Source organism: Spirillospora sp. NPDC048824 (assembly GCF_043198455.1).
Lineage (GTDB): Bacteria > Actinomycetota > Actinomycetes > Streptosporangiales > Streptosporangiaceae > Spirillospora.
On record NZ_JBICUS010000012.1, the window covers coordinates 112135 to 167339 of the forward strand.

General features: G+C 72.5%; 53 protein-coding genes and 2 pseudogenes (2 of these 55 only partly in view). 21 read left to right on the forward strand and 34 right to left on the reverse strand.

The window, feature by feature from the left end; all coding sequences use genetic code 11:
• Both ACGFIS_RS23750 and ACGFIS_RS23755 read left to right on the forward strand, forming a co-directional pair.
• A protein-coding gene (locus ACGFIS_RS23750; protein WP_392972504.1) for a HelD family protein crosses the window boundary here: on the forward strand, positions 1 to 2343 show its 3' portion. It extends 204 nt beyond the left edge of the window; only the last 2343 of its 2547 coding nucleotides appear in the window; the start codon falls outside the window, past its left edge; the stop codon is at positions 2341 to 2343.
• Between the two features lie 70 nt (positions 2344 to 2413).
• Positions 2414 to 3055 carry a TetR/AcrR family transcriptional regulator gene (locus ACGFIS_RS23755; protein ID WP_392911853.1) on the forward strand — a complete coding sequence of 214 codons (642 nt, stop codon included), beginning with the start codon at positions 2414 to 2416 and terminating at the stop codon, positions 3053 to 3055.
• A gap of 31 nt (positions 3056 to 3086) precedes the next feature.
• Here the strand turns inward: ACGFIS_RS23755 and ACGFIS_RS23760 are convergent, their stop codons facing one another.
• The 6 genes from ACGFIS_RS23760 to ACGFIS_RS23785 all read right to left on the reverse strand — a co-directional run bounded on the left by ACGFIS_RS23760 (position 3087) and on the right by ACGFIS_RS23785 (position 8083).
• Positions 3087 to 3941, reverse strand: coding sequence for a glycosyltransferase family 2 protein (locus ACGFIS_RS23760; protein ID WP_392912132.1), 855 nt, complete (start codon positions 3939 to 3941; stop codon positions 3087 to 3089).
• 89 nt (positions 3942 to 4030) lie between these two features.
• Positions 4031 to 4894 carry a CDP-alcohol phosphatidyltransferase family protein gene (locus ACGFIS_RS23765; protein ID WP_392911851.1) on the reverse strand — a complete coding sequence of 288 codons (864 nt, stop codon included), beginning with the start codon at positions 4892 to 4894 and terminating at the stop codon, positions 4031 to 4033.
• Positions 4884 to 5939, reverse strand: coding sequence for an iron-containing alcohol dehydrogenase family protein (locus ACGFIS_RS23770; protein WP_392912129.1), 1056 nt, complete (start codon positions 5937 to 5939; stop codon positions 4884 to 4886). Before ACGFIS_RS23770 ends, ACGFIS_RS23765 begins: the two co-directional genes overlap by 11 nt.
• A gap of 49 nt (positions 5940 to 5988) precedes the next feature.
• Entirely contained in the window at positions 5989 to 6720 is a 732-nt protein-coding gene (locus ACGFIS_RS23775; protein WP_392911849.1) for a sugar phosphate nucleotidyltransferase, read from the reverse strand.
• On the reverse strand, positions 6717 to 7349 hold the full coding sequence (locus ACGFIS_RS23780) for a DUF5941 domain-containing protein (protein ID WP_392911847.1): 633 nt from the start codon (positions 7347 to 7349) through the stop codon (positions 6717 to 6719). The genes ACGFIS_RS23775 and ACGFIS_RS23780 overlap by 4 nt, the downstream gene beginning before the upstream one ends.
• A complete protein-coding gene (locus ACGFIS_RS23785; protein WP_392911844.1) occupies positions 7346 to 8083 on the reverse strand; it encodes a hypothetical protein in 738 nt (245 codons plus the stop codon). Before ACGFIS_RS23785 ends, ACGFIS_RS23780 begins: the two co-directional genes overlap by 4 nt.
• Before the next feature lie 85 nt (positions 8084 to 8168).
• On the opposite strand from ACGFIS_RS23785, the gene ispD reads away from it, so the two are divergent.
• Together ispD and ACGFIS_RS23795 are read left to right on the forward strand one after the other, a co-directional pair.
• Entirely contained in the window at positions 8169 to 8870 is a 702-nt protein-coding gene (ispD, locus tag ACGFIS_RS23790; protein WP_392911842.1) for a 2-C-methyl-D-erythritol 4-phosphate cytidylyltransferase, read from the forward strand.
• Positions 8867 to 9649 (forward strand): glycerophosphodiester phosphodiesterase, encoded by a 783-nt coding sequence (locus tag ACGFIS_RS23795; protein WP_392911840.1) that lies wholly within the window; start codon positions 8867 to 8869, stop codon positions 9647 to 9649. Before ispD ends, ACGFIS_RS23795 begins: the two co-directional genes overlap by 4 nt.
• 30 nt (positions 9650 to 9679) lie before the next feature.
• Here the strand turns inward: ACGFIS_RS23795 and ACGFIS_RS23800 are convergent, their stop codons facing one another.
• Together ACGFIS_RS23800 and ACGFIS_RS23805 are read right to left on the reverse strand one after the other, a co-directional pair.
• Positions 9680 to 10417: a hypothetical protein gene (locus tag ACGFIS_RS23800; protein ID WP_392972506.1), complete on the reverse strand. Its 738-nt coding sequence runs from the start codon at positions 10415 to 10417 to the stop codon at positions 9680 to 9682.
• 147 nt (positions 10418 to 10564) lie between these two features.
• A complete protein-coding gene (locus tag ACGFIS_RS23805) occupies positions 10565 to 11647 on the reverse strand; it encodes a glycosyltransferase family 2 protein (RefSeq protein WP_392911835.1) in 1083 nt (360 codons plus the stop codon).
• A 159-nt stretch (positions 11648 to 11806) separates the two neighbouring features.
• Here ACGFIS_RS23805 and ACGFIS_RS23810 point away from each other — a divergent pair, with 159 nt between their 5' ends.
• The 3 genes from ACGFIS_RS23810 (at position 11807) to ACGFIS_RS23820 (ending at position 14824) form a co-directional block, all read left to right on the forward strand.
• Positions 11807 to 13477 (forward strand): LCP family protein, encoded by a 1671-nt coding sequence (locus ACGFIS_RS23810; RefSeq protein WP_392911833.1) that lies wholly within the window; start codon positions 11807 to 11809, stop codon positions 13475 to 13477.
• 39 nt (positions 13478 to 13516) lie between these two features.
• Positions 13517 to 14317, forward strand: coding sequence for a thioesterase family protein (locus tag ACGFIS_RS23815; protein ID WP_392911831.1), 801 nt, complete (start codon positions 13517 to 13519; stop codon positions 14315 to 14317).
• Between the two features lie 75 nt (positions 14318 to 14392).
• Complete coding sequence (locus ACGFIS_RS23820; protein WP_392972508.1) at positions 14393 to 14824, forward strand: hypothetical protein; 432 nt, start codon at positions 14393 to 14395, stop codon at positions 14822 to 14824.
• 63 nt (positions 14825 to 14887) lie between these two features.
• On the opposite strand, the gene ACGFIS_RS23825 is transcribed toward ACGFIS_RS23820, so the two are convergent.
• Positions 14888 to 16057 carry an acyl-CoA dehydrogenase family protein gene (locus tag ACGFIS_RS23825; protein WP_392972602.1) on the reverse strand — a complete coding sequence of 390 codons (1170 nt, stop codon included), beginning with the start codon at positions 16055 to 16057 and terminating at the stop codon, positions 14888 to 14890.
• A gap of 114 nt (positions 16058 to 16171) precedes the next feature.
• Between ACGFIS_RS23825 and ACGFIS_RS23830 the strand changes: the two genes are divergently transcribed.
• Positions 16172 to 17506, forward strand: coding sequence for a UDP-glucose dehydrogenase family protein (locus tag ACGFIS_RS23830; RefSeq protein WP_392972510.1), 1335 nt, complete (start codon positions 16172 to 16174; stop codon positions 17504 to 17506).
• A gap of 40 nt (positions 17507 to 17546) precedes the next feature.
• Positions 17547 to 17966 (forward strand): CoA-binding protein, encoded by a 420-nt coding sequence (locus tag ACGFIS_RS23835; RefSeq protein ID WP_392972512.1) that lies wholly within the window; start codon positions 17547 to 17549, stop codon positions 17964 to 17966.
• A gap of 31 nt (positions 17967 to 17997) precedes the next feature.
• Here ACGFIS_RS23835 and purE read toward each other — a convergent pair whose 3' ends face one another.
• Together purE and ACGFIS_RS23845 are read right to left on the reverse strand one after the other, a co-directional pair.
• Positions 17998 to 18495, reverse strand: a complete 498-nt coding sequence (gene purE, locus ACGFIS_RS23840) for a 5-(carboxyamino)imidazole ribonucleotide mutase (protein ID WP_392912159.1) — start codon at positions 18493 to 18495, stop codon at positions 17998 to 18000.
• Positions 18492 to 19640: a 5-(carboxyamino)imidazole ribonucleotide synthase gene (locus ACGFIS_RS23845; RefSeq protein WP_392972604.1), complete on the reverse strand. Its 1149-nt coding sequence runs from the start codon at positions 19638 to 19640 to the stop codon at positions 18492 to 18494. Before ACGFIS_RS23845 ends, purE begins: the two co-directional genes overlap by 4 nt.
• Positions 19641 to 19910: 270 nt before the next feature.
• Here ACGFIS_RS23845 and ACGFIS_RS23850 point away from each other — a divergent pair, with 270 nt between their 5' ends.
• Positions 19911 to 20507 (forward strand): GtrA family protein, encoded by a 597-nt coding sequence (locus ACGFIS_RS23850; RefSeq protein ID WP_392912161.1) that lies wholly within the window; start codon positions 19911 to 19913, stop codon positions 20505 to 20507.
• Positions 20508 to 20528: 21 nt separating this feature from the next.
• Here ACGFIS_RS23850 and ACGFIS_RS23855 read toward each other — a convergent pair whose 3' ends face one another.
• The 5 genes from ACGFIS_RS23855 to glgX form a co-directional block, all read right to left on the reverse strand.
• Positions 20529 to 21800: an ATP-binding protein gene (locus ACGFIS_RS23855; protein WP_392912163.1), complete on the reverse strand. Its 1272-nt coding sequence runs from the start codon at positions 21798 to 21800 to the stop codon at positions 20529 to 20531.
• 101 nt (positions 21801 to 21901) lie between these two features.
• Entirely contained in the window at positions 21902 to 22573 is a 672-nt protein-coding gene (locus tag ACGFIS_RS23860; protein WP_131951643.1) for a response regulator transcription factor, read from the reverse strand.
• Between the two features lie 151 nt (positions 22574 to 22724).
• Positions 22725 to 24521, reverse strand: a complete 1797-nt coding sequence (gene treZ / locus ACGFIS_RS23865; RefSeq protein ID WP_392912166.1) for a malto-oligosyltrehalose trehalohydrolase — start codon at positions 24519 to 24521, stop codon at positions 22725 to 22727.
• Positions 24518 to 26917 (reverse strand): malto-oligosyltrehalose synthase, encoded by a 2400-nt coding sequence (treY, locus tag ACGFIS_RS23870; RefSeq protein WP_392972514.1) that lies wholly within the window; start codon positions 26915 to 26917, stop codon positions 24518 to 24520. Before treY ends, treZ begins: the two co-directional genes overlap by 4 nt.
• Positions 26910 to 29204 carry a glycogen debranching protein GlgX gene (gene glgX / locus ACGFIS_RS23875; protein WP_392972516.1) on the reverse strand — a complete coding sequence of 765 codons (2295 nt, stop codon included), beginning with the start codon at positions 29202 to 29204 and terminating at the stop codon, positions 26910 to 26912. Before glgX ends, treY begins: the two co-directional genes overlap by 8 nt.
• Before the next feature lie 239 nt (positions 29205 to 29443).
• Here glgX and ACGFIS_RS23880 point away from each other — a divergent pair, with 239 nt between their 5' ends.
• Complete coding sequence (locus ACGFIS_RS23880) at positions 29444 to 29728, forward strand: bacterioferritin-associated ferredoxin (protein ID WP_392912172.1); 285 nt, start codon at positions 29444 to 29446, stop codon at positions 29726 to 29728.
• A 102-nt stretch (positions 29729 to 29830) separates the two neighbouring features.
• Positions 29831 to 30328, forward strand: a complete 498-nt coding sequence (gene bfr, locus ACGFIS_RS23885; RefSeq protein WP_392912174.1) for a bacterioferritin — start codon at positions 29831 to 29833, stop codon at positions 30326 to 30328.
• An 18-nt stretch (positions 30329 to 30346) separates the two neighbouring features.
• On the opposite strand, the gene ACGFIS_RS23890 is transcribed toward bfr, so the two are convergent.
• Together ACGFIS_RS23890 and ACGFIS_RS23895 are read right to left on the reverse strand one after the other, a co-directional pair.
• Positions 30347 to 31372, reverse strand: coding sequence for an adenylate/guanylate cyclase domain-containing protein (locus tag ACGFIS_RS23890; protein ID WP_392972518.1), 1026 nt, complete (start codon positions 31370 to 31372; stop codon positions 30347 to 30349).
• A 123-nt stretch (positions 31373 to 31495) separates the two neighbouring features.
• The gene (locus ACGFIS_RS23895) at positions 31496 to 32353 is read right to left on the reverse strand and encodes a biotin--[acetyl-CoA-carboxylase] ligase (RefSeq protein ID WP_392972520.1); all 858 of its coding nucleotides are present in this window, start codon (positions 32351 to 32353) and stop codon (positions 31496 to 31498) included.
• A gap of 140 nt (positions 32354 to 32493) precedes the next feature.
• Between ACGFIS_RS23895 and ACGFIS_RS23900 the strand changes: the two genes are divergently transcribed.
• Positions 32494 to 33267 (forward strand): enoyl-CoA hydratase/isomerase family protein, encoded by a 774-nt coding sequence (locus ACGFIS_RS23900; RefSeq protein ID WP_392912180.1) that lies wholly within the window; start codon positions 32494 to 32496, stop codon positions 33265 to 33267.
• Positions 33268 to 33356: 89 nt separating this feature from the next.
• Here ACGFIS_RS23900 and ACGFIS_RS23905 read toward each other — a convergent pair whose 3' ends face one another.
• The 4 genes and pseudogenes from ACGFIS_RS23905 to ACGFIS_RS23920 form a co-directional block, all read right to left on the reverse strand.
• A complete protein-coding gene (locus tag ACGFIS_RS23905; protein WP_358470386.1) occupies positions 33357 to 35150 on the reverse strand; it encodes an FtsX-like permease family protein in 1794 nt (597 codons plus the stop codon).
• Positions 35147 to 35887: an ABC transporter ATP-binding protein gene (locus ACGFIS_RS23910; protein ID WP_392912183.1), complete on the reverse strand. Its 741-nt coding sequence runs from the start codon at positions 35885 to 35887 to the stop codon at positions 35147 to 35149. The genes ACGFIS_RS23905 and ACGFIS_RS23910 overlap by 4 nt, the downstream gene beginning before the upstream one ends.
• Positions 35884 to 36417 carry a PadR family transcriptional regulator gene (locus ACGFIS_RS23915; RefSeq protein WP_358470392.1) on the reverse strand — a complete coding sequence of 178 codons (534 nt, stop codon included), beginning with the start codon at positions 36415 to 36417 and terminating at the stop codon, positions 35884 to 35886. Before ACGFIS_RS23915 ends, ACGFIS_RS23910 begins: the two co-directional genes overlap by 4 nt.
• 91 nt (positions 36418 to 36508) lie before the next feature.
• A pseudogene (locus ACGFIS_RS23920) lies at positions 36509 to 36811 on the reverse strand (phosphoenolpyruvate carboxylase); the annotation flags it as partial.
• A gap of 2 nt (positions 36812 to 36813) precedes the next feature.
• On the opposite strand from ACGFIS_RS23920, the gene ACGFIS_RS23925 reads away from it, so the two are divergent.
• On the forward strand, positions 36814 to 36975 hold the full coding sequence (locus tag ACGFIS_RS23925) for a hypothetical protein (RefSeq protein ID WP_392912187.1): 162 nt from the start codon (positions 36814 to 36816) through the stop codon (positions 36973 to 36975).
• Between the two features lie 79 nt (positions 36976 to 37054).
• Here the strand turns inward: ACGFIS_RS23925 and ACGFIS_RS23930 are convergent, their stop codons facing one another.
• Positions 37055 to 37483: an ATP-binding protein gene (locus ACGFIS_RS23930; RefSeq protein WP_358470968.1), complete on the reverse strand. Its 429-nt coding sequence runs from the start codon at positions 37481 to 37483 to the stop codon at positions 37055 to 37057.
• A gap of 138 nt (positions 37484 to 37621) precedes the next feature.
• On the opposite strand from ACGFIS_RS23930, the pseudogene ACGFIS_RS23935 reads away from it, so the two are divergent.
• From ACGFIS_RS23935 to ACGFIS_RS23945, 3 genes and pseudogenes are all read left to right on the forward strand, one after another.
• A pseudogene (locus ACGFIS_RS23935) lies at positions 37622 to 37786 on the forward strand (helix-turn-helix domain-containing protein); the annotation flags it as partial.
• Positions 37787 to 37838: 52 nt separating this feature from the next.
• Positions 37839 to 38393, forward strand: a complete 555-nt coding sequence (locus ACGFIS_RS23940; RefSeq protein WP_392972522.1) for a DUF5753 domain-containing protein — start codon at positions 37839 to 37841, stop codon at positions 38391 to 38393.
• Complete coding sequence (locus ACGFIS_RS23945) at positions 38390 to 38584, forward strand: DUF397 domain-containing protein (RefSeq protein WP_392912192.1); 195 nt, start codon at positions 38390 to 38392, stop codon at positions 38582 to 38584. Before ACGFIS_RS23940 ends, ACGFIS_RS23945 begins: the two co-directional genes overlap by 4 nt.
• Before the next feature lie 17 nt (positions 38585 to 38601).
• On the opposite strand, the gene ACGFIS_RS23950 is transcribed toward ACGFIS_RS23945, so the two are convergent.
• Positions 38602 to 41229: a phosphoenolpyruvate carboxylase gene (locus ACGFIS_RS23950; RefSeq protein WP_392972524.1), complete on the reverse strand. Its 2628-nt coding sequence runs from the start codon at positions 41227 to 41229 to the stop codon at positions 38602 to 38604.
• 96 nt (positions 41230 to 41325) lie between these two features.
• On the opposite strand from ACGFIS_RS23950, the gene ACGFIS_RS23955 reads away from it, so the two are divergent.
• From ACGFIS_RS23955 to ACGFIS_RS23970, 4 genes are all read left to right on the forward strand, one after another.
• On the forward strand, positions 41326 to 42918 hold the full coding sequence (locus ACGFIS_RS23955) for an acyl-CoA carboxylase subunit beta (RefSeq protein WP_392912196.1): 1593 nt from the start codon (positions 41326 to 41328) through the stop codon (positions 42916 to 42918).
• Positions 42919 to 42948: 30 nt separating this feature from the next.
• A complete protein-coding gene (locus tag ACGFIS_RS23960) occupies positions 42949 to 43194 on the forward strand; it encodes an acyl-CoA carboxylase subunit epsilon (RefSeq protein WP_392972526.1) in 246 nt (81 codons plus the stop codon).
• 92 nt (positions 43195 to 43286) lie between these two features.
• Positions 43287 to 44339 carry an NYN domain-containing protein gene (locus tag ACGFIS_RS23965; protein ID WP_392972528.1) on the forward strand — a complete coding sequence of 351 codons (1053 nt, stop codon included), beginning with the start codon at positions 43287 to 43289 and terminating at the stop codon, positions 44337 to 44339.
• A 111-nt stretch (positions 44340 to 44450) separates the two neighbouring features.
• Positions 44451 to 45671, forward strand: coding sequence for a YncE family protein (locus ACGFIS_RS23970; RefSeq protein WP_392972530.1), 1221 nt, complete (start codon positions 44451 to 44453; stop codon positions 45669 to 45671).
• A gap of 70 nt (positions 45672 to 45741) precedes the next feature.
• On the opposite strand, the gene ACGFIS_RS23975 is transcribed toward ACGFIS_RS23970, so the two are convergent.
• The 10 genes from ACGFIS_RS23975 to ACGFIS_RS24020 all read right to left on the reverse strand — a co-directional run.
• The gene (locus ACGFIS_RS23975) at positions 45742 to 46818 is read right to left on the reverse strand and encodes a hypothetical protein (protein ID WP_392972532.1); all 1077 of its coding nucleotides are present in this window, start codon (positions 46816 to 46818) and stop codon (positions 45742 to 45744) included.
• 55 nt (positions 46819 to 46873) lie between these two features.
• The gene (locus ACGFIS_RS23980) at positions 46874 to 49984 is read right to left on the reverse strand and encodes a BTAD domain-containing putative transcriptional regulator (protein WP_392972534.1); all 3111 of its coding nucleotides are present in this window, start codon (positions 49982 to 49984) and stop codon (positions 46874 to 46876) included.
• A 64-nt stretch (positions 49985 to 50048) separates the two neighbouring features.
• A complete protein-coding gene (locus ACGFIS_RS23985) occupies positions 50049 to 50507 on the reverse strand; it encodes a TadE/TadG family type IV pilus assembly protein (RefSeq protein ID WP_392912237.1) in 459 nt (152 codons plus the stop codon).
• A complete protein-coding gene (locus ACGFIS_RS23990) occupies positions 50504 to 50953 on the reverse strand; it encodes a TadE family protein (protein WP_392912239.1) in 450 nt (149 codons plus the stop codon). Before ACGFIS_RS23990 ends, ACGFIS_RS23985 begins: the two co-directional genes overlap by 4 nt.
• Complete coding sequence (locus tag ACGFIS_RS23995) at positions 50950 to 51342, reverse strand: TadE/TadG family type IV pilus assembly protein (protein ID WP_392912241.1); 393 nt, start codon at positions 51340 to 51342, stop codon at positions 50950 to 50952. Before ACGFIS_RS23995 ends, ACGFIS_RS23990 begins: the two co-directional genes overlap by 4 nt.
• 56 nt (positions 51343 to 51398) lie before the next feature.
• A complete protein-coding gene (locus tag ACGFIS_RS24000; protein ID WP_392912243.1) occupies positions 51399 to 51623 on the reverse strand; it encodes a Flp family type IVb pilin in 225 nt (74 codons plus the stop codon).
• Positions 51624 to 51674: 51 nt separating this feature from the next.
• Positions 51675 to 52592 carry a type II secretion system F family protein gene (locus tag ACGFIS_RS24005; RefSeq protein ID WP_392912245.1) on the reverse strand — a complete coding sequence of 306 codons (918 nt, stop codon included), beginning with the start codon at positions 52590 to 52592 and terminating at the stop codon, positions 51675 to 51677.
• Positions 52589 to 53587, reverse strand: a complete 999-nt coding sequence (locus ACGFIS_RS24010; protein WP_392912247.1) for a type II secretion system F family protein — start codon at positions 53585 to 53587, stop codon at positions 52589 to 52591. Before ACGFIS_RS24010 ends, ACGFIS_RS24005 begins: the two co-directional genes overlap by 4 nt.
• 49 nt (positions 53588 to 53636) lie before the next feature.
• Positions 53637 to 54938: a CpaF family protein gene (locus ACGFIS_RS24015; RefSeq protein WP_392972536.1), complete on the reverse strand. Its 1302-nt coding sequence runs from the start codon at positions 54936 to 54938 to the stop codon at positions 53637 to 53639.
• Positions 54939 to 55205, reverse strand: partial view of a hypothetical protein gene (locus ACGFIS_RS24020; RefSeq protein WP_392972538.1) — the final stretch only. The gene runs 795 nt beyond the window's last position; the window shows 267 of its 1062 coding nt (coding positions 796-1062); its start codon lies off the right edge, out of view; the stop codon is at positions 54939 to 54941.

A 55205-nucleotide genomic window follows, 5' to 3' on the forward strand; every position in this document is an offset into this window, starting at 1 on the left:
CACCAGGCCGCCCTGCGCGCCCAGGCCCTCGACGTCGCCGACGACGGGCTGGTGTTCGGCCGGCTCGACCTGGCCTCCCGCGAGGTCCGCTACATCGGCCGCATCGGCGTGCGGACCAGCGAACACGACTCCCTGGTGATCGACTGGCGGGCGCCCGCCGCCGAGGACTTCTACCGCGCCACCCCCGAGGACCCGCGCGGCGTCGTCCGCCGCCGCGTCCTGCACTCGCGCGGGCACACGGTCGTCGACCTGGAGGACGACCTGCTCGACCCGGACGCGGCCGACGGGATGACGATCGTCGGCGACGGCGCGTTCCTGGCCTCGCTCGCCCGCACCCGCGAGGGCGAGATGCGCGACATCGTCGCGACGATCCAGCGGGAGCAGGACGAGGTGATCCGCGCGCCCGCCGACGGGACCGTCCTGGTGCGCGGCGCCCCCGGCACCGGCAAGACGGCCGTCGCCCTGCACCGCGTCGCGTACCTGCTGTTCCGGCACCGGCGGCGGTTCGGTTCCCGCGGCGTGCTGGTCATCGGCCCGAACCGCCGGTTCACCGCCTACATCGAGCGGGTGCTGCCGTCGCTCGGCGAGGGCTCGGCGGCACTGCGCTCGCTCGGCGACCTCGTCGACGGCGTCACCGCGACCGTGCACGACGCGCCGCGGGTCGCCCGGGTCAAGGGCGCCGGCACGATGGCGACGGTGCTGAGGCGCGCCGTGACCGACCACGCGCCCGGCGCCCCGGACGAGCTGCGCGTGGTGTTCAAGGGCGTCGTCGTGGCGCTGGACCGGGGCCGCCTCGACCGGATCAGGAGCGAGGTCCACCGGCGCAGCCGGGGCAGCGTCAACGCCGCGCGCGCCCGGGCCGCCGAACTCCTCCTGGACGCCCTCTGGGAGCGTTTCAACGACGTCGGGGGCCCGGAGGCGGCCGAGGAGGCGGAGGGCGCCGAAGCGGGCCTGTGGAACGCGATCCTCGCCGCGGACGGCCTCGCCTCGATCGACGAGGAGCCGGCACGCGGGAGCCGCGGGAACGGCGGCGACCCGAAACGCGACCAGTTCGACGCCCGGGTCCGCGAGCAGCGCACGTTCACCGACTTCCTCGTCGCGTGGTGGCCGCTCCGCCGCCCGCTGGACGTGCTGCGCTCGCTCGGCGACCCCGACCGGCTGCGCCGCGCCGCCGGCCGCGACCTCGGCCACGCCGACATCGCCCCGCTCGCCGAGTCCTGGGCGGGGGACGGCTCGCCCCTCAGCTACCAGGACGTCGCGCTGCTCGACGAGCTCGACGCGCTGCTCGGTTCCCCGCCCCGCCCGTCCCGCCGCCGCAGGGCCCCGTCCGAGGACGACCCGTTCGTCGTGGACGGCGTCAACATCCTCACCGGCGAGGATGTGGTGGACGAGACGTGGGAGCCCGAGATGCAGGAGCTCACCACGTCGATCGAGCGGCTTGAGCGGTCCCGGCGCGTGGACGACGGCGTGGTGGAGGAGCGTCCCGAGTACGCGCACATCGTCGTGGACGAGGCACAGGACCTCTCCCCCATGCAGTGGCGGATGCTGGGCCGCCGCGGACGCCAGGCCAGCTGGACGATCGTGGAGGACCCCGCCCAGAGCGCCTGGGAGGACCTCGACGCCGCCCGGGAGGCCATGGAGGCCGCGCTCGGCGGCGAACGGCCCGCGTCCCCGGGCTCGTCCCGGGGATCGGCGCGGGGCCGCCGCCGCACCCGCAAGCCCGCCCCGGCGACCCCCCGGACCCGGCACGAGTACGAGCTCACCACGAACTACCGCAACTCCACCGAGATCGCCGCCGTGTCCGCGCGGGTGCTCGCGGTGGCGCTGCCCGACGCCCGCCCGGCCCGCGCCGTCCGCACCTCCGGCATCGACCCGGTCGTCCGCGTCGTCCCCGGCCTCGGCGTCACCGCCGCGTGGGAGGCGGCCGAGGAACTGCTCGGACAGGTGGAGGGCACCATCGGCCTCATCGTCCCGCTGCCGCTGGAGGAGCCGCGGCCCGCGGACACGCCGGACATGCCGGACGGCCAGGAGTCCCTGTTCGACGATCCCGCGTTCCACGCCCCCGCGGCCCCCGCCGCGAACCCGGTGCCCGGCGGACCCGCCTGGACCGCCGCCGACCGCGAGCGCCTCGCCGCCGACCTGCCCGAACGCGTCCAGGTGCTGGACGTCCTCGACGCGAAGGGCCTGGAGTTCGACGCCGCGGTGATCGTGGCGCCGGAGACCATCGCCGCCCAGTCCCCGCGCGGCCTGCGCGTCCTCTACGTCGCCGTGTCCCGCGCGACGCAGCGCCTGACCGTCCTCACCACCGACCCCGAATGGCGCGACACTCTCCTCACCGGCTGAACGCGTGAAAAGTGGCCGGACGCGCGGGTTAGGCTAACGCTGCCCCATTCGCACGGGTGGACGGAGAGCGATGACCGGCCGAAATCCCGCGCCCAGACGCAGCTACGGCGGCCGCACGGCCGAGGAGCGCCGCGCCGAACGACGGGAGCGCCTGCTGGCCGCCGGGCTCGAACTGTTCGGTACCCGCGGCTACGCGGCCACCTCCATCGAACGGCTGTGCGCGACGGCGAGCGTGTCGACCCGCAACTTCTACGAGGAGTTCTCCGGACGCGAGGAACTGCTCGCCGCGCTGCACCACGACATCAACGAGCGCGCCGCGCAGGCCCTCACCGCCGCCTACGCCGAGGCGGCGGACGCGGACCTGCCGGCCCGCGTCGAAAGCGCCGTGCGCGCGTTCGTCACCGTCACCGCCAGCGACCCGCGCTGGGCCCGCATCGCGTTCGTCGAGATCATCGGGGTGAGCACCGACCTGGAGCGGCACCGGCTGCGCAGGCGCGCCCGGTGGGAGGAGTCCCTGGTCGCGATGGCCCGCGAGGCCGTCGAGCGCGGCGAGGCCATCGACCGCGACTACCACCTCACCATGATCGCCGTCATCGGCGCCGTCAACAACCTCGTCCACCACTGGTCCGCCCGCGACCAGGACATCCCGCTGGACGACATCGCCGCCGAACTGGCGCATCTCATCCTCGCCGCCGTGACGACGCCCCGATGACGAGCGGTGCCCGGGTGACGGGCGGCCGGGCCTAGATGATCGGCGGGCGGCCCGTTCTCGTCATGCGCCAGGCGGTGCGCCACGAGATGGGGCGGCGGGGGCCCGCGGGTTTGCGCCAGCCTTCCGCGAAGCCCTTGAACCACGGCTTGAGGGCGCTCGGCCTGCGCTCGCGGAGGACGGTCATGGCGACCCACACGGCGAGGTAGGTGAGGGCGAGCGGCCACGGCAGGTTGCGGCGGGCCAGCCACACGCGGTTGCGGGCGTTGTAGCGGTAGAACATGTCGTGCCGCGTGGGCAGGACGGCGGGGTGGAACATGACCGCGGCCGCGTCGTAGACGATGCGGTACCCGGCGTTGAGGATCTGCCAGGCGAGGTCGGTCTCCTCGTGGGCGTAGAAGAAGTCCTCGGGGAGGCCGCCGCCGGCGTCGAACGCGGCGCGGCGGACGGCGCAGGCGCCGCCGAGGAACGTGGTGACGGCGGAGGAGCGTTCGGGGTCGCCGGCGCGCAGCCGGGGGACGTGGCGGCGTTCGCCGCGTCCGCCCTCGGGGTCGCGGACGCGGAACGAGACGACACCGAGGTCGGGTTCGGCGGTGAACCTGTCACGCAGGTGCGCGCCGAGGCGGGTGGAGCGGTACCAGCCGTCGTCGTCGAGGAAGAGGATGACGTCGCCGGAGGACGCCGCCACGCCGCGGTTGCGGCCGGCGGGGATCCCGACGTTGCCCGGCAGGCGCAGGAGCGTCACGCGCTCGTCGTCGAAGACGGGGTCGTCGCCGGGCAGCCAGTCGCCCGCGACGCCGTTGCCGACGAGGACGACCTCGACGGCGACGTGTTCCTGCTCGAAGGCGCTGCGCACCGCGCGGGCCAGTTCCGCGGGACGATTGCCCATGGTCAGGACCACGACGCTGAGCGCGACGCCCCCGTCCGCGCGGGAGGACTGTTCTCGCGGGTCCACGGCTTCCTCGTCGAGGTCGGCGGTCACTTCAGCCTCCGGGAGGCGAGGATGCTGACCAGGTGCAGCAGCGTCTGGACGACCGCGACGGCGGCGACCGCGGCCATGAGGACGCGGGTCGCGGCCGGCGTCTCGGTGCCGAGGACCGTGTCGACCACCGCGGCCGCGAGGATCAGCAGGGACAGCTCGACCGCGCCGATGATGCGGTGGAAGCGCAGCATCGACACCGCCTGCCGGGCGAGCGCGATCTTGGTGGAGCGGGGACGCAGTGCGCGGTCGCCGCCGGTGGGGTCGGCGGGCAGGCCCGACTTGGCCCGCGCGACGACGACGTTGTCGGTCTCCGCCTTGATCAGCGCGGCGCCGAGCGCGGCGACGAGGCCGAGCTCCACCCAGCCGCCGCTCTCCCAGCCGCCCTGGGCGGCGAAGCCGAGGCCGATGAGCAGCGCGATCTCCGACAGGTAGTGGCCGATCCGGTCGAGGAACACCCCGGCCACCGAGGTCTGCCGCAGGTAGCGGGCGACCTCGCCGTCCACGCAGTCGAGCAGCAGGTAGACCTGGATGAGCACGGCGCCGCCGAGCGCCGTCCACAGCGCGCCGGTACCGGACGCGGGCAGCGACACCACGACGCCGGCGAGGACGCCGCTCGCCATCATCAGGTAGGTGAGCTGGTTGGGGCTGAACCCGAGGCGCAGCGCGATCCAGCCGAAGTACGGGGACAGGTCGCGCATGTAGAGGCGGCCGGCCCAGTGCTCCTCGTTGCGCCGGTCTCTCAGTCCGGGGGGCTGGCCGTACCGGCGGACGTCGGCGACCTTGGCACCTTTGCGGTGCGGGCGCTCGTCGTCGCCTGGGGGCTCGGGGGATCGGCTCCGCCCGGGGAGCTCAGCCTCCATGGGCCTGGACATACTGTTCCACCGCCTTGAGGGTCTCACCCTTGTCGAGGCCGAGGTATTCCAAGATCGTATAGCGGCCGGGCCGGGTCCGCGGGGCGTGCAGGACGGCGTCCGCGAACTGGTCGACCGACAGCCCGACGTCACCGGGGAAGCGCGGCAGCCCGTGCCGGGCGAGGCACGTGAGGATCTCGTCGAGGCGTCCGGCGCCCTGCCCGAGGCGGGTGGCCCGCAGGTGGTAGCAGAACGCGGTGCCGAGCCCCGCCAGCTCACCGTGGTGCGCGGTGTCCGGGTAGAGCTGGTCGACGGCGTGCAGGATCTCGTGCTCGCCGCCGCTGGCGGGACGGGAGTCGCCCGCGAAGGCCATCGACATCCCCGACAGCACCAGGCTCTCGGCCAGCACGGTCAGGAACCGGTCGGACTCGATCGACTCCGGCTGGTGCAGCAGCGCCTCGGCGGCGGTCCGGGCGACGGTGAGCGCCATCCGGTCGACCCGCTCGCCGCACTGCTCCGCGGCGAGCAGCCAGTCGTCCACGGCGGAGAAGTTGCTCAGCACGTCCCCCACCCCGGCGCGGACGAGGCGCGGCGGCGCGGCGTGCACGTAGTCGAGGTCGACGACCATCGCGAGGGGCATCACGACGCCGAACGAGCCCTTGCCGTTCTCGTGCGTGAGGGAGGCGACCGGGGAGCAGATCCCGTCGTGGGACAGGTTCGTGGCGACCGACACCATCGGGATGCCCGACAGCGTCGCCGCGTACTTGGTGGCGTCGATCGTCCGGCCGCCGCCGATGCCGACGACGGCCTCGTACGACCCGGCGCGCAGCTTGGCGGCGAGGTCGACGGCGGCGTCCACGGTGCCGTCCGCGACGCGGTACACCTCGCAGGCCGACAGGGACGGCCGGACCTGTTCGGCGATCTGGTCGCCCTGGCCGGGCCCGACCGCGATCGCCACGCGCCCTTCGGTGGCGATCCGCTTGTCGGCGAGCAGGTCGCCGAGGGCGGCGACGGCACCGCGCCGCACATCGATGGAGAGCGGCGCGTTCAGCATCCGCGTCAGCAGGGGCATGAGCCTCCTCGTCGTCCGCGCTGTCGGGGGCCTAGTAGCCCTTGGCGATCCGCCGGGCCTTCTCCAGGTCGTCGTGGTTGTCGACCTCCACCCAGTCGACCTCGCCGATGGGCGCGACGCCGATGCGGCCGCCCCGGTTCACGTGCTCCTGGTAGCCGTCCTCGTAGTAGAGGTCGGGGTCGCGTTCCCAGGTGGTCTTGAGGGCGTCGGCCAGCGGCCCGGCGGCGGCGGGCTCGATCAGGGTGGCGCCGATGTACTCGCCGTTCGCGGTGGACGGATCCATCAGCTTGGTGATGGTCCGCAGGTGGCCGTCGCCGTCGAGAATGACCTTCATCTCCTCGTCGGCGAGAGTTTTGACGTCGTCCACCGCCAGGAGGATGTCCGGCCCGCGGTTCGCCAATAGGGTCTTCTCGACGCTCACCGGATGGACCGTGTCGCCGTTGACCATGAGGACGCCCTTGGAGAAGTGCTCGCGAGCCAGCCACATGGAGTAGGCGTTGTTCCACTCCTCGGCCTTGTCGTTGTGGACCAGCGTGATGTCCACGCCGTACCGCGCCTCAAGGGCGGCCTTGCGCTCCTCGACGGCGCCCGCGCGGTAGCCGACGACGATGACGACGTCGGTCAGGCCGACTTCGGCGAGGTTGCCCAGGGCGATGTCGAGGATGGTGGTCTCCCCGTCCACGGGGACCAGGGCCTTGGGGAGGGTGTCGGTGTACGGCCGCAGCCTCCTGCCCGCTCCTGCCGCCAGCACCATGCCGATCATGCTTCCTCTTCCTTCAGGTCGACCATCACGCCGCTCCCGCGGCTGTTGCGCACCCACGTGACGACGCTCTCGCCGCCGAACAACACGCCAAGGTAGGCGGCCAGCGCGGCGTACGCGAACGGGAGCAGACCGGAAAGGCCCGCGGCGGCCGCGAACAGCATCCGGCCCTCCCAGCCGAGCCCGGCGCGCAGGACCCACTCCTGTGGCCGGGACCCGTGGCGGGTGCGGTACACGATGTCGTAGTGGTGGAGCGCGAGAACCGCGATCAGCACGTAGACGAGCGGCGCCGGGACCGCCTGCGCGAACCCCAGCACAGCGAGGTAACCATACTCGATCCCGCGCGACATGGGCGGTACGAGCCAGTCCAGGCGTCCGGTGTGCGGGTGCGCGGAACACGGCCCCGCCAGGAGCAGGACGATGACCGGGGCGAACAGCGCCGGCTGCGGGCCGCCGTCGCCCCGCGGGAACAGCAGGACGGCCGTCAACGCCGCCGCGGCGGCGGTGGCGGGCAGCGGCGGGAGCCGTCCCCTCGCCATCCGGCCGAGGCCGCGGCACGCGGGACCGTCGTCGCGGTAGGCCCGCACGGTGTAGGCCGGCGCGGTACGGGCGGGCGCGGGCGTGGCCGTCATGTGATCGACCTCCTCGATCGTTCGGTCAGGGTGACGGCGGTGGCGGCGGACCCCCAGGCGAGAAGCACGGCGAACGCCGGCCGGGCACCGGCGGACGCGGCGGTGACCGAGATGAGCGCGAACCGCTCGGCGAGCGGCAGCCCGAGGCTGTTGCGGGCGCGCCGCAGGACGTCCCGGCGTGCCGGCAGGGGCGACCGGGGCGGCCGGGTGCGGCTCGCGGCGAACGACGCCTCGATCGTGTGCCGGACGGACAGCAGCGCGGCCGCGCCGATCGCCGCCCACCACAGGCCCCCGCCGGACGCCGCGGCCCCGGCGGCGAGCCCCGCGTACACCGCGTACTCCTCGGCCCGGCCGAGGACGGCGGCCGGGCGCCCGCCGGACGGACCCGCCCGGCCGGCGCGCAGGCCGTCCGCACCGCCCCTGCCCGCGTGGCCGAGGACGAGCGAGACGCACAGCAGCAGCGCCCCGGCGACCAGCCCGCCGCGCGTCCCGGCGGAGAACCACACCGCGGCGAGCGCCGCGGCCGCCAGGGCGATCGCCGAGACCGCGCCCGGCGTGAGCCCGCGCCGGGCCGCCCACCGGGCGACGAACGGCGCGCACGGGCGCACCACGCGGGCGCCGATGAGGCCGTCGTCGTCCACGGCTTCGACCGCCTCTCGGTCCGGGCGGATGATCGCGGGGTGGTCCGGTACGTTGAGCGTGTCCGGACGGTCACACCGGAGCGCCTGATCCATCGGGGCCTCCGGCCGGTCGGAACATCATGTTCAGATGCACAGCGTAGTGGCTCGATGACCGAATGTTGTGGACAACCGAGGTGAGATGGCGACGCGGACCGTTGCGGTGGTGCTGGCGGGCGGGGTGGGCGAGCGGATGGGCGCGGGACGCCCCAAGCAGCTCATCGACGTCGGCGGGCGCCCGATCCTCGCGCATGCGATCGACGCGTTCGACACGCATCCGGGCATCGGCGAGGTGGTGGTCGTGATGGCGGCGGGGCATCTGCGGGAGGCCGCGGCGGCCGCCGCGCCGTTCCGCAAGACGACCGCCGTGATCGAGGGCGGTGACACGCGCACCGCCTCCACGGCCGCCGCGCTGCGCACCCTGGCCGGGCGCCCCGACGACGTCCGGGTGCTGTTCCACGACGCGGCCCGCCCCTTCGTGGACCACCCGGTGATCGACCGCGTCCTGGACGCACTGGACGCCCACGAGGCCGTCGCGGTCGGGCTGCCCGCGTCCGACACGATGGTCGCCGTCGAGGACGGCCTGGTCGTGTCCATGCCGCCGCGCGAGACGATGGTCCGGTTCCAGACTCCGCAGGGGTTCCGGCTCGGTACGATCCGCAAGGCGTACGAGCTGGCCCTCGCCGACCCGGGGCTGCGCGCCACCGACGACTGCGGCATCGTCCACCGCTATCTGCCGGACGTCCCGATCCGGGTGGTCGCGGGCAGCGAACGCAACCTCAAGGTCACCCAGCCCCTCGACGTCGTCGTCGCCGAACACCTCGCCACCGGAGACACCCCTTGACCTCTGCGCGGACCCCGGTCTTCGAGAGCGCCCCCGCGATCATCGGCCACCGCGGCTACGGCTCGGGCGATCCGACGCCGCCCGGCTCCGAGTCGCCCGTCGCCGAGAACACGCTGCCGTCGCTGCTCGCAGCCGTCGACGCGTGCCGCCGTGCCCCGGGCACGCCGTGGATCGAGATCGACGTGACGCGCACCGCCGACGACGACCTCGTCCTGCGGCACGACCCCACCACCGCGGACGGGCACTACATCGTGGACCTGGCCGCCGCGGCCAGCGGGCTACCCCGCCTCACGGAGATCTTCGACGCGCTGCCGGCGGACGTCGCGGTGGACGTCGACGTCAAGACCGTCCTGGAGGACGCGGTGGACGCCCCGTCCCGCCGCACCGGCGCGCTGCTCCTCCCGCTGCTGAAGCGCGAGGCCCGGCGGCGCCGGCTGCTCGTCACCTCGTTCGACCCGTCGCTGCTGACGTTCCTGAAGGACGAGCTGCCCGGCGTCCCGCTCGGCCTGCTGACGTGGCTGCGGTACCCGCTGTGGAACGCCGTCCCGGCCGCGGCGGGCCTCGGGATGGACGTGGTCGCCGTGCACACGGGCTCGTGCGGCCTCGACCACCCCGACACGCGGCTGCGTCCCCTGGCGCACTGTGTCGACGTCGCGCACAAGGCGGGCCTTGAGGCCGTCGTCTGGTGCCCCACCGCGGAGACGGCCCCTGCCTACGCGGCCGCCGGTTTCGACGCGATGGTGGTCAACGACATCCCCGGCGTCCTCGGCGCGCTCTGACCACGGTACGGACGCCGGGTACCCGGACGGTCACGTCGGGCGGTTGCCGCCGTACATCTGCGTCCACTCGCCCGGGTTGTCGTCGTCGGAGTCGCTTCGGGACGACGGCTTGGGACCGTCGTCGGCGGGCGCGGGCGCCGGCGCGGGAGGGGCGGCGGGCAGCGGAGGCGGGTTGGAGGCGCCGGGCTGAGCGGGCGGCTGCCCGTACTGGGGTGCGCCGCCGTGGGGTGCGCCGCCCTGGGGCGGGCCGCCCTGCCACGGCGGGTTCTGGCCCGGCGCGGGAGGACCCTGCGGCGTGTGGTGCGCCCCCATGGGCGCCTGGGCGCCGTGCATGGGAGGCGGGCCCATCGGCGCGGGCGGCGGCCCGCCGAAACGCGGTGCGGCCCCGGCGGCGGTCCGGGACTTCCACCGCGACGGCGCCAGGGACGCCACCAGGAGCCCGACGCCGATCACCAGGAAGATGCCGTAAGGGGCGAGCAGTGTGTACCCGAGCCACAGGTCCCCGGGGAAGAGGTCCCGGTCGAAGTTCTCGAACGCCCAGCGTGGCGACGCGACCCAGAGCAGGCCGATGGCCGCGTAGACCGCGCCGGGGATGAGCGATGCGACCGGCGACACCCGCGAGCCCGCCACCAGCCCGAGGAGCACGGCGGCGACCAGCAGCACGGCGGCGCCGACCCATCGGCCGCTCCCCTCGAAGGCGAGCGTCCGAGCGTATCGGCCGAGTTCGCTCGTGCCGTACATCAGGCACACGGCGATGACAGGTGTCATGACGAGGCCGATCACCACGCCTAGGCCGTGACGTGCTCCGCTGGACATGGCGACCTCCGAACAGTGGCGGGCGAGATCCCGCCAAACCTAACCCCCGGACGTGAGGGTACGCACCCATGTTCGCAGGTGGTTTTGTGCTTTCGTCCGTCAGTGGACGGACTGGCCGGGTTTGACCGGGGTGGGCTGGCCGAGCCCCGGCGGGCTGGTGAGGAAACCGACGCCCCAGGTCAGATGCATGGTGGCGAACACGAGCGGAAGGCGGACCCAGGCCGACACCGGCAGCCCCCGTCCCTCCACGGCGGCGCCCGCGATCATCGCGGCCGCGTACCCGCCGGGCAGCAGCCAGCCCGGCCAGAATCCGAACGCCCCGGCGACCGCGCCCGCGGTCATCGCGACCACGGCGATCGGCGGCGCGAGGTAGCGCAGGTTGAGGGTGCCCTGGTGCTCGCGGCCGACGACGCGCCGCCAGCGGCCGGTGTGGAAGTACTGCTTGGCGAGGGCCCGCAGGTTGGGGCGCGGGCGGTAGGTGACCCGCATCCGCGGGGTGAAGAACACCCGGCCGCCGGTCTCCCGGATGCGGTGGTTCATCTCCCAGTCCTGCGCACGGACGAACGTCTCGTCGTAGCCGCCGACGCGGTCGAGTGCGCTGCGGCGGAACGTCCCGAGGTAGACGGTCTCGACCTCGCCCGCCTCGCCGCCGGTGTGGAAGCGCGCGTTGCCGACGCCGAGCTTGGACGTCATCGCGCGCGCCACGGCCTTCTCGAACGGGGTGATGCCCTCCGCCGCCATGATCCCGCCGACGTTGTCGGCGCCGGTCTCCTCCATCGTCTCGACGGCGGCGCGGACATAGTCGTCCGGCAGCAGCGAGTGCCCGTCCACCCGGACGATGATCGAGTACTGCGACGCCTTGATCGCGATGTTGAGGCCCTGGGGAGTGCGTCCCGTCGGGTTCGCGACGACGAGGACGCGCGGGTCCTCGGCGGCGAGCCTGCGGGCGATCTCCTCGGTGCTGTCGCGGGACGGCCCGATGGCGAGCACGAGTTCGAGCTCGCCCGGGTAGTCCTGGGTGAGGATGCCGCGTACGGCCTCCGTCAGGTGGCGCTGCTCGTTGAGGACCGGCATCACCACCGACACGGCGGGCCAGGTGCGTTCACCGGAGTCGGAGCGGGGCTTCACGGCGTACTGGGTTTCCTGGTTCGTGGCGCGCTGGACATGGGGAGACGAATTCATGGTGGGCTCGCGGGCTCTCCGGCCGAGGGCCGGGTGTGGTCGAGACGGCGCCACGTTACTCCAAGGACACGAGGTCCAGGTAGCGAACGGACGGGTGTTCCCACTTTAGAGTGGTGTGGACTCGCGTCAGAACGATGTCCTCGGGAGGCGGCGGCCGGCATGGCAGACGGGCACGACTCAGGTCGCGGCGACACCGGCGGGCCGGAGGCCGATCCGCTGGAGCGCTACTTCCGGCCCCGTCCGGGCTCCCACGCGGCGCCCGGCGACGGCGGCGACGGCGACATCGAGGGCGTGACCGTCGACGGGATGCCGGCGCCGCGGGTACCGGTGGAGAGCCCGCGCGGGCCCCGCCGCCCCGGCCGGGGGCTGAGCCCGCGGGCGGCGATGAGCGCGCGGCGGCAGAAGCGGTTCCTGATGGTCACCGGGACGATGTCGGCGTTCGTGCTGCTCACCTCGGGCGGCGCGTGGGCGTTCCAGAACTATGTGACCGGCATGATCGACAAGGTGTCGGTCGGCGGTCTCGGCGAGGGCGGCGGGCCGAAGGGCGCGATGACGATCCTGGTGGCGGGGGTCGACCGCCGCGACGGGCTGACCAGGGCGCAGCAGAAGGCCGCCAAGCTCGGGCACCAGCAGGGTGAGCGCTCGGACACGATGCTGCTGGTGCACGTGTCCCGCGACCACGACAGCGTGTCGATCGTGAGCCTGCCGCGCGACTCCCACGTCACGATCCCGGCGCACAGGTCGAACGGCTCGGAGGGCGCGAAGGGGGCGCGGATTCCGTCCCGTCCGGGCAAGCTGACCTGGGCGTACCAGTTCGGCGGCCCCGACCTCACGGTCAGCACGATCAAGCGGGCGACGGGCCTGTCGATCGACCACTACGTCGAGGTCAACTTCTACGGGTTCGTGCACATGGTGGACGCGCTCGGCGGCGTGGACGTGTGCACCGAGCAGCCGGTCAGCGACGTCAAGAGCGGGCTGAGGCTCCCGGCGGGCACGTCGCACGTGGACGGGATGAAGGCCCTGGCGTTCGCCCGCGCCCGCTACTCGCTGACGGGCGGCAGCGACCTCGGCCGCATCGACCGGCAGCAGCAGTTCATGGCGTCGATGCTGAAGCAGGCGCTGTCGACGAAGACGCTCGGCGACCCCGTCAAGTCGACGAAGTTCCTGAACGCGGCGCTGAAGTCGCTGCGCGTCGATCCCGAACTCGCCGACAACCTGCCGGAACTCGCCGACCAGATGAAGGACCTGTCGACCGACGACCTGACGTTCGCGAAGGTCCCCCTCTCCAACCCCGACCACCAGGCCGTCCTGTGGAACTCGCCGTCCGCGCAGTCGACCGTCCAGTGGGATCAGGGCAAGGCGCGCGACCTGTTCGCCAAGATCCGCAAGGACGAGCCACTGGCCGAGCGGACCGGGAAGCCGAGCGCCACGCCGTCCCAGAAGCCCGGGAACGAGCTGACGGTGCCGCCGGAGGACATCTCCGTCCGCGTCCTGAACGCGATCGGCACGCGGGGCCTGGCGACGAAGGCGGGCGCGCAACTGGAGGAGCTGGGCTTCGACGTGACCGTCCCCCCGGGCGTGGCGCGGACCGGCCTCCAGAAGACCCAGATCCAGTACGGGCCGGACGGCGCGGACGCCGCCAAGACCCTGGCCGCCGCGATTCCGGACGCCAAGCTGAAAAAGGTGTCCTCGCTCGGGTCGAAGGTGCAGGTCATGGTCGGCGCGAACTGGGACGGCGTGAAGAAGGTCGAGGTGGCGGCGCCGAGCGGATCGCCGTCGCCCCGCTCGGGCATCGACACCGACACCGCCACGCAGAAACTCTGCGGCTGACCATGTCTAGAATGCTGTTCTAGATTTGGAGGGAGCCGCATGACCGAGGACGCGCCCGCCGAGGCGTTCTACGAGCCGCTCGGCGACGGGCGGTTCGCCAGCACCCCCGCCACGGCCGGGCCGTGGTCGCCGGGGTTCCAGCACGGCGGGCCGGTCTCGGGCCTGATCGGACGGGCCTTCGAACGGCACGACCCCGTCCCCGGCACCCGGGTCGCGCGGGTCACGGTCGAGCTCCTCAGCCCCGTCCCCGTGGCGGTGCTGGACATCACCGTCCGCGTCGTCCGCCCCGGCAAGCGGATCACGCTCCTCGAGGCGGAGATGACGCACGAGGGGCGTCCCGTCGTCCGCGCCACCGCCTGGCGGATCATGGCGGCGCCGTCCCACCTGGAACCCGTCGTCCACGCACCCGCTCCTCCGCCCCTCCCCGGCACGACGCCGCCGTTCCCGGAGTGGCCGGGCGTCCACACGGGCGGCTACCTCTCCGCGATGGAGTGGCGCCTCGTCCGCGGGGCCTTCGGGCAGCCGGGTCCCGGCACGACCTGGGCACGCCCCCGCGTCCCGCTGGTCCCCGGCGAGTCCGACACACCGCTGGTGCGCGCCCTGACGCTGGCCGACAGCGCGTCCGGCGTCGGCAGCCAGCTCGACCTCGCCAAGTGGATGATCATCAACACGGACCTGACCGTCGCGCTGCACCGCGACCCGGCCGGCGAGTGGCTGTGCATGGACGCGTCCCTGGATGCGAGCCCGGGCGGCAGCGCCCTGTGCCACGCGACGCTCGCCGACGCCTCGGGCGAGTTCGGCCGGGTGATGCAGACGCTCATCGTCGACGAACAACGGTGACCGCACGTTCTTGATCGAATACCGTGGGTAACAAGGCAGGTGACAGAGAGTAGTCACCCGTCAGGAGTCCACAGAATGTCGACCAGGATTCTCACCCTGCTCACCACGGCCGCCGCCACGCTGACCCTCGCCGGCGGCATCACCGCCGCGCTCGCCGCACCGCCGCCGGCCCCGTCCGACGCCGCGCCTTCACCGTCCGCGTCCCCGTCCGCCACGGCGTCGCCCGGCAAGGACGACGCCGCCCTGGAGGAATGCCTTGACGCGGACTGCAAGGTCGAGATCACCGACGGGCAGGAGATCACCCTCGACGGCAAGTACGGGGTGAAGCCGATCAAGGTCAAGGTCAACGGCACGCGCGTGACCTTCGCCATCCGCACCCACACCTCGCAGGCCATCACCACCGTGGACGCGGACCGCTCCAACACGAGCACGAGCTTCAACGGCATCACGCTCCGCCCGCGCATGACCAAGGACGGCAAGGTCATGCTCACCGTCTCCCACGATTGAGCGCCGCCCGGCGGGTGGCGGTCACCGGCGACCGCCACCCCGGCGTCGGGAGCCGCGGACGGGCTACTTGAGGAGCTGGCGGGCCATGACCATGCGCTGGACCTGGTTGGTGCCCTCGTAGATCTGGGTGATCTTGGCGTCGCGCATCATCCGCTCCACCGGGAACTCCCGCGTGTACCCGTACCCGCCGAGCAACTGCACCGCATCGGTGGTCACGTCCATCGCCACATCCGAAGCCAGCGCCTTGCACGCCGACGACACGAACGTCAGATCCGCGACCTTCTCCCCCCGCATCGCACGCTCGGACTTGATCGCCGCGTGATAGGTCAGCTGCCGGGCACCCTCCAGCCGCATCGCCATATCGGCCAGCATGAACTGCACACCCTGGAAATCACCGATCGGCCTGCCGAACTGGCGGCGGTCCTTCACATACCCCAACGCGAAGTCCAGCGCACCCTGCGCGATCCCCAGAGCCTGCGCCGCGATCGTGATCCGGGTGTGGTCCAACGTCGCCAGCGCCGTCTTGAAACCCGTGCCCTCGGCACCGATGATCCGATCCGCCGGAATCCGCACATCCTCCAGAATCACCTGCCGCGTCGGAGACCCCTTGATCCCCAGCTTGCGCTCCTTGGGCCCGAACGACACCCCCGCATCCGACCTCTCCACCACGAACGCCGAAATCCCCCGCGCCCCCGCGGACGGATCGGTGACCGCCATCACCGTGTAGAACTCCGACACCCCCGCATTGGTGATCCACATCTTCGTGCCGTTCAGCACCCAGGCGTCACCCTCACGCACCGCACGCGTCTTCATCGCCGCCGCATCCGACCCCGCATCCGCCTCCGACAACGCATAGGAGAACATCGCCTCACCCCGCGCCACCGGACCCAGATACCGCTTCTTGACCTCCTCCGACCCCGCCAGCAGCACCGGAACCGTACCCAGCTTGTTCACCGCCGGGATCAGCGACGACGACGCACACGCCCGCGCCACCTCCTCGATCACGATCACCGTCGCCAGCGCATCCGCACCCGCACCCCCGTACGATTCGGGCACATGCACCGCATGCAGATCATTGGCCGCCAGCGCGTCCAGGGCCTCCTGCGGGAACCGCGACTCCTCGTCCACCTCCGCCGCGAAAGGAGCGATCTTGGCATCGGCCAGCTCACGCACCGTACGCCGCAGCAGCTCATGCTCCTCGGACGGCGCGTACGTGGGAAAGTCAGAACTCATGCCCCGAATGCTACCGGCCAGTACGGTCCGGTGGCCGGTGCACGGAGCCGCCCGCAACGGGCACCTTGTGAAAAAGGCCGCTGGTCGGCGAAAGCGAAGCGAGAGGAGCAGGCCTTGTCCCACCGGCTGACGGTCATCGGAACGGGTTACCTCGGCACGACCCACGCGGCGTGCATGGCCGACCTCGGCTTCGAGGTCCTCGGTCTCGACCTCGACGAGGAGAGGATCGCCCGGCTCTCCGCCGGTGACCTGCCGTTCTTCGAGCCGGGCCTGGAACCCGTGCTGCGCCGCGGGCTGGAGAGCGGCCGGCTGCGTTTCACCTCGTCCTACAAGGAGGCGGCGGAGTTCGGCGAGGTGCACTTCCTGTGCGTCGGCACCCCGCAGAAGTCCGGCGAGTACGCGGCCGACCTCACCTTCGTGGACGACGCGATCGGCACGCTCGCGCCGCTGCTGGAGCGGCCCTGCCTGGTCGTCGGCAAGTCCACCGTGCCGGTCGGGACCGCCGCGCGGCTGGCCGAGACGATGGCGCGGCTGGCGCCGGCCGGCGGCGACGCCGTCCTCGCGTGGAATCCCGAGTTCCTGCGGGAGGGCTTCGCCGTCCAGGACACCCTGCACCCGGACCGGATCGTCGCCGGGCTGCCCGCCGACCAGGGCGCCGCCGAGCACGCCGAGAAGGTGCTGCGCGAGGTCTACCGGACGGTGATCGCGGACGGCACCCCGTTCATCACCAGCGACTACGCGACCGCGGAACTGGTCAAGGTGTCGGCGAACGCGTTCCTCGCCACCAAGATCTCCTTCATCAACGCGATGGCGGAGGTCTGCGAGGCGGCGCACGCCGATGTGACGAAACTCTCGGAGGCGCTGTCGTACGACGACCGGATCGGCGGCAAGTTCCTCGGTCCCGGCCTCGGCTTCGGAGGCGGCTGCCTGCCCAAGGACATCCGGGCGTTCATGGCGCGCGCCGGGGAACTGGGCGCCGACCAGGCGCTGACGTTCCTGCGCGAGGTCGACGAGATCAACATCCGGCGGCGGATCCGGATGGTCGACCTCGCCCGGAATCTGCTCGGCGGCTCGTTCGCCGGACGGACGGTCGGGGTGCTCGGCGCGTCGTTCAAACCGAACTCCGACGACGTCCGCGACTCCCCCGCGCTGGACGTGGCCGCGTCCATACGCGCGCAGGGCGCCAAGGTGACGGTGTACGACCCGCAGGCCATGCGGAACGCGCGCCGAGCCCAGCCGAGCCTGGAGTACGGCGACTCCGCCATGTCCGCCTCGCGCGACGCCCATGTCGTGCTGCTGCTGACCGAATGGGCCGAGTTCCGGGACATGGACCCGTCGGCGCTCGCCGAGGTCGTCGCCGAACGCAACATCGTGGACGGGCGCAACGCCCTGGACCCCGAGCAGTGGCGCGCCGCCGGCTGGAACTACCGGGCCCTCGGGCGCCCCTGATCGGGGGAACTAACCGGCCGCGTGCGCTGTTGTCGTGAACATGTCTGATGATTTCGCCGACCAGGACGTGATCCGCCGGCTGCTGAACGAGTCCAGGACGTGGGCGTTCGTCGGGCTCGGCGACAACCCCGGACGCGAGGTCCACACCCAGGCGCGGCTGCTCCAGGAGCGCGGGAAGCGGATCATCCCCGTCCATCCTGCGGCGCGGGAGGTGCTGGGCGAGAAGGGCTACGCCTCGCTCGCCGACGTGCCGGACGCCTCCGGCGTGGACGTGGTCGGCGTCTACCGCCGTGCCGAGCACGCCGGGCAGGCGGTGGACGAGGCGATCGCGGCCGGCGCGAAGGCGGTGTGGCTGCCGCTCCAGGTGATCGACGAGGCGGCGGCCCGGCGCGCGAAGGACGCCGGGCTCGACGTCGTCATGGACCGCTGCCCCGCGGTCGAATGGGCCCTGCGGCGCTGACCGCCGACCCACCCGAACACCGGCCGCACGGTCAGAGTCTGTCCCGGAGCCGCGCGCCCTTGGCCTTGGCCTGGCCGTAGAGGTCCTGCTGGAAGACCTTCATCTTGGCCCGCAGGTCGTCGTCGGACACGGCCAGGATGCGGACGGCGAGCAGCCCGGCGTTGCGGGCGGCCCCGACCGCGACGGTCGCGACGGGCACCCCGGCGGGCATCTGGACGATCGACAGCAGCGAGTCCATCCCGTCCAGGTACTTCAGCGGCACGGGCACGCCGATCACCGGCAGCGGCGTCACCGACGCCAGCATGCCCGGCAGGTGCGCGGCCCCGCCCGCACCCGCGATGATCACGCGGAGGCCGCGGGCGGCCGCGTCCTCCCCGTAGGAGATCATGTCGTGCGGCATCCGGTGCGCGGAGACGACATCGGCCTCGTAGGGGACGCCGAACTCGGCGAGCGCCTGCGCGGCGCCCTCCATCACCGGCCAGTCCGAGTCGCTGCCCATCACCACGCCGACCAGCGGCTCCGACGTCATGTGCGTTCCTTCATCTCAGGTCCCCACCGCAGGTAGTCGGCGGCGTGGCGGGCGCGTGCGCGGACGTCCGCGACGTCGTCGCCGAGGACGGTCACGTGGCCGATCTTGCGGCCCGGCCGGGACTCCTTGCCGTACATGTGCACCTTGACGCCCGGGTCGTGGGCCATCACGTGAATGTAGCGGGGGTAGACGTCCGGGTCGTCGCCGCCGAGGACGTTGGCCATGACCGTGACCGGGGCGGTGGGATCGGTGGAGCCGAGGGGCAGGTCGAGGACTGCCCGGAGGTGCTGCTCGAACTGCGACGTCCGGGCGCCCTCGATCGTCCAGTGCCCGGAGTTGTGCGGGCGCATGGCCAGCTCGTTCACCAGCAGCCCGTCGCCGGTCTCGAACAACTCGACCGCGAGGAGGCCGACGACGCCGAGTTCCGCGGCGATGGTCAGCGCGAGACGCTGCGCCTCGGCGGCAACGTCCCCGGGCAGGCCCGGCGCCGGCGAGATCACCTCGGTGCAGATGCCGCCCTCCTGGACGGTTTCCACGATCGGGTACGCGGCGCCCTGCCCGTACGGGGAGCGCGCGACGACGGCGGCGAGCTCGCGGCCGAACGGGACGTGCCGTTCGGCCATCAGGTCGACGCCTCCGGACAGCATCCGCTGGACGAGGTCGCGCGCCTCGCGGCCGAGGTCGCCGATGATCCAGACGCCCTTGCCGTCGTAGCCGCCGCGGGTCGCCTTGAGGACGACCGGCCACCCGTGCTCGCCGGCGAACGCCTCCAGGAAGGCCAGTGGCGCGGAGGGCGGCACATGCGCGTAGGCGGGGCACGGCACGCCGAGTTCGCTGAGCCGCTCGCGCATGACGAGCTTGTCCTGGGCGTGCGCGAGGGCGGCCGAGCCGGGTCGGCACGGCACACCCGAACCCTCGAGTTTCTGGATGTGCGGCCCCGGGACGTGCTCGTGGTCGAACGTCACGACGTCGCAGCCGTCGGCGAACGACACCAGGTCGTCGAGGGACCGGTCGTCGCCCACCCGGACGTCGGAGACGACCTTGGCCGCCGACTCGTCCGGCGCCCCGGCGAGCACGCGCAGGGACACGCCGAGCCCGATCGCGGCCTGCTGCGTCATCCGGGCCAGCTGCCCCCCGCCCGCCATCCCGACGACGGGCGCCTCATGCCGGCGCTGAGCTGGTTCTGTCACGTCAGAAAGGTTATCGGCCGGTGCGGGCGAACGATTCATCCGTCCGCCGCGTCGAACCGGTGTGGGGCCTCCGGCGATGGGCAAGGAACGCACGGACAGAGTGAAACGTTCACGTTCCGACGTCCCCGCGGCCGCGGGCGTCTATCCTCGTGATGCCTCCGCCATCGCCGCCGCGCACTGTGACGCGGCACACACAGCCGAAGTCCGGAAGGACGGTTCCCCTTCGTGAGCCTGGTCGCCAATCTCCATCGGCAGTTCGAGCACCTCGTGCGCGAACTCGCGAAGTTCGGCAGCGTGGGCGCGATCGCGTTCGTCATCACCATCGCGATCGGCAACGGTCTGCACAGCGGCCTGGGGGTGGGCCCGTTGACGTCCAACGGCGTCGCCACGGTGATCGCCACGACGTTCGCCTACCTGGGCAACCGCTACTGGACGTTCCGGCACCGCGACCGCACCGGGCTCGGCCGCGAGTACGTGCTGTTCTTCGCGCTGAACGGCGTCGGGCTGGTCATCACCGAGTTGTTCATCGGCTTCTCGCACTACGTCCTGGGGCTGTCGGGCGCCGTCTACTACAACGCCGCGCTGGTCGTCGGCACCGGCGTGGCCACCCTGTTCCGCTTCTGGTCGTACAAGAAGTGGGTGTTCCTTCCGTCGAGCGCGCCGCCGGTCGACCCCGCGTCCGGGCTGCCGGAGGCGCCGCCCGCCCCCGCCGCCGAGGCGCCGGGCGTCCACCGGGCGAACGGCCACGCGAGCCCGTCACCGCGTCTCGGTCACCCCCTCGGCACCCACGCCGGCGCCACCGAGGACTACGCCGAGATTTAGGTCACAGCCCCGGCCGCAGGTTCAGGCGGGGCCCATGACGACCCTTTCCGCCGCGAGGCGGGCCTCGGCGGCCTGGCGGAGGAAGACCCCGAACACCGCGGGACGGGACTGGATCAGCTCCAGGCGCCCGCCGTCCGCCGTGGCGAGGGAACGGGCCAGGTAGAGCCCGAGGCCGGTGCCGCGGCCGCCGCTGACGCTCCGCTCGAAGATCCGCGGCTCCAGTTCGGCCGGTATCCCGGCGCCCTCGTCGCCGACCTCGACCACCACCGAGCTCATGCCCGGCTTGGTGTGGATGGTCACGGTGCCGGCGCCGTGCATGAGCGAGTTGTCCAGGAGCGTCGCGACGATCTGGGAGAGGCCCTCGGGGTTGGTCATGCCGACGAGGCCCTGCTCCCCGATGATCCGCACGTCCCGGCCGTCCCGCCGGAAGATGGGCCGCCACTCCTCGACCTGCTGGGCGATGATCTCGTCGATGGGTGAGGCGACCGCGCCGCCCGTGCGGTCGTGCTTGGCGCGCGACAGCAGCTGCTCGACGACCGCGACGAGCCGTTCGGCCTGCGCGACGGCCGCCGCGCCCTCCTCCCGGACGACGTCCGGATAGTCGGCCGCGTCGATCATCTCCTCCAGGCGCATGGACAGCGCGGTCAGCGGGGTGCGGAGCTGGTGGCTGGCGTCGGAGGCGAACTCGCGGCTGTTGGCCAGCAGGTCGGCGATCCGGACGGCGCTGCGGTCCAGCACCTCGGCGACGCGGTCGACCTCCGGGATGCCGTAGCGGCGCCGGCGCGGCCGGGCGTTGCCGCTGCCGAGCCGGTCGGCGGTCTCGGCGAGGTCGATCAGCGGCAGCGTCAGCTTGCGGGCCTGCACCATCGCCAGGCCGACGGTGACGGCGACGCCGAGCAGGGCGAGGCTGCCGATGAGCAGCATCAGCCGCAGCGCGTCGGCGCGGACGCCGGCCTCCGGGCGCGATATCCGCACCCGCACGCCGCCGTGTGCCGCGGTGGCGGTGAGCGCGGGCCGGGTGCCGGCGGAGCCGGCGGTGAGCGTCCGGCCGTCCGGCATGACGATCGAGATGCGCCGGCCCGGGTACTCCCGCGCGATGACCGCGCCGGTGACGGGCTGGTGGGCTTCCAGGCTGAAGCCGACACCGCCGGCGATGGCGGACGCCTCACGGTCCAGGGACCGCCTGGCCTCCTCATAGACGAGCTTGTGGGCGGCGTAGGCGAGGGGTATGCCCAGCAACAGGATCGCGACCACCGCCACCGCGAGCGTCGACAGCAGGAGTCGGCGCCTCATCAGGGCTCCTTCGAGGGTGGGGCCACGGACCGCGCGGCACCGTGCCCCCGGGGCCTCTCGGGAAGGCCCCGGGCGGTTCCGCCCGGCCGTGGCGGCCGGAGCTAGTCGCCGCGTTCGAACCGGAAGCCGACGCCCCGCACGGTCGTGATGTAGCGGGGGCTGCCGGCGTCGTCGCCGAGCTTGCGGCGCAGCCAGGAAATGTGCATGTCGAGCGTCTTGGTGGAACCCCACCAGTTGGTGTCCCACACCTCGCGCATGATCTGTTCGCGGGTCACGACCTTGCCCGCGTCCCTGACGAGGACGCGCAGCAGGTCGAACTCCTTGGTGGTCAGCTGGAGCTCGTGGTCGCCCATCCAGGCGCGGCGCGACTCGGCGTCGATCCGCACCCCCTGGACGATCGGGGTCTCGGTGCTGCCCCGGCGCAGCAGTGCCCGCACCCGGGCGAGCAGCTCGGCCAGCCGGAACGGCTTGGTCACATAGTCGTCGGCGCCCGCGTCGAGCCCGACGACGGTGTCGACCTCGTCGGCCCGGGCGGTAAGGATCAGGATGGGCACGCCGTGCCCTTCGGCCCGTACCCTGCGGGCCACCTCAAGGCCGTCCAGTTCTGGAAGGCCGAGATCGAGGACGATCAGGTCCACGCCGCCGCCGAGCGCCCGTTCCAGCGCCTGCGGGCCGTCCGGGCTGACTTCGACGGTGTACCCCTCGCGACGCAGCGCGCGGGCGAGAGGCTCGGAGATGGACGTGTCGTCCTCGGCGAGCAGTACTGAGGTCATGGACCGATCGTATGACCATTCTTGAACATTGCCCGGCGTGCGCCGCGCTCTTGACCTGCGGTTTGCCACTCGTAGTACATCCTCAAATACGGCCAATCAGGCGGTACCGGGATGCACTTCTCATCACGCCCGTCCCTTGAGGCCCGGGAGGTCACCCGAATACGGCCGCGGAGGTCCCCGGCAGCGCCACGACGGCCGATTTGGAATCGCCGATGATGTCCATGTCCAGGCGAATTGCCGGATTCGAGGCGAGCAGCAGCCGGGGCGCGGCGGCCTTTCCGGGAGCGGACGCCGGGAGGGCCACCGGGCGGGCACCGAAGTTCGCCGCCACGCACACCCGGCCCCGCCACATCATCAGCCAGCGCGCCATGGCGTCGTCGGCCTCGACGACCGTCTCGGTCAGGCGGGGGTCGTTCAACTCGGGCAGGGAACGGCGCAGCGCGAGCAGCGCCCGATGCCATTCGAGAAGGTCACGGTGGTTCGGCCGCTCGGGCTCGGACCAGTCGAGGACGGAACACCGAAACGTGTCCACAGCCTGTGGATCGGGGATTTCGCCGCTCCAGCCGTGCCGCGCGAACTCCCGCCGGCGTCCCTCGCTGACCGCGCGTGCCAGTTCCGGGTCCTGATGGTCGGTGAAATAGCACCACGGGGTGGCGGCGCCCCACTCCTCGCCCATGAACAGCATGGGCGTGAACGGCCCGAGCAGAACCAGCGCCGCACCGACCTTGAGCATCGACGGCGGGATCTGCGCGGACGCGAGAACGGCGCCGATCCGATCGCCCGCCGCGCGATTGCCCACCTGGTCGTGGTTCTGCAGAAAGCCGAGGAACCGGTGCGCGGCGGTCTTCTGGACGTTCACCGGACGGCCGTGGTGCCGTCCGCGGTAGGTCGACATGGTGCCGTCGTGAACGAAAACGCTCGTGAGCGCCTTCTTCAGCGTTTCCAGAGAGCCGAAATCGCAGTAATAGCCCTGCCGTTCGCCGGTGAGTGCGGCGTGCAAAGCGTGGTGGAAGTCGTCGCTCCACTGCGCGTCCAGCCCATATCCACCCGCTTCTCTGGACGTCACCAGGCGCGGGTCGTTCAGATCGGATTCGGCGATGAGGGACAGGTTCCGTCCGAGGTGGGCCGACAGACCGGCCACAGAGCAGGCCAATTCCTCGAGAATGTGGACGGCGCTGTGGTCGGCGATGGCGTGGACGGCGTCGAGGCGCAGCCCGTCGAAGTGGTAGTCCCGCAGCCACATCAGCGCGTTCTCGACGACGAACGCCCGGACTTCGTCCGAGCCTTCCTGGTCGAAGTTGACCGCGTCGCCCCATGGCGTGGTGTGGGCGTCGGTGAAGTACGGCCCGTAAGCGGCGAGGCGGTTCCCGTCCGGCCCCAGGTGGTTGTAGACGACGTCCAGGACGACGGCCAGACCGCGCGCATGGGCGGCGTCCACGAAGCGCTTCAGCCCGTCAGGACCGCCGTACGGCTCGTGCGGCGCCCACAGGTGCACGCCGTCGTACCCCCATCCGTGGCGGCCGGGGAACGCGGCGACGGGCAGCAGTTCGACCGCGTCGATCCCGAGCGCCACCAGATGGTCGAGACGTTCGGCGGCCGCGTCGAACGTCCCTTCCGGCGTGAACGTGCCCACGTGCATCTCGTACAGGACGCTTCCGGGGAGCGGGCGTCCGTGCCAGTGCTGGTCGGTCCACGCGAACCGCGCGTGGTCGTGGACGCGACTCGGCCCGTGGACGCCGTCCGGCTGCCAGGGGGAGCGCGGGTCGGGCAGCACCTCCTCCGCCCCGTCCAGGGCGAAGCCGTAGTCGGTCCCGTGCCCCGCGCCCGGCACACCGGCCGCCCACCATCCCGGACGTGCGTCCAGCCGTTCCATGGGATGCCGGATACCGCCCACCACGACGTCCGCGCGGCCGACGGCCGGCGCCCACACATGGAACCCGGCGCTCAACGATCGATCTCCCTGGGGACGAGCAGCGCGACGGGCAGATGCTCGAAGACGCGGGCGGCGTCCAGGATCGGGCCCATGTGCGTGCAGCCGGTCAGCACGTCCCGCCAGCCCTGCTGGACGACGTCCACCCTGGTCCTGCCCCAGCCGCCGCGGCGCTCCAGCCCGGCCGGCAGCCGGGTGGCGAGCGCGACCGCCTCACCGCGGGCGAACCCGACGACGTGCTCGGCGGCGGGCCCGCGGGCCGCGATCGGCTCGTGCCGGGCTCCCGGGCCGAACCAGTCGGGGCGGGACCGGCGCAGCCGCAGCGTCCGCGAGGTGACCAGGAGCTTCTCGTCGTCCACCTCCTTCGGCAGCCGCCCGGTGTCGAGCCGCTGGAGGTGCTCGCGGCGCCGCCCGTAGTCGACCGGCCGCCGGTTGTCCGGGTCGACCAGCGCCAGGCCGGTCAGCTCGCAGCCCTGGTAGACGTCCGGGACGCCCGGCATGGCCAGCTGGACGAGCTTCTGCCCGAGCGTGTTCACCCGGGCGTGGCGGGCCAGCCTCCCCACGAACGCGGTCAGGTCGGTGATCAGGTCCGGGTTCGCCAGGACGCCGCGCGTGTAGGCGAGGACCGCCTCCTCGTAGCCGCTGTCCACGTCGGCCCAGGAGGTGCGGGTCTTGGCCTCGCGCATGGCCTTGGTGAGGAACTCCTCCAGGCGGCCGATGGTGAGCGGCCACGCTCCGACGAGCGTCTGCCACAGCAGGTATTCGAGGTCCGGTTCCAGGGGTGATTCACCGGGGCCCCAGTGCCGCCAGCGGTCCACGGCCTCCGCCCACTCGCTCGGCAGCTCCGACAGCACGGACAGCCAGGCGCGCACGTCCTCTTCACGTTTGGTGTCGTGCGTGGACAGCGTCGTCATCGTGGACGGCCAGTCGCGGGCGAGCCGGATGCAGTACGCGTGGAAGTCCTCGGGGCTCACGGCGAACCGCCCTGGGTCGCCGCCGACCTCGTTCAGCGCCGCCATGCGGTTCCACCGGTAGAACGCGGTGTCCTCCACGCCCTTGGCCGCCAGCGGAGCCGATGTCTGCTGGAACCGCACGATGAACTCGGCGTCGGTGCGGTCCCCGCGTCCGAGGGCCAGTTCCACGATGGTGTCGAGGTCGTCGTGAAGTTCCTCTGGCAGATGCGCCCGTGCACGGTGAGCGGCCTCGTCGAGGACGTCCACCGCCTGCTGCGGCGCGTCCTCGCCCGGCACGACGTAGGCGCGGTAGACCGGCATGGCGACGAGGAGCTCGACCAGCGCCCGGTCCAGGCCGGGACGGCTCTCGTGCCCCGCAACGCGCCGCAGGACGCGCAGGAGCCGGTCGATCTCGGGCTTCAGGCCGTGCGTCGCGGCGTGGAGGCGGGCGTCGCGCTCCACCTCCTCGAAGTCGCGCGGGCCACCGGTGATCGACACGTAGTGCTCGGTGAGCGGCTTCTCCCCGGCGGCGTCGACGAACAGGCCGCCGACCATGCCGAGCGAGTCGTAGCCGGTCGTGCCCGCGCACGGCCAGTCCGGCGGCAGCCGCTCCTCCCCCTCGGTGATCTTCTCGACCAGCAGCCAGGCGTCCGGGACCGCCTCCGACAGCCGCCGCAGATAGCCGCGCGGGTCGGCGAGCCCGTCCGGATGGTCGATGCGCAGGCCGTCCACCAGGCCCTGCTCGACCAGGCCCAGCAGCAGCGCGTGCGTGCGCTCGAAGACCTCGGGGTCCTCCTGCCGCAGCCCGATCAGGCCGGAGATGTCGAAGAACCGGCGGTAGTTGGGCTCGCCTTCGCCCGGCAGGACGACCCGGCCGCCGCCCGCCTCCCAGTCGATGTCGAACCACTTCGCGTACGGGGAGCCCCGCCCCTCCGCCAGGACGGCGGTGAGCGGCATGTTCGGCTCGCCGGGGTCCGGGATCGCCATGTGGTTCGGGACGACGTCGACCAGCAGCCTCAGCCCGTGCGCGCGGAACCGGGCCGCCATGGCCCCGAACGCGTCGGCCCCTCCCAGCTCGTCGGCCAGGCGGGAATGGTCGATCACGTCGTAGCCGTGCGTGGACCCGGGCGCGGCCCGCAGGACCGGCGAGAGGTAGACGTGCGACACGCCGAGGGACGCGAGATAGGGAGCGAGCGCGGCGGCCTCGGCGAATCCGAAGTGCTCCTCGGGCGTCCCGCGGAGCTGGAGCCGGTAGGTGCCGGACGGGGGTGCGGCGAACGCGTCGTCGTCGGGCAGGGACGCGTCGCCGCTGTTCGGTTCGGACAGGGTCTCTTCGGTCAGGTGGTCCTCGGACACGGTCTCCTCATCGGGGGGGTCGTCGGGGAGCGGTTCCTCGGGGAGCGGTTCCTCGGTGGCGGGTTCGGCATGCTCGTTCACGGTTCGCCGGGAGAACTCAGACACGGCGCAGGACCTGGATCGAGCGGTCGCCGACCGGGACGGTCTCGCGGGCCTTCACGACGGGCGACTCCTCCTCGGCGAGCAACGGGTCCGCGGTGTCGAGCACCTTTATCCACATTTGCCCGTATGTGGCGGGCGGAAGCGTGAACGTCAGGTCTCCGTCGTGGCCGTTGATCAGCAGGAGGAACGAGTCGTCCCTGACCTGCCTGCCCTTCGGGTCGGGCTCGCCGATCGCGTCGCCGTTCAGGAACACGTTCAGCGACCTGCTGAAGCCGGCCGACCAGTCCCGGTCGGCCATCTCCGCGCCGCCGGGCGTGAACCAGACGAGGTCGGGCAGGTCCTCGGGCCTGGACTTCGCGGCGCGGCGCGCCTTCTTCGTCCGCTGGTCGCCGAGGAAGAACCGCCGCCGCCGGAACACCGGATGCTCCGTGCGCAGCCTGGACAGGTCCTGCACGAAGTCGAGCAGGAAGCCGCGCTCGTCGAAAGCACGGTGCTGGTCGGAACCACGGTGCTGGTCGGAACCACGGCGCTCGTCAGTACCAGGGCGCTCGTCGGAACCACGGCGCTCGTCGGACCCGTGATGGCCTGCGGGGCCGGTCGGCCGGGGTGAGCGCGTGTCGTCGCGCATCCCCGTCCAGTCGACCCAGGAGAGCTCGTTGTCCTGGCAGTAGGCGTTGTTGTTGCCGTCCTGCGTCCGGCCGATCTCGTCGCCGTGCAGCAGCATCGGCACGCCCTGCGACAGGAAAAGCGTGGTCAGGAAGTTGCGTTTCTGCCGCTCCCGCAAGGAGACGACGTCCAGATCGTCGGTCGGGCCCTCATGGCCGCAGTTCCACGACCGGTTGTCGTCGGTGCCGTCCCGGTCGCCCTCCCCGTTGGCCTCGTTGTGCTTGCCGTCGTAGGAGACCAGGTCATGCAGGGTGAACCCGTCGTGGCAGGTCATGAAGTTGATCGAGGCGATCGGCCGCCGGCCGTCGTCGGCGTACAGGTCGGACGAGCCCGTCAGCCGGGACGCGAAGTCGGGGAGCGCGCCCGGATCCCCGCGCCAGAAGTCCCGGACGGTGTCGCGGTACTGGCCGTTCCACTCCGTCCACAGCGGCGGGAAGTTGCCGACCTGGTAGCCGCCCTCGCCGACGTCCCACGGCTCGGCGATCAGCTTCACCTGCGAGACGACCGGGTCCTGCTGGACGAGGTCGAAGAACGCGGCGAGCCGGTCCACCTCGTGCAGTTCGCGGGCCAGCGTCGCCGCGAGGTCGAAGCGGAACCCGTCCACGTGCATCTCGGTCACCCAGTACCGCAGCGAGTCCATGATCAGCTGCAGGACGTGCGGGCTGCGCATCAGCAGGCTGTTCCCCGTGCCCGTCGTGTCCATGTAGTAGCGGGGATCGTCGTCGGTGAGCCGGTAGTACGAGGCGTTGTCGATGCCGCGGAACGACAGCGTCGGGCCCAGATGGTTGCCCTCGGCGGTGTGGTTGTAGACGACGTCCAGGATCACCTCGATGCCCGCCTGGTGCAGGGCCTTCACCATCGCCTTGAACTCCAGCACCTGCTCGCCCCGCGCTCCCGCCGACGAGTACTCGCTGTGCGGGGCGAAGAAGCCGATGGTGTTGTAGCCCCAGTAGTTGCGCAGCCCCCGGCTCGTCAGCGCGTCGTCGTGGACGAACTGGTGGACGGGCATCAGCTCCACCGCCGTCACCCCGATCGAGCGCAGATGATCGATGATCACCGGGTGGGCGAGGCCGGCGTACGTGCCGCGCAGCGCCGGCGGGACGTCCGGGTGCCGGGCGGTGAGGCCCTTCACGTGCGCCTCGTAGATCACCGTCTCGTGGTACGGGATCCGCGGCGGCCGGTCGTCCCCCCAGTCGAAGTACGGGCTGACGACCACCGACCGCATCGTGTGCCCCGCCGAGTCGGCGTCGTTGCGCGACCACGGGTCGCCGAACTCGTAACCGAAGCAGGACTCGTCCCAGTCGACCGTTCCCTCGACCGCCTGCGCGTACGGGTCCAGGAGGAGCTTCGCCGGGTTGCACCGCCGGCCCCGGCGCGGATCGTACGGGCCGTGCACCCGGAACCCGTACCGCCGTCCCGGCATGACGCCCGGCAGGTACGCGTGCCAGACGAAGGCGTCCGCCTCCGGGAGCGTCAGCCGCGTCTCCTCGCCGTCGCCCGCCGGCCCGTCGAACAGGCACAGCTCCACCCGCTCGGCCGCCTCGGAGAAGACGGCGAAGTTCGTTCCCGCGCCGTCGAACCGGGCCCCGAGCGGATAGGCGCCGCCCGGCCAGATCTCAGCCACCGTCCCGCGCCTCCCGTCCGTGCGGCCCCCGCCAGCCCGCGGACGCGCGAGCGCGGCGGCGCACGGAAGGGGCTTTCCCCCTGAGGTTTAGATCACACCGGAACCGATCGGGAGCCCACTGGTCAGAACGGACATTCCTGAGCTACTTTAGGGGAGCCTAACCTTAATGAGGGTGCCCTAAGTACTCCAGGTCGGGTGCGTGGACCCAGGTCGAACCGCACGGAAGGGCTCTCAGCGGCATGTACGTGTGCATCTGCAACGTCGTCACCGAGGACGACGTCCACGGCTGCATGGCGGACGGTTGCACGACCGCCAAAGAGGTCAAGGCCGCCTGCGGTTTCAAGCCCGGCTGCGGCATGTGCACCAAGCGCATCCATGCGATGGTCAGCGAATACCGGACGGCCAGTGAACTCGCGGACGCCCTCACCGGCGGCCCGGCCGCGCTGGCCCCCGTCCCCGAGGCCCCCGCACCGATCGTCCCTGAGACCGGCGAAAGGGGAACCGCTCCGCAGACCGCCGCCTGAGCCCGTCCCGGCACCCGCACGGCACCGCCACGACCGGCGGAAAAGCGCCCTCGCGGGGGTCAGTGCCGTCTTGGACCCGCCCGCCATGGAAGCATGGGCGGCATGGAAGGCGACAAGGACATCATCGCGCTGCTGAACGACCAGCTCACCGCGGAGCTCACGGCGATCAACCAGTACTTCCTGCACTCGAAGATGCAGGAGAACTGGGGCTTCACCCGCATCGCCAAGCACACCCGCGACGAGTCGTTCGACGAGATGCGGCACGCGGAGCGGCTGACCGACCGGATCCTGTTCCTGGAGGGCCTGCCCAACTACCAGAAGCTCGGCACCCTGCGGATCGGGCAGACCATCGTCGAGCAGCTCGAAGCCGACCTCGCCGTCGAGATGGAGGCCGTCGCCCGGCTGCGTCCCGGGATCGACCTCATGCGCTCGCGCGGCGACGTCACCTCCGCCCGGATCTTCGAGGACATCCTCGCCGACGAGGAGGAGCACATCGACTACCTGGAGACCGAGCTGAGCCTCGTCCAGGAGCTCGGCGAGCAGAACTACAAGCAGCGGCTCACCGGATCCCCCGGCGGCGACGGCCCCAGCCCCGTCTGAGCGGCCACGTCTGAGCGGCTACGACGACCCGGTGTCCGGGGGCTTCGGCTTGGGATTGCGGCGCAGCACGTACGGCTGGATGATGCCGAGGCCCCGGACCGGGCGCCGCACGATCCGGGTGACCTCGTAGACCGGCCGCTTCTCCAGCTGCGCCGCAAGCTCACTGTCGATCACGACCGACCCGGGCCGCGCCAGGGACGTCAGCCTGGCCGCGAGGTTGACCGTCGTGCCGAACACATCGCCCATCAGCGGCAGCACCGGCCCGTACGCGACACCGACGCGCACGTCCGGGACCTCGGTCTCGTCCTGGATGGCCGCCGCCACCGTCAGCGCTATCTCCGCGCCGATCTCCGGGGTCTCCGCGCTGAACAGCACCTCGTCGCCCAGCGTCTTCACCAGCCGCCCGCCGCGCGCCGCGATGATGTCGGCGGCGGTCTCCTCGAACCACTCCACGACCCGGGCCAGCTCGATCTCCTCCAGCTCCCGGCTGACCTGCGTGAACGACACCATGTCCGCGAACCCGACCGTGGTCATCGGCCGCCCCGACGGGTCGCCGTTCTCCCGCGTCGCCGCCGCCGCCAGCGCCCGCGTCCCGGCCGCCGCGAGCTGCCGCCGCCAGGCGTGCACGACCAGCGGCTCGAACTCGCCCATGTGCTTCTCGGCGATGTCCACGATCGTGTCGACCGCCTCGGCGGACGGCGGGTCGCTCAAGTCCTGCGGCAGCATGCTGCGCAGCAGGTTGACCTGCCACTCGGCGAGCCGCGTCATCGTCTGCCCGAACGCCCGGACGAGCCGGATCACGCCGTCCTCGTCCAGGATCCCATCGTCCACGAGCCGGCGGAGACGGTCCAGGGCCTCGACGTCGCCGTCGGTGTAGGCGACGGTCTCGTCCGGCATCGACGGGTACCCGAACGCCCGCCAGATCCGGCCGGAGAACTCCCGGGACACCCCGGACCGCCGGACGGCGTCGACACGGGTGTATTGAAGCTCGCCCCCCAGCAGGAGCTCTTCGATCTCCTTCGGATCCGGCAATCCGGCCGCCATCATCCGCCCCTCAGTCCGCCGCCGCCCCGGGCGGGGACATCGGCGTCATGGATCGGTTCCGGGACATATCGTCGCAGATCAGCAACTCGGTCAACGTCCGGACCGTGGATCGCCGTTCCCCGTTCACCGGACGTGCACCACATCTCCCGCGCTGACCACCCGATCCCCGCCCGTCCCGGCCACCACCAGGCGGCCCGCCCCGTCCACGTCCCGCGCCGTCCCCGCCACCGTCTCCGCCCCGGGCAGCTCGACCCTCACCTGCCGCCCGAGCGTGGCGCACAGCTCCTTGTACGCGGTACGCAGCCCGCTGGTCTCCGGATCACCGTCGAGGGCCGTCCACTCCCGGTACCAGGTCGAGAACTCGCGCAGGATCGCGCGCAGCAGCGGCGCCCGGTCGCTCAGCGGCGCACCCTCGATCGCCAGCGACGTCGCGGTCGGCACCGGAAGTTCCTCCTCCCGCAACCCCACGTTCAGCCCCACTCCGACGATGAGCCCGCCGCCGGTCCTCTCCGAGAGGATCCCCGCTAGCTTCCGGTCCCCGACCAGCAGATCGTTCGGCCACTTGAGCCGCGCGTCCACGGCCGCGTCGCCGCCGCTGAGGAACCCGTCCCCCTCCTGCGACCAGGCGGTCATCCGCCGGACGGCGGTCGCGACGGCGACACCGGTCAGCAGCGGCGCCCAGCCGAGCATCGGCACCGGCACCCGCGGCCGCAGCAGCACCGAGAACATCAGCCCCGACCGCGGCGGCGCCGTCCAGGCCCGGCCGAGCCGTCCCCGGCCCGCCGTCTGCACCTCGGTGACCAGCACGGTCCCCTCCGGCGCGCCGTCCCTGGCCCGCTCCGCGAGGTCGGCGTTGGTGGACCCCGTCTCGGCCACCACGCGGACCTCCCGCCACAGCCCGCCCTCCCGGACGAGCGCCCGCTGCAGCGCCGCCTCGTGCAGCGGCGGCCGTCCAAGATCCCCGTAAGGTGACTCGCTCACGGGACCATCCAACCCCACGACCGCTCCGCCCCTCACGCCCAGCCACGGCCGAACAAAGTTCACCTGCGGTATGGCGCCCCTGTGGGCCCTCTGATAGGGGCGACACGCCGCGGGCCGACGAGGCTGGCTAGGGTGCCTGCATGGATGGAGTGAACCTGCTCCGCGACGGGCACGTCGCGGAGATCGTGCTGGACCGGCCCGAGGCGCTCAACGCGCTGTCCACCGCGATGGCGCGGCGGCTCGCGGCGGTGTGCGCGGAGGTCGCGGCGGACGCGGCCGTGCGGGCGGTGGTGCTGAGCGCGGCGGGTGAGAAGGCGTTCTGCGTCGGCGCGGACCTCAAGGAACGCAACGCGATGACCGACGACGAGATCATGGCGCAGCGGCCCGTCTTCACCTCCGCGTTCCGCGGCGTCCTGAACCTGCCCCAGCCGGTCGTCGCGGCCGTGCACGGGTACGCGCTCGGCGGCGGCTGCGAGTTCGCCCTGTCCACCGACCTGATCGTCGCGGACGAGACGGCCGTGTTCGGACTGCCGGAGGTGAGCGTCGGTCTCGTCCCCGGCGGCGGCGGGACGCAGCTCGCGCTGCGCCGCCTCGGCCCCGGCAGGGCCGCCGACCTGGTCTTCACCGGCCGCCGCCTGAGCATCGAGGAGGCCGTCGAATACGGCCTCGCCGACCGCAGGGTCCCCGCCGGCGCCGCCCGCGACGAGGCCCTCGCCCTCGCCGGGGTCATCGCGGGGAACTCCCCGGTCGCCGTCCGCGCCGCGAAACGCGCCCTCCGCCAGGGCGGCGGCGTCGGCCTGGACGCGGGCCTCGACCTGGAGGAGAACGCCTGGCGCACCGCCGCCGCCTCCGCCGACCGCCGCGAGGGCATCGCCGCCTTCGCCGAGAAGCGCAAACCCGTCTGGCCATCCTGATCGAGAGTTCCGCGCCCACCGCGCGGCCGCGCCCCGTATCGCGGTCCGGGGTCTGGGTCGCTCGACCTGGGCTGCCTCGGGCGCCGTGCTCAGGTCGCCTCGGTGCTGAGGGTCCGTGCGATGGACCGGCGAGCCGCGAGACGCGCGGGCAGCGCGGTGAGCGCCGCCGTCGCCAGGGGAGCGGCGAGTGCCGGGATGAGCAGCGTCCACGTGGGGGGACTGGCGACGTTCGGAGGGGAGAGGGACAGCACCAGGAACAAACCCAAGGGGACGCCGAGGACAGCACCGGGCAGGGTCGGGAGGAGTTGCGCGGCGGACAGCCCGGCCGTGATCTGCCCGGGGGTCGCGCCGAGCGTGCGGGCGATGGCCATGACGGGCCGGGCCTCCAGCGCCGTCGTCCAGGTGATCGTGACGATGTTCACCGCGGCGAGCACGGCCAGGGCGACGGTGACGGACAGCAGCACGCGGTGGCCCTGCTCGATCTGCACATTGCCCAGGTCGGAGGAGCCCAGGCCATAGTCGTAGTCCGGTTGGACGCGGGCCACCAGCAGGGCCGTGACGCCGATCATCATGACCGCGATGCTCCACGCGTGCAGGACGGCGCGACCGGGGCGGCGACCGATCAGGCGGAGTGCGAGCAGCAGCGAGGGCGGCAGCAGTGCCGACAGGCCGTTCAGCCAGGGCCGGCGGCTGGGCGGGCGGCCGGTGTCGGCGAGCGCGGTGACGGTCTCGGTGCGTAGGGCGCGCCGGGTGGGACCGAGGGTGGTGAGGACCGCCACGGCCAGGGCCAGGAAGGTCGTGACGGCGACGGTGTCACCGGTCGGGCCCGCGGCGGTGGACAGCAGGCTCGCGGTCGGGTTGGCGAGGCCGGGCGCGGCCACCCGGGCGATCGTCAGCCCCAGCGCGTCGGCGACCAGCGCCAGCGTCAGGTACTCGCCGAGCAGGACGCCGGCGATGAGGGCGGGCGTGGCGCCGACCGCCTTGAGCAGCCCCACCCGCCGGGTCTGCTCGGTGGCGCGTCCCGCCGCCAGCGTGGCGACGCCGCCGACGGCCAGCAAGGCGAGCAGCCAGCTGCCGATGACCAGGACCGGTTGGCTCTGCCGGAGTACGCGCTTGTCCCGCTCGGCTATGGACTGCCAGGTGGAGAAGTGCGTCAGGTGGTCGTCACCGAGCCCGCGGGAGTCGACGAACGCCTGAGCGGCGGCGGGGTCCCGCAGTTTCAGGTACAGCAGGGAGGTCACAGGGAGGTCGGCGGCCGCCAGCGTCCTGGTGTCGGCCTCGCTCATCCAGACCAGGCCGCTGTAGTCGCTCGGACCGCCGTTCGGGCCGATCATCTGCGCCCCCGGATAGATGGGGTGCGCCGCGGTCACGGCGATCCCGGCGACGGGAAGCGAGCGGCCGGCGACGGTGACGCGGTCGCCGACCCGGACGCCCAGGACGGCGGCGAAGCCCCGTTCGACCACCACACCGCCGGGACGCACCCAGGTGCCCGAGGTGACCAGCGGGCGATCGATCGGGCCCGGCGTCGCCTCGGCGCCCTGCGCCACCGCGGCCGACGTCAGGCCCCGCGCCTTCAACGTCGTGTAGTACTGGCGGTACGGTCCGCTATGGGCGGTGACTTCGGGCGCCTGTGCCACCGATGTCAGGGCCGAGGTCGCGGCCCGGTCGCCGCCAGGGGAGAGCGCCACCACGTCGGGTCCGGCCGTGGCGGCGTGGGTCTGCCGGTAGAGCGTGTCGGTCGCGCCGCGCAGCGACATGCCGAGGGAAAGGGTGGCGGTGGCGGCGGTGATCGCCAGCAGCATCATCGCGGCCTGGGCGGGATGCCGGCGCACGTCGGCCACGACGAGGCGGAACACCAGCAGGACGCGGCCCACGCGGCTCACTCTCCCCACCCGAGGATGTCCCCGAGCCCCCCGGCGGCACGGCCCGCCAGCCCGGTGTCGTCGACGCACGTCCCATCGCGCATCGACACGACCCGGTCCGCGGTGGCCGCGACCCGCTCGTCATGCGTGACGATCAGGAGGGTCTGCCCGGCTGCGCGCAGCCCCTCGAAGAGCCGCAGCACGTCGAGCGTCGCCGCGGTGTCCAGGTTGCCGGTCGGCTCGTCGGCCAGCAGCACCAGCGGCTCGTTGGCCATGGCACGGGCGATGGCCACCCGCTGCCGCTGCCCTCCCGACAGCTCCCACGGCAGGTGCCGGGCGCGGTCGGTGAGCCCGACCCGCTCCAGCAGCGCATCCGCGCGGCGCCGGGCCGCACGCGGTGAACGGCCGGCCAGCAGCACGGGCAGCTCCACGTTCTCCCGCGCCGACAGCTCCTCCACCAGGTGGAATGACTGAAAGACGAAACCGACCGACCGACGCCGGAGGCGGGCCAGCGCCCGCTCGCTCAGGGCGTCGATCCGCCGGCCGGCCAGCCATACTTCCCCACTGCTGGGCCGCTCCAGCCCGCCCAGCAGGTGCAGCAGCGTGGACTTCCCGCAGCCGCTCGGCCCCGTCACCGCCAGCATCTGCCCCGCCGGAACGTCCAGGTCGACCTCATCGACCGCCCGGACCAGGCCCTGCCCCCGGCCGTGCTCCTTGCACAGGCTGCGGACCTGCAGCACCGCGCCCAACTCGTTCATGCATCCTCGGATTCGTCAGCGATCTTTGACCAGACCCGCTCGCATGCCTCCAACCAGCGCAGGTCGGCCTGCAACCGCAGCGCGATGCCCTCCAGCAGCAGGCCGGCGGTCGAGCCGTCCGGCTCCGCCAGCAACGCGCGCTGCGCCTCGCCGAGCCGCCGCAGCAGCTCGCGGCGCTGCGCGTCCACCAGCTCCACCGGATCGGCGAGCCGGCCCGCGGCCGCGGCGGCGAGCTTGAGGTGGAATTCCGCCAGGTTCGGCTTCGGCCAGTTCACCTCGCTCAGCCAGGCGGCCACCCGCCGCTGCCCGGCCGCCGTCGGCGCGTACACCCTGCGGTCCGGCCGGTCCGCGAGCCCATCGGCGCGTTCGGACGTGACCAGCCCGGCCTTCTCCAGCCGGGCCAGGGTCACGTAGACCTGCCCCGCGTTCATCGACTCCCCGAGCGGCCCGAGGGCCTTGCGGAGCCGCTCGCGCAGGAGGTAACCGTGCGACGGTTCCTTCGCCAGCATCGCCAGCACCGCGTCCTGCATGCACCACCCCTAACGGCTAGCCAATAGATAGCGGTTAGGGATTAAGGACGTCAAGCAGACCCGGACACGGCGCCTGAGAAGGCGTTCTGCGTCCGAGCTGCTTGGCCGAGTCGGAGTAGCCGAGCATGACCTCCAGGCGGCGCCCGGTGGCGTCCAGGCGGTCCTGAACGGCCGGGATCCGCAGCATCCCGTCGAGGACGGACGGGGCGCGTTCGAGGTCCTCGCCGGTTTCGAACAGCGGGATGACGTCCAGGACGGGGGCGCCGTCGCCGAGGGAGGCGGCGAGTTCGTGGACGTTGGCGATGTCGTCGGCGGAGCGGGTGAACGAGACGATGTAGCGGTGGCAGGCGCGGACCCCGAAGCGGCCCTGGATCCACGCGACGGTCCGGAGGGTAGGTGGGACGGGTGGGCGGTGCGTGCGGCGGCGAGGGCGCCCAGAAGGTCCTTCTGCCGGAGGTGAGCGTCGGTCTCGTCCCCGGCGGCGGCGGGACGCAGCTCGCGCTGCGCCGCCTCCGCCGAAAGTCGGTGGCGAGGCGACCGGTGTGCCACATCCGGTAGCACGCGATCAGCCGGCGGGCCGCGATCGCGTGGCCCGCGCGGGTGTTGCCGCTATGGTCGTGAAGACAGACCGGGTCCGCTACGTGTGCATCCTTGCCCAGACCCACTTGCCGCCGGCGGGGTCGCCGATGACGCCGCACTTGGCGGACAAGACCTGGACGATGTGCAGGCCCCAGCCGCCGTTGTCGTCGAACGCCTCCTCGGACAGGTCGAGGTCTTCGAGGGTGAGTTCGGTCATCGGCCTGGCCTGGGGCAGTTCGTGGGCCGCGTCCCAGACGGCGATGATCACGCCGTAGGTGTCCCGGCTGAGCTGGAGGCGGATCTTCTCGTGCGGCGTCTGGCGGGCCGCGTTGGTCACGAGTTCCGACGTGACGAGAAGCGCGCTGTCGAGAATATGGAAATAGTCCCATTTGCGGATTCGCGTATCCACGAAAGTGCGCGCCAGCCCCACTGCGGCCGGTGTGCCCATAAGGGCCATGATCGACTCTTCGGTCGCCGCCATCGTCATCGTCCCGTCCTTGTCCGAGATTCCGATTTCCCGTGACAAGGATCACCGCAGAGTTCTATGTTTTGTCTGTAGACGAGTGACTTGAAAACAGGAGGAACGATGTCGACCGTTCGCGAACCCCTCGACCCCAAGATCTCCATGTGGCACTTCCTGGCCTTCTGCCTGCGGTTTTGGCGGGAGAAGATGGGGTTGTCACTGACTCAATGCGGCGAGATCATCGGCGTTGCCCGGTCGACTGTTTCCAACCTGGAAGCGGGGCGTCGGCGGCCACAAGACGACCAAATGTCCCTGCTCGACAAGGCGTATGGAACCGGGGTGCTATTTCAAGTCTTGCTCTGGTTTGCCCGAATGGCGCATGATCCGGACTGGGCCCGCCAGATCGACAAGTACGAGGTCCGTCTCGATCAAGACCTACCACGGCCAGGTCGTCCCGCTAGCGCTGCAGACGGACGACTACACGTGGGCCTACGTCAAGGCGAGCAAGTTCAAAGACCTGGACGGCGAGATGGGCGTCCGTACCGCGAAGAAGAAGGCGTACTGGGAGAAGGGCGACTCGCTTCTCACCTGGACAGTGATCGACGAGGCCGTCCTGGCTCGGCCGGTCGGGGGCGGGGAGGTCATGAAGAAGCAGCTGGAACACCTGCTGAAGCTGGCCGAGCTAGCCCACGTGAGTCTGCGCGTCATCCCCTTCTCGTCGGGCGAGCACATGGGCGTCGACGGGTCGATGCAAATCATCGGTCTTGAAGATCGAGATGTCGCGTACTCCACCGCCCAGAACGGCGGTCGCCTGATCGAAGCGCCTCGCGAGGTTCGGGAGCTGTCCGTTATGTTCGACCGCATCGGCGTGAAGGCTGCTCCAGAGGAAGCCTCCCGCGAGATCATCAAGCGGTACTTGGAGAGCTACGAATGAACGTGAAGTGGCGTACAAGTTCGTACACCGGTGGCGCAAACGACACTCAGTGCGTTGAGCTGGGACGTCTTGCGCCAGGGGCCGGGATCGGGGTGCGGGACAGCAAGGACCCGGACGGTGGACGCCTCACCCTGTCCGTTGCGGAGTTCGCGGGCCTGATCGAGAAGGTCAAGCAGTACCCGGCCCGTTGACCGTCCTCCCACACAGGTCAGCCGGTGTTCTGGAGGCCTGCGGCCACGCCGTTCACGGACAGGAGGAGCAGAGCCTCCAGGTGGGCGCGTTCCTCGTCGTCCGAGACGCCGGCGCGGAGGGCCGTCAGGGCTCGTAGCTGCAGGTGGGAGAGGGCGTCCACGTAGGGGTTGCGCAGTTCCACGGCTCGGGAGAGGACGCGGCGGTTCTCCAGGAGGCGTTCGTGGCCGGTGACCGCCAGGACCAGGCGGCGGGTGCGGTCGTACTCGGCGAGGACGGTCTCGGTGAGTTCCGGGCGGTCGCCCAGGGCCAGGTAGCGTTCGGCGATCGCGCGGTCCGACTTGGCCAGGCTCATCTCGGCGTTGTCGAGGAGGGTGTTGAACAGGGGCCATGCCTCGTAGGCGTCGCGGAGTCCGGTGAGGTCCTTGCCGTCGTCGGAGACCGCGGCTAGGCCGCTGCCCAGGCCGTACCAGCCGGGAAGGTTGACGCGGGTCTGCGTCCAGGCGAACACCCACGGGATGGCTCGCAGGTCCTCCAGGCCCTGCGCGGCCTTGCGGCGGGACGGGCGGGAGCCGATGCGCAGCCCGGAGATCTCCTCCAGGGGGCTGACCTGGGTGAACCAGGCGGCGAAGTCCTCGGTTTCGATGAGGCCGCGGAACGCCGCCCTGGCGGCGTCGCTGATCTTGTCGGCCAGGGGGCGGAAGCGGGCGGCGGCCTCGCGGGCGCGGTCCTGGACGGCGTCGGTGGAGGCCAGCAGGACGGCGCTGGTGACCTGCTCGACGTGCCGCTTGGCGATCTCGCGGTGGCCGTAGCGGGCGAAGATGACCTCGCCCTGCTCGGTGACCTTGAAGCGGCCCGCGACCGAGCCCGGCGCCTGCGCCAGGATCGCCCGGTTGGCGGGGCCGCCGCCGCGGCCGAGGGAGCCGCCGCGGCCGTGGAACAGCGTCAGCCTGACGTCGTTGCGGGCGGCCCAGGCGGCGAGGGCCTCCTGGGTGTCGTAGAGGCGGAGGGTCGCGCTGGTCGGGCCTAGCTGCTTGGCCGAGTCGGAGTAGCCGAGCATGACCTCCAGGCGGCGCCCGGTGGCGTCCAGGCGGTCCTGGACGGCCGGGATCCGCAGCATCCCGTCGAGGACGGACGGGGCGCGTTCGAGGTCCTCGCCGGTCTCGAACAGCGGGATGACGTCCAGGACGGGGGCGCCGTCGCCGAGGGAGGCGGCGAGTTCGTGGACGTTGGCGATGTCGTCGGCGGAGCGGGTGAACGAGACGATGTAGCGGTGGCAGGCGCGGACCCCGAAGCGGCCCTGGATCCAGGCGACGGTCCGGAGGGTTTCGAGGATCTCCTCGGTCATCTCGGACGTGTCGGACTGGTCGGCCTTCAGCTCGGCGAGGGCCTTCTCGTGGAGTTCGGAGTGCTGCCGGATCTCCAGTTCGGCGAGGTGGAAGCCGAACGTCTCGACCTGCCAGACGAGGTGCTGGACGCGTCCGTACGCCTGCCGTGCGGCGCCCGCGCCGGCCAGGGAGTCCTGGACGGCGCGCAGGTCGGCGAGAAGTTCGTCCGGGGAGGGGTAGGCGAGGTCGGCGTCGCGGTCGCGGGTCGCGGCGATACGGGCGGCGGCGTACAGGAGGAACTGGCGGTGCGGCTCGCCCGGTGAGCGCTTGGCGATCTCGCGGAGGTGGGACGGGTGGGCGGTGCGTGCGGCGGCGAGGGCGCCCAGAAGGTCCTTGGAGGCGGGTGTCGTGGCCTCGTGGACGGTCAGTTCCCGGCCGATCCGGGCGCAGGCGTTCTCCAGGGCGCGCAGGATGTGATCGGCCTGGATCATGACCGCGTCCCGGGTGATCTGCGCGGTGACGTAGGGGTTCCCGTCGCGGTCGCCGCCGATCCAGCTGCCGAAGCGCAGGTACGGGCGGGCCTTCGGCGGCCGGGTGCCGTCGTCGCCGGGCTGCAGGGCGCGGTCCAGGGCCCGGTAGATGTGCGGGACGACGCGGAAGATCGTCTCGTCGAACGCGGCCATCGCGGTGCGGACCTCGTCGAGGGGGTCGAGCTGGGTGCCGCGGCGCAGCGCCGTCCGCCACAGCAGGTCGATCTCCTCGCGGAGGCTCCGCTCGATCTCCTCGCGCTCGGTCGCGCCGGGGGCGTCGTTCAGCCGCGTCATCAGGTCGCTGATCCGCTGGATGGCGGTGACGACCGCGCGGCGGCGGGCCTCGGTCGGGTGGGCGGTGAAGACCGGGCGGAACTCCAGGCCCTCGATGAGGCCGTCGAGCCGGCCGTCGGTGGAGGCGCGGATGTGCTGGACGGTGGCGGCCACGGAGCCGGGGACGGTGTCGCCGGTGTCGCGTTCCCGCAGCGTCCGGATGCGGTGGTGCTCCTCCGCGAGGTTCGTCAGGTGGAAGTACACGGTGAAGGCGCGGGCGACCTGCTCGGCACGTTCCAGCGTCCAGCCGTCGACGATGGCGGCGACGTCCGAGCCGGCCGTCTCGCCGCGACGGGCGGCGATCACCGCGTGGCGGAGCCGTTCGACGTCGTCCAGCAGCCCCTGGCCGCCGTACTCCACGAGGCCGTCGCCGAGCATCGCGCCGAGGAGCCGCACATCGCGGCGCAGCGGTTCGGGCAGGTCCTGCCGAAAGATCTCACGCGTCTTCGTAGCCACCCGCCCAAGCCTAACCAGGCGTGGTCACGCGGGGTCCGTCCCGGTCGGCGACCCCGCGCGCACCTGCGTCATCAGCGGCCGGTTACTCTGGCCCGCATGGCGACGGAAGCCCCTGAACCCCCGGTGGAGTACGACCTCCACACCACGGCGGGAAAGATCGCGGACCTGGAGCGGCGCAGGTACGAGGCGGTGCACGCGGGATCGGCGCGTGCCGTCGAGAAGCAGCACGCCAAGGGCAAGATGACGGCCCGGGAGCGGATCGACGCGCTCCTGGACCCCGGCTCGTTCGTCGAGTTCGACGAGATGGCGCGGCACCGCTCCACGAACTTCGGGATGGAGAAGAACCGTCCCTACGGCGACGGCGTGGTCACCGGCCACGGCACGGTGGACGGCCGTCCCGTCGCGGTGTTCAGCCAGGACTTCACCGTCTCCGGCGGCTCCCTCGGCGAGGTCTTCGGCGAGAAGATCTGCAAGGTCATGGACCACGCGATCAAGACGGGCTGCCCGGTGGTCGGCATCAACGACTCCGGCGGCGCGCGGATCCAGGAGGGCGTGGTCGCGCTCGGCCTGTACGCCGAGATCTTCAAGAGGAACGTGCACGCGTCCGGGGTGATCCCGCAGATCTCGCTCGTGATGGGGCCGTGCGCGGGCGGCGCCGTGTACTCCCCCGCGATCACCGACTTCATCGTCATGGTCGACCAGACGTCCCACATGTTCATCACCGGGCCGGACGTGATCAAGACGGTCACCGGCGAAGAGGTGACGATGGAGGAACTGGGCGGCGCGCACTCGCACAACTCCAAGTCCGGTGTCGCCCACTACCAGGGGTCGGACGAGGACGACGCGATCGAGTACGTCAAGGCGCTGCTGTCGTACCTGCCGTCGAACAACCTCGCGGACGCGCCCGCGTTCGGCGTCCCCGTCGACCCGGCGGAACTCGTCGAGGAACTCGACACCCTCGTCCCCGACTCGCCCAACCAGCCGTACGACATGCACACCGCCATCGAGCACGTGCTGGACGACGGCGAGTTCCTGGAAGTGCAGGAGCTGTACGCGCCGAACATCATCGTCGGGTTCGGGCGGGTCGAAGGCCATTCGGTCGGCGTCGTCGCCAACCAGCCGATGCAGTTCGCGGGGACGCTCGACATCGACGCGTCGGAGAAGGCCGCCCGGTTCGTGCGGACCTGCGACGCGTTCAACATCCCGGTGCTGACGTTCGTGGACGTCCCCGGCTTCCTTCCCGGCACCGACCAGGAGTGGAACGGGATCATCCGGCGCGGCGCGAAGCTGCTGTTCGCCTACGCGGAGGCGACCGTCCCGCTCGTGACCATCATCACGCGCAAGGCGTACGGCGGCGCCTACGACGTCATGGGGTCCAAGCACCTCGGCGCCGACATCAACCTGGCGTGGCCGACCGCGCAGATCGCGGTGATGGGCGCGCAGGGCGCGGTCAACATCCTGTACCGGCGCGACCTGGCCGCGGCGGACGACCCCGACGCCCGCCGCGCCGAGCTGATCACCGAGTACGAGGACACGCTCGCCAACCCCTACATCGCGGCCGAGCGCGGCTACATCGACAACGTGATCAAGCCGTCCGAGACGCGCGGGCAGGTCGTGCGGGCGCTGCGGGCGCTGCGCGAGAAGCGCACCACGCTGCCGCCCAAGAAGCATGGGAACATCCCGCTCTGACCCGACCCTCCCAGGAGGTCAGGAGATTCCGTGACCGCTGACAGCAAGCCCTTCCTCCAGATCGTCCGGGGCGATCCCGGCCCGGAGGAGATCGCGGCGCTCGTCGCCGTGCTGACCGCCCGCGCCCGGGCCGCCGCGGCCGCCCGGGACGGGGACGGCGGCGCGGCCAGGCCATCGCGGTGGGCGGACCGCTCCCGGCTCGTCCGCAGCACGTTCGCGGGCGAACTGCGGCCGCGCGGCGCGGGCGCGTGGCGGGCCGGCGGCCTGCCGCGCTGACCTCCGGGCGGGAACCCCGTCCCGGCCGCCGGAGCGATGTGTAACCGCGGTTCACGCCCAGCGGGGGCCCGGCACGAATAAGGTGGAAGGTCATGGCCACCTCGGAGTTCGTCCCACAGCCAGCGCGATACGCCGTCTTCGTCGACGCGGGGTATCTTTACGCGGCCTCGGGTGCCCTGTTGCTCAGCTGCGGGTCCAGGCGCGAGTACCGGGTCGCCGCGGAGAAGCTGATCAAGGCGCTGACCGCGCACGCCGACGACCAGGTGGCCGGCGAGCTGCTGCGGGTGTACTGGTTCGACGCCGCGCCGAAACGGCAGCCGACGGTCGACCAGCGCGTCATCGCGAACCTGCCGCTGGTGAAGCTGCGGCTGGGCAACCTGAACGCGCAGGGCCAGCAGAAGGGCGTGGACGCCCAGCTGCGCGCCGACCTGGAGGCCCTTGCCCGGCACCGCGCGATCACCGACGCGGTGCTGCTGGCCGGTGACGAGGACATGCTGCCCGCCGTCGAGGCCGCGCAGCGCTACGGCGTCCGCGTGCACCTGTGGGGCGTCGAGCCGACGCACGGCTCGAACCAGGCCGAGTGGCTGGTGTGGGAGTCCGACACCGTCGAGGTGCTGCCCTCCGATTTCCTGCGCCCCTACTTCACCAAGGCCAAGGTGCTTCCGGTGCCCGCGCCCGGCAGCGCCGCCGCCGTCCGCGACGCCGCGGCCGCCGCGCAGCGCACGAGCCCCGTCCCGTCGCCGTCGCAGGTGTTCGCGGGACGTCCCCCGGCGGTCAAGCCGTCACCGGCGGCCGTCCGCACCACCGTCCCCGTCCCGGCCGGTGCGACGCCCGCGACGGTGGCCGCGTCGATGAACTCCACCGCGGCGACCGACGGCAAGCTCGGCCCCGACCGCGACCACATGCTGGAGATCGGTGAGCATGTGGCACAGAAGTGGATCTTCGAGCGGGGCCGGGACAACATCCGTGACCTGCTGCCCGGCCCGATCCTGCCGCCCGTCATCGACAAGGAGCTGCTGATCGAGGCGGAGAAGGAGCTCGGCGGCTCCCTGCGCCCCTACCAGGAGGCCCGCACCTGGCTGCGGGACGGCTTCTGGGAGCGCGTCTACCGCGAGTTCGGCATCGGCATCGGCAAGTCCGACTGACTCCCCCGCGGTTCCGGCCGTCCCCCTGCGACGATCAACACGTTTCGCAATTGACCGGACACGGGGAGTCGTCTCTCGGTAAGGTCCCCGCCGTGTAAGGGGGACCGTTGCATGGGGTGTCGAGGAGGACGATCACGGGCCGCCGCGCTCCCGCTCACCGCGGCCCTCGCACTGACCTGCGGTGTTCTGGCCGGGTGCGAGTCGCCCGTGCCGTTCTACCCGCCCGGGGAGGGCGCCCCGGGCCGGCCGGTGGTCGGGCTCGGCGGGCCGGCGCCGTACCTGAGCCCGCGTCCCGGCAGCGCGACGCCCGACCCGCCCGGCGGCGGCGACGGCGGCGTCCCGGTGGCGCCGGCGGGCGGGCACGCCTACGCCGCCACCGGCCCGGGGATGATCGCGCCGCACGCGCGAAGCATGCCGCCCCGGCTGTACGTCGCGCACGGGCCGTTCATCGACGTCATCGACCCGGACACCCTCCAGATCGTCGGGCGGCTGTACACGGGGGCGCCGGCGTCGCGGCTCGTGCCGTCCTGGGATCTGCGGCGGCTGTGGGCCACCGGCCGGACGCACGGCATGCTCGTGCCGGTCGGGCCGCACGGCCCCGAGCGGGGCCGTACGGTGAACGCCACGGGCACCACCGGGCTCTACTTCACCCCGGACGGGCGGAACGCGCTGGTCCTGTCCCGCCGGTCGCGCCGCGTCGACGTCCGCGACCCGGACACGATGCGGCGCAGCGCGTCGGTGCCGATGCCCTGCGCCGCCGGGCACGCCGACTTCACGCTGGACGGTTCGTCGCTGGTGACGACCTGCGCGTCCGCCGGTGCGATCGCCCGCGTGGACCTCGCGGGCCGCCGGGTCTCGGGGACGATCCGGCTGCCGGACGGCGCGCGTCCCGGTGACCTGCGGTTGTCGCCGGACGGCACCCTGTTCTACGTCGCCGACTCCGTCAAGGGCGGGGTCTGGCTCGTCGACGCCGGACGGTTCGCCGTGCTGGGGTTCGTCCGTACCGCGCCGGGCGCGCGCGGCCTGTCCATCGGCCGGAACGCGCGCCGCCTGTTCGTGGCGGGCGGCGGCATCCTCGCCGCCGTCGACTTCGGCACCCGGCGGGTCACGTCCCGCTGGCCGCTGCCCGGCGGCGGCTCACCGATACCGGGCGGGGTGTCGTCGGACGGGACGGCGCTGTGGCTCGCCGACCCCGCCGGCCTCGTCTACGCGGTGTCCACCCGGACGGGGCGGGTCCTGCGGAAGGTCAGGGTCGCGGGGCGCCTGGCGGGCCTGCGCCTCCACCCGCAGCCGGGCCGGTACTCGCTGGGCGGAACCGGCCTGTTCCGCTGACCCGCCGTTCACCGGCGGCGTGTCGTGACTCCACGCATCCGGTGCATCAAGACTCCACACATCCGGAGCGTCAATCAGTGGTGAGCAGCGCCGGCTTGCCGTCCTCATTGCGTGCCAGGGCCCAGGCGGCGCCGCCGGGGGACGCGGCGATGTCCGTGGCGCCGGTCACCGAGCCGAGGACCACCTCGTGCCAGGTGCCGCTCTCGTAGCGGAACAGGCCGAGGCGCGGGTCGCCGCTCATCCGGGCCGTGACCCATACGGCGCCCGCGCCGTCCACCGCGATGTCCTGGAGTTCGCTGGTGCCCTCGGGGGCGGGCGCGGCGGTCCACGCGGTCCCGTCCCAGTGGGCGATCTCGCCGCGGGTGACCACCCATGCCCGGCCGGGTCCGGACGGGGCCACCGCGACGATCCGGGCCATGGGGCCGGATTCGCGGTGCGGGAGGACGCTGGTCCAGGAGTTCCCGTCCCAGTGGGCCAGGGCGGGAAACTCCGGCCTGCCGTAGGTGTTCCGGGACGGCTCGGTCTGCCCGACCGCCCACGCGTCGGTGGCGGTACGGGCCTCCACGTCGTTGACGTAGCGCAGGTCCTCGGGGATCGGAGTGCCGGTCCACCCGGCGCCGGAGCGGCGGTGGAGGGAGTCCCCGGTCGTCGTGCTGATCCCCGCCCACACGCCGGCCGGTCCGGCACGGAGCACCTGGATGCTCCCCCCGGACGGACCGGCCTCGGGGACGAAGGCCGACCCGTCGAACCTGGCCAGATAGGCGCCCGCCGTATCCTGCCGCCCCAGGATCCAGGTCTGGCCGTCTCCGGCGGCGATCTGGCGGATGAAGCCCTGTCCGCTCCACCCCTGAATGGGGTACTCGCGCCAGCCCGAGCCGTCCCACCGGCGGACGACCGGGTTGCCCGCGCGGTAGATCAGGCAGGGGGTCATGGGGGCCACCTGGATGCAGATCTCACCCTGCCTCCCGCTGATCCACACCTGGTCGGGCGCGGCCGCGGCGACGTCCAGCAGGGACGCCTCGTCCCAGAAGAACGGCAGCGTGGCGGCGTGCCACGGCCCGTCCGCGGACGCCGGTCCCGCGGTGAGCGACAGGGCAAGGGCGGCGGCCGCGCAGGAGGCGGCGACCCGGGTGAGAGCGCGTGTCATGGCGATCATTATCGGCGCTCCGCCATAAAGACGCCAGTGTTCACTGGAAGAATCTTCAGGCCGTGGCATGGCGCCATTGCGGCGACAGTTCCTCCATCAGCGCCTCCGTCTCGGGCTGGAGCCGGTCGAGCAGCGGGTCGCGGCCGACGCGGCCGCGCAGCTCGTCCACCACGATCCGGACCTGGGCCTGGTCGCCGGTGGCGTGGGTCGCGCGGAGCAGGTCACGCCACAGGCCCTCGTCCTCGGGCGCGAGCCGCAGCCCCGCGCGGGCCGCGCCGACCGCGCCGCGCGCGTCGCCGTCGTCGAGCCGCAGCACGACGAGCCGGTGCGCGACGTCGATGACCCGCGCGGCCGCCTCGTACTCCAGGTCGTGGTCGGCCAGCCACGCGTACCGGCCGCGCGGCCGGTCGGCGAGGAGCGGGCCGCGCACGAGGTCCAGCGCGTACGCCATGTAGGCGGTCTCGGACGCGGGCTCGGCCGCCGACCGCCACACCAGCCAGCGGAACACGTTGAGGTCGACCCGGACCTCCGAGCCGAGCCTGATCCGGCCGCGCTCGTCGTGGTAGAGGTTCGGCCGGCCCCGCGTGTCCCGGCCGAGCCAGTCCGACACGCGCGCCACGCACGCGTCGCGGACGCCGGCGCTCGCCCCGCGCGGCCAGATCGCGCCGGACAGCACCGTCGGGTGGACGCCCTCCGGATGCGCCGCCAGGTACACCAGCAGTTCGGTGCAGAGCGCGCGGCGGTCGTCGTCCATCGGGCCGGACGCGTCGACCTCGATCGGACCGAGCAGCCGGATGTCGACCGACGACTGCTGAGCGGTCGGCGGCTCCGGCCCGCCGGCCAGGCCCGGCAGCTCGACGGATTCGAGCCGGCCCGCCGTCCGGAACAGCTCGAACACGCCGCGGTAGTCGTCGTCGCCGACCAGCTGCGCGTCGACGTCGAAGCCGAGGACGCCGGCCTGGAGGCGGCCGGCCTCGTCGACGTCCCACGTCCACGTGGCGCCCTGCACGTCGCCGGGGACGAGGTACCCGGCGGCCATCCGGGTGCCGGTGCGGGCGAGCGCGACGAGCCGGTCCGCCTCCCGTTCCGACGGCCGGTCCGCCATGATCAGGTAGTGCGGCATCCACGCCTCGCCGAACACGCCGCGGCAGCGGCCGGTGAGCACCGAGTCGACGCCGGACGCGGCGAGCGCCTGCCGCACCTCCTCGCTGCGTCCCTCCAGCTCCGGCAGCGCGTCCGCGAGCGTCGGCACGGAACGGATCCGGTCGGGCGCGATCTCCGCCAGGCCTTCGCCGAGTTCGCCGCCGAACCCGACGAGCGTGATCCGCATGTGGTCGGACCAGCGGTTGGTGGCCAGCTCCATCGCGACCGCGGACAGCACCGCCCGGCGGGTGTCCTCGGGGCCGCGCAGCGCGATCAGGCCGTGCGCGGCCTCCAGGTCGACGAGGATGCGGCCGTTGTCGTTGGTGCCGATCGACACCAGGCCCGGGTAGGGGGCGAGGACGTCGCCGAGGTCGGCCGCCTCCAGCCCGGCCAGCGCGTCGCCGTGCAGCCGCCACACCTGGCCGTCGTCGTACGGCTGCCACGGCGCGGGCGGGTTCTGGTCGGCGGGCGCGATCCACAGGTCGAGGCTGCCCTGCCCGGCCTGCGCCGCGTCGCTCGATGCGGTGCCGATGTGCACCCCGTACACGGTCGGGAGGGCACGGCCGCCCGCCGCCATCGACTTCGACAGGTGCCGCAGCCCGAGGTCGAGCAGCCGGACGGCCTCGTCGTCGGCGCCGAGCCGCAGCGCCCGCTCCGTCCCGGCCGCCTCCCCCTCCGGCCGGACGACCATGGTCCCGAACGCGCGGTTCCACAGCTGGACGCGGCGCCGCCGGCCGAGGACGGCGAGCAGGCCGGCGGCGAGCAGCGACGCGGCCGCCAGGCCGTGCGGCCAGCCGATGCCGGACGCCGTGCCGGTCTCGTCCTGCTGGTCGAGGCCCTGGCCCGGCACGGACGCGCCGCCGCTTCCGGCGTCGCCGCCCATCTCGCCGGACGGGCCGCCGTGCACGGGTGGCTGCGCGGGTTCCGGTTTCCGGGTCTCCGGTTTGCGGGTCTCCGGGGTCTGCGTGACCTCGGGCTGCGGCGCGGTCGGCGGAGCCTGCGACACCGACGGCTGCGGCGCCGTCGGCGGCGCCTTCGACACGGGCGGCTGCGGGGCGGTCGGCGGGGCCTGGGTCACCGGCGGCTGCGAGACGGGCGGCGGGGCGGGCTGCTGGGGCTTCGGCTCCGCCTCCGGGGCCGGTTCGGGCGCCGGTGCGGGCTCCCGCGGCTTCTCCGGCTTGTCGGGGACGGCGTGCCCGTACCGGAAGTACTCGTCGAGGTCCCCGGCGGGAATGACCTTCGCACCCTTGGCGTCCGCCGGCATCTCCAGGATCCAGCCGGGACGGATCAGGCTCGCGATGGTCAGCCGCGTCCCGTCCGGCTGGATGTGGCCCTTGTTGAGGGCGAAGATCTCCTTGTAGCGGCGTCCCTCGCCCAGGCACTTCTCGGCGATCTCCCACAGGCTCTCGTGGTGGCGTCCCTCCGGCGGCTGCACCCGGTAGATCTTGGTGGTGGCGGCCTTCTCCAGCGGTTCGGCGGCGAGGTCCGCGGCGACCCGGTCGGCGACGGCCGTGCGTTCCGGCGCGGCCGGGATCCGGTGGAACTCCTGCGACTGCGTCTGCACCGGCGGCCGCTGCGACAGACCGCCGGCGCCCGAGAACGCCGGCATGATCGCGGTGGTGGCGGTGAACAGCAGCAGCGCCGCCACGACGAGCCGGTGCACCAGCGACTGCGTCCCGCCGGCGAGCGGCACCCGCGCGGGCACGCCGACCCCGCGGATCCCCGCGTACACCTCGACGGCCACGCACACCGCGAGCTGGAGCCACGCGAGCCACACCAGCGCGACGAGGATGGCGATGAGCGAACCCGGGCCGACCCGCTGCGTGAGGTCCGACGCGGACGGCACATGGTCCGGCAGCGGCGAGCCGAACAGGATGAGCAGCGCGGCCGGGACACCCGCCATGAGCGCCGACAGCGCCACGACCGCGCCGATCCCCGCCAGGACGTCGCCCGCGCTGCGCTGCCTCTTGACCGGCTGCCTGCCGCCCCGGTCCGGGGGCCTCTGCCCTTGCCGCGTCACCATCGCGCCCCTGCCGTTCTCCGGTCTCCGGACGTCGCACAAATCGTAGGTCGGTTTCGCCTGGGACTCACGGGTCGATTCCTCCCGTGACGGGATGGGCGGTCGCGCCGGAGGTCATCCGGAACTCGCTGAAGCCGGGGATGATCCCGAGCAGCTGCGGCCGGACGGTGATCTGCACGGTGACGGCCACCTCCTGCTCGTCGGCGTCGCACCGGGACGCGGTGACCTGGTCGCGGTAGGCGGTGAGCAGGTCGCATGCGGCGGCGCGGGCGCGGGCCGGGTCGAGGACGGGTTCGCCGGTCTCCCGGAGCGCGTCGGTGTCGATCTGGTCGGCGCCGGCCCGGGCGGCCTGCTCGGCCATGTCCGCCGCGCGCTGCCGCGCGTGGATGGCGAGGCCGCCGTCGACGAGCAGCCCGGCCAGCAGGAAGACGATCGGGGTGAACAGCACGGTGTACAGCGCGATCGTGCCCCGGTCCCGGCCCCCGTCCCGGCCGCGACCCCGGCCGCGGGCCGTGCACCCGGTCATTGCCCGCCTCCGGGGTCTTCGGCGCCGCCCGCGTCCGTCCCCCGGTAGGTGAAGGTGTCGATGGGGGCGATCGCCTCGCCCTGGAGCCGTTTGCTGCCGGGCAGGCCGATGAACGACAGGTCACCGAGGTCGACGTCGCAGCTGATCGTCACGCCGACGCGGCCGCCCGGCCCCCAGTCGGACACGTCGGTCTGCACGATGGGCCCGCCCGAGCACCATTCCGTGCCGGTGAGACCGGCCGCGGCGGTCTCGGCGGCGAGGCGCTGTGCGGCGGGGGCGCTGCGGGCGATGGAGGCGGCGCGGACCGCGTCCCGCGCGGCCCCGTCCACCTGGCTCTTGGCGTCGACCATCCGGCCGGCGCCGGCGAGGAAGAGCAGGAACGCCACGAACAGCGGCGTGACCAGCACCATCTCCAGGGACATCGACCCGCGGTCCGCGATCTTCACCGGGCGGCCTCCGGTTCGCACGCGACGCCTTCGCCGACGTCGGGACGGAAGCACTCGATCGGCCCCTGGGACCGCTGCGACACGTGGAACTTCATGAACGGGATGACCGCCACCGCGTAGCCGCTGACCTCGACCCAGCGCTGGTCGCCGGCCTCCCCCGCCCGGACGTCGAGTCCGCTCAGCAGTTCCGGGCCGATCTCGCGGACGTCCCCGGCGGCCTTCGTGGTCGCCTCGTCCTGCCAGCCGCCGCCGACGGGCGCGGTCCGCGCGACGCGGGCGCCCGACTGCGCCGCCGCGAGCGCGACGTGCCGGGCGTGGAACACCATCGTGAACTGCACGACGATCAGCATCAGGAGGATGAGGAGCGGGGTGAGCAGCGCCCACTCCATCGACGACACCCCGGCGTCGGACCGCGGCGGCTCCGCATCCGCGGCGGGCCGCCGGGTCAGCTGCCGGTGTTGATGGTGTTGGCCTTGTCGGTGACCTTCTTCGTGATGACCGCGCCGATCGTGATCGCGAGCAGCGCCAGGATCGCGGTGATGATCGCCCATTCGATCGCGGACGCGCCCCGGTCGCGCTCGTCCGGCGCGCGCATCCGTGCGATCCGCGCACCGGCCATGGCGCGCAGATAGACGACGATCGGATCGTTCATCGGGTTGTGCGGACTCATCGCGGTACCTCCAGTGGGCCGTCACGGGGACTCTTCGGAAAGCGTGGGGACTCATGAGGCGAGCACCCGCATCAGGGCCGGGTAGGCCAGGAAGATCAGGAATCCGGCGCAGAGGAACAGCTGCGCGACGAGCATCGACTGGGAGCGTTCGCCCGCCTTGCCCTCAAGCTCCGACAGCTCGCGGCTGCGCATCGACGCGGCGCGGGCGGACAGGGACTTGCGGACCTGCGCCCCGTCGTCGGCGACGAGGGCGAGCGCCCCGGCGAGGTCGCGCAACTCGGCGATGTCGAGTTCCTCGCCGAGCCTGCCGAGCGACTGCCAGGGCGTCTGGCCGGTGATGCGGGCGTTGGACAGGGCGTCGCGGATGCGGTGCATGGCCCAGCCCTCACCGATGTTCGAGGCGGTCATCAGCGCCTCCGGCACACCGCGCCCGCCGGCGAGGTTCATCGAGACAAGGTCGAGGAACGCGCCGACGACGTGCCGGAAGTCCTGCCTGCGGGCCTGCGCCTCCTGCCGCAGCTGCATGTCGGGAAAGAAGAAGAACACGGCGGCGAACAGGATGCAGATCCAGACGGGAACGGCGACGGACGAGCCGAGCCCGAGCAGCGCGAAGTACGCGGCGATCAGCGGGATGAACAGCAGCGCGGCGGCGGGGAGCAGGAACTTCGTCGCGAGGAACGCCTCCATCGACCGCTCGGTGATCGCCAGGTCGGCGCGGACGGAACGCAGCCTCCAGCCGCGCGACTCGCAGAACCGCGCCAGCTCCCGTCCCAGTCTGGCGCGCAGCCCCCCGACCCGCTCCAGCGTCGGAGACATCCGGCCCGCCTGCTGTTCCTCCAGGTCGCGGCGGCGGGCGGCGTCGAGCGCGGCCATCCGCGCGGCGAGGCCGGGCCGCGCCGGGAACAGCGCCCTGGCGAGGACGTACAGGCCGAGGCCGACGACGGCGCCCGCGAGCATCGCGGCGTTCACTCCGCACCTCCTCCCGCGTCCATGGTGTGGCGTCCACGCAGCGGGAGTTCCTGCGGGCCGCCGGAACCGGGCCCGCCGCCCTGCCAGCCCGCCACGGTGCTCGGCACCTCGCCGGGCACGCCGGGCTGGACGGCCCTGCGCGGCTCGCTGAGGAACCGTCCCGGCAGCTCGTACTTCGACAACCTGCGCAGCCACAGGAACGCCGCCCCGTACAGCGCGACGACGATGCACAGGACGAGCTGGCCGAGGACGTCGTCGTACGGCTCGACGTAGGAGTGGTTGAACACGGCGAGGGCCAGGGCCGTCCCGACGGAGACGGCGACGACGATCCGGACGCTGCGCCGGGTGGACCGCCGGTCGGCCTCGACGCGGCGCCGCATGTCCAGTTCGGCGCGGGCGGAGTTCGCGAGGGCGCTGAGCATGTCGCGCAGGCCGGGGCCGCGGAGCTTGGCGTTCAGGATCAGCGCGGCGATCACCAGGTCGGCGGACGGGTCGTCCAGGTCGTCGGCGAACCGGCGCAGCGCCTCCGGCATCGGGACGCGGGTGTGCAGCCGGTCGACGAGGTTGCGCAGCGGCTGCTGCAGGGCGGGCGCGGCGGCGCGCTGCGACGCGGGGATCGCCTGTTCGAGGCCGACGGCGCCCGCGATGGTGTCGCGCAGCGACTCCGTCCAGCCGGCGAGGGCCTCCAGCCCCGCCATGCCCTTGCGTTCCTCGGCGGCGCCGCCGGCCAGGCCGTTCCAGGTGAGCACGAGCGCGCCGGTCCCGGCGGCGGCGATCGGCCAGCGCGTCACGATCAGCACGGCCACGCCGACGATGACGGCGACGGCGGTGCGGGTCGTGAGCGTCCTGACGAGGTCCTCGCGGCTGCGGACCTGGCGCCGCCCCCCGGACACGGGCCGCGGCGGCAGCCCGCGCACCGCGACGGCGAGGAGCAGCAGCCCGCCGCCCGCCACGGCGCCCGCGACGATCGCGAGGAGAACGTCCGGCGCGTACATCAGCGCCCTCCCCCGCCGGTGACGAGCCGCCCGCCGCCCCGGCACGCGTTCACCAGGCACCTCCGGCGGACGGGTCGTAGCCGTGGTCGGCGAGTTCGGCGGCGCACGCGATCGGCGCGCTCGGCACCGCGAACCCGCCGGGCCCGAGCGTGAACACCTCCGACGACAGGACCCGCCCGTCCACGCCGGTCACCTCCCGGATGCTGGCGACGTAGCGGCGCAGCCGCCCCCCGGAGGTGTACTCGTTGCGTTTCTCGATGAACACGACGAAGTCGATGGCGCCCGCGATCAGCATGTGGGTCGCCTCGACGGGCAGCCGCTCCTCCGACTGGATCGCGTAGGTCGCGATGCGGTTGAAGACCTCCACCGACGAGTTCGCGTGGATCGTCGACAGCGACCCGTCGTTGCCCTGCGTCATCGCGTTCAGCATCGTGACGATCTCGTCGCCGAGCACCTCGCCGACGATCACGCGGGACGGGTTCATGCGCAGCGACCGGCGGACCAGCTCCGCCATCGAGATCGCGCCCTGCCCCTCGGAGTTCGGGAGCCGCTGCTCGAACGCGACGCAGTTGGGGTGCAGTTCGGGGAAGGCGTCCAGGCCGAGTTCGAGGGCGCGTTCGACGGTGATGAGCCGCTCGTCCGCCGGGATCTCGTTCGCCACGGCGCGCAGCAGCGTCGTCTTCCCCGCGTTCGTCGCTCCGGCGATCATGATGTTCTTGCGGGCCTGCACGGCGGCGCGGAGGAAGTACCCGATCTCCTGGGGGAACGTCCCGTTGCCGACGAGGTCGGCGAGGAAGACCTTGCCGAGGCGTGCACGGCGGATCGACAGCGCCGGGCGGACCGTCACGTCCATCACGGCCGAGAGCCGCGAACCGTCCGGGAGCCGCAGGTCGAGCTGCGGGTTCGCGGTGTCGAACGGACGCGACGACAACCCGCTGTAGGCGGCGAGTATCTGGATCAGCTCGACCAGTTCCTCGTCGCTCTCGGCGACCGGCTCGCCCATCACCTCGCGCCCGTCGGCGTAGCCGATGAAGACGCGGTCGCAGCCGTTGATGTCGATGTTCTCGATCTCGGGGTCCTCCAGCAGCGGCTGGAGCCGGCCCACCCCGAACAGCGCCGCGTGCACCCCGGCCGCGAGCGCCTCCTCCTCTTCGGCGTTCGGCGGGCGGCGCCCGGAGGTGATCTCGCCGCGGGCGAACTCCTCCAGCACCTGGCCGATGAGGGCGCGGGCGAACTGCCGCTCGTCCTCCCCGGTCATCGGCGGGAGCCCGTTGGCGGCGTCGAGGCGGCGCTGCTGCGCCAGCCGGTCGCCGACCTCCTGGCGGAGGCGTTTGACGAGCCCGTGGTCCATCTAGCGCCTCCCCTCCTCGTGCCGTCCGCCCGCCGGGACCTGCCCGGTCGGCGGAGTCCGCTCGCTGGCCGGGACCTGCCCGTCCGCCGAAAGCCCCTCACCGGGCGGTGCCTGCACCGCGGGCGGGACATGCGGGCCGGGCGCCGGCGGTGGTTCGGGCGCCGGCCGGTACGGGGGCGGGACGTCGTGCCCGCCGCGGTCGTGGGCCGCGCCCAGGGCGGGCCGGGCCGACGCGAGGCGTCCGGCGAGTTCGCCCGCGACCTCGCG

Bases quoted from the DNA above. Each gene is read 5' to 3' on its own strand.
- ispD (WP_392911842.1), top strand. From the start codon at position 8,169: ATGGCGACGCGGACCGTTGCGGTGGTGCTGGCGGGCGGGGTGGGCGAG.
- ACGFIS_RS23980 (WP_392972534.1), bottom strand. From the start codon at position 49,984: ATGGTGACGCGGCAAGGGCAGAGGCCCCCGGACCGGGGCGGCAGGCAG.
- ACGFIS_RS23770 (WP_392912129.1), bottom strand. From the start codon at position 5,939: ATGCTGAACGCGCCGCTCTCCATCGATGTGCGGCGCGGTGCCGTCGCC.
- ACGFIS_RS23970 (WP_392972530.1), top strand. From the start codon at position 44,451: ATGGGGTGTCGAGGAGGACGATCACGGGCCGCCGCGCTCCCGCTCACC.
- ACGFIS_RS23985 (WP_392912237.1), bottom strand. From the start codon at position 50,507: ATGACCGGGTGCACGGCCCGCGGCCGGGGTCGCGGCCGGGACGGGGGC.
- ACGFIS_RS23930 (WP_358470968.1), bottom strand. From the start codon at position 37,483: ATGACGATGGCGGCGACCGAAGAGTCGATCATGGCCCTTATGGGCACA.
- ACGFIS_RS23940 (WP_392972522.1), top strand. From the start codon at position 37,839: ATGATCCGGACTGGGCCCGCCAGATCGACAAGTACGAGGTCCGTCTCG.
- bfr (WP_392912174.1), top strand. From the start codon at position 29,831: ATGGAAGGCGACAAGGACATCATCGCGCTGCTGAACGACCAGCTCACC.
- ACGFIS_RS23880 (WP_392912172.1), top strand. From the start codon at position 29,444: ATGTACGTGTGCATCTGCAACGTCGTCACCGAGGACGACGTCCACGGC.
- ACGFIS_RS24015 (WP_392972536.1), bottom strand. From the start codon at position 54,938: ATGGACCACGGGCTCGTCAAACGCCTCCGCCAGGAGGTCGGCGACCGG.
- ACGFIS_RS23820 (WP_392972508.1), top strand. From the start codon at position 14,393: ATGTCGACCAGGATTCTCACCCTGCTCACCACGGCCGCCGCCACGCTG.
- ACGFIS_RS23765 (WP_392911851.1), bottom strand. From the start codon at position 4,894: ATGGAGGCTGAGCTCCCCGGGCGGAGCCGATCCCCCGAGCCCCCAGGC.
- ACGFIS_RS23915 (WP_358470392.1), bottom strand. From the start codon at position 36,417: ATGCAGGACGCGGTGCTGGCGATGCTGGCGAAGGAACCGTCGCACGGT.
- ACGFIS_RS23775 (WP_392911849.1), bottom strand. From the start codon at position 6,720: ATGATCGGCATGGTGCTGGCGGCAGGAGCGGGCAGGAGGCTGCGGCCG.
- ACGFIS_RS24000 (WP_392912243.1), bottom strand. From the start codon at position 51,623: ATGAGTCCGCACAACCCGATGAACGATCCGATCGTCGTCTATCTGCGC.
- ACGFIS_RS23805 (WP_392911835.1), bottom strand. From the start codon at position 11,647: ATGAATTCGTCTCCCCATGTCCAGCGCGCCACGAACCAGGAAACCCAG.
- ACGFIS_RS23855 (WP_392912163.1), bottom strand. From the start codon at position 21,800: ATGAGGCGCCGACTCCTGCTGTCGACGCTCGCGGTGGCGGTGGTCGCG.
- ACGFIS_RS23845 (WP_392972604.1), bottom strand. From the start codon at position 19,640: ATGGCGGGCGGGGGGCAGCTGGCCCGGATGACGCAGCAGGCCGCGATC.
- ACGFIS_RS23815 (WP_392911831.1), top strand. From the start codon at position 13,517: ATGACCGAGGACGCGCCCGCCGAGGCGTTCTACGAGCCGCTCGGCGAC.
- purE (WP_392912159.1), bottom strand. From the start codon at position 18,495: ATGACGTCGGAGCCGCTGGTCGGCGTGGTGATGGGCAGCGACTCGGAC.
- ACGFIS_RS23945 (WP_392912192.1), top strand. From the start codon at position 38,390: ATGAACGTGAAGTGGCGTACAAGTTCGTACACCGGTGGCGCAAACGAC.
- ACGFIS_RS23975 (WP_392972532.1), bottom strand. From the start codon at position 46,818: ATGACACGCGCTCTCACCCGGGTCGCCGCCTCCTGCGCGGCCGCCGCC.
- ACGFIS_RS23860 (WP_131951643.1), bottom strand. From the start codon at position 22,573: ATGACCTCAGTACTGCTCGCCGAGGACGACACGTCCATCTCCGAGCCT.
- ACGFIS_RS23910 (WP_392912183.1), bottom strand. From the start codon at position 35,887: ATGAACGAGTTGGGCGCGGTGCTGCAGGTCCGCAGCCTGTGCAAGGAG.
- ACGFIS_RS23755 (WP_392911853.1), top strand. From the start codon at position 2,414: ATGACCGGCCGAAATCCCGCGCCCAGACGCAGCTACGGCGGCCGCACG.
- ACGFIS_RS23835 (WP_392972512.1), top strand. From the start codon at position 17,547: ATGTCTGATGATTTCGCCGACCAGGACGTGATCCGCCGGCTGCTGAAC.
- ACGFIS_RS23780 (WP_392911847.1), bottom strand. From the start codon at position 7,349: ATGACGGCCACGCCCGCGCCCGCCCGTACCGCGCCGGCCTACACCGTG.
- ACGFIS_RS23995 (WP_392912241.1), bottom strand. From the start codon at position 51,342: ATGGAGTGGGCGCTGCTCACCCCGCTCCTCATCCTCCTGATGCTGATC.
- ACGFIS_RS23800 (WP_392972506.1), bottom strand. From the start codon at position 10,417: ATGACACCTGTCATCGCCGTGTGCCTGATGTACGGCACGAGCGAACTC.
- ACGFIS_RS23825 (WP_392972602.1), bottom strand. From the start codon at position 16,057: ATGAGTTCTGACTTTCCCACGTACGCGCCGTCCGAGGAGCATGAGCTG.
- ACGFIS_RS23890 (WP_392972518.1), bottom strand. From the start codon at position 31,372: ATGGCGGCCGGATTGCCGGATCCGAAGGAGATCGAAGAGCTCCTGCTG.
- ACGFIS_RS23760 (WP_392912132.1), bottom strand. From the start codon at position 3,941: ATGGGCAATCGTCCCGCGGAACTGGCCCGCGCGGTGCGCAGCGCCTTC.
- ACGFIS_RS23965 (WP_392972528.1), top strand. From the start codon at position 43,287: ATGGCCACCTCGGAGTTCGTCCCACAGCCAGCGCGATACGCCGTCTTC.
- ACGFIS_RS23955 (WP_392912196.1), top strand. From the start codon at position 41,326: ATGGCGACGGAAGCCCCTGAACCCCCGGTGGAGTACGACCTCCACACC.
- ACGFIS_RS23900 (WP_392912180.1), top strand. From the start codon at position 32,494: ATGGATGGAGTGAACCTGCTCCGCGACGGGCACGTCGCGGAGATCGTG.
- ACGFIS_RS24010 (WP_392912247.1), bottom strand. From the start codon at position 53,587: ATGTACGCGCCGGACGTTCTCCTCGCGATCGTCGCGGGCGCCGTGGCG.
- ACGFIS_RS23785 (WP_392911844.1), bottom strand. From the start codon at position 8,083: ATGGATCAGGCGCTCCGGTGTGACCGTCCGGACACGCTCAACGTACCG.
- ACGFIS_RS23810 (WP_392911833.1), top strand. From the start codon at position 11,807: ATGGCAGACGGGCACGACTCAGGTCGCGGCGACACCGGCGGGCCGGAG.